Source organism: Streptococcus pseudopneumoniae, from assembly GCF_001072375.1.
Lineage (GTDB): Bacteria > Bacillota > Bacilli > Lactobacillales > Streptococcaceae > Streptococcus > Streptococcus pseudopneumoniae_L.
Window position 1 is genome coordinate 535 of sequence record NZ_JVKV01000109.1, and the last position, 57,671, is coordinate 58,205.

At 38.6% G+C, this 57,671-nt stretch carries 48 protein-coding genes and 3 pseudogenes (2 of these 51 only partly in view); 46 read left to right on the forward strand and 5 right to left on the reverse strand.

Annotated features, from left to right (window positions below):
• Positions 1-429: part of an SIALI-17 repeat-containing surface protein coding region (locus ADH31_RS09090; protein ID WP_049510308.1), annotated on the forward strand (this coding region is incomplete at its 5' end). Its footprint begins 534 nt before the window's first position; the window shows 429 of its 963 annotated nt.
• A gap of 464 nt (positions 430-893) precedes the next feature.
• Here the strand turns inward: ADH31_RS09090 and ADH31_RS09100 are convergent.
• Positions 894-1,739: a MurR/RpiR family transcriptional regulator gene (locus ADH31_RS09100; protein WP_049510312.1), complete on the reverse strand. Its 846-nt coding sequence runs from the start codon at positions 1,737-1,739 to the stop codon at positions 894-896.
• Positions 1,740-1,933: 194 nt separating this feature from the next.
• On the opposite strand from ADH31_RS09100, the gene pbp2b reads away from it, so the two are divergent.
• From pbp2b to rpsI, 8 genes are all read left to right on the forward strand, one after another.
• Positions 1,934-3,979, forward strand: a complete 2,046-nt coding sequence (pbp2b, locus tag ADH31_RS09105; RefSeq protein WP_049510313.1) for a penicillin-binding protein PBP2B — start codon at positions 1,934-1,936, stop codon at positions 3,977-3,979.
• A gap of 10 nt (positions 3,980-3,989) precedes the next feature.
• Complete coding sequence (gene recR / locus ADH31_RS09110) at positions 3,990-4,586, forward strand: recombination mediator RecR (RefSeq protein WP_045613513.1); 597 nt, start codon at positions 3,990-3,992, stop codon at positions 4,584-4,586.
• Positions 4,587-4,751: 165 nt separating this feature from the next.
• Positions 4,752-5,795 (forward strand): D-alanine--D-alanine ligase, encoded by a 1,044-nt coding sequence (locus ADH31_RS09115; protein WP_049510315.1) that lies wholly within the window; start codon positions 4,752-4,754, stop codon positions 5,793-5,795.
• A 53-nt stretch (positions 5,796-5,848) separates the two neighbouring features.
• A complete protein-coding gene (locus ADH31_RS09120) occupies positions 5,849-7,222 on the forward strand; it encodes a UDP-N-acetylmuramoyl-tripeptide--D-alanyl-D-alanine ligase (protein ID WP_049510317.1) in 1,374 nt (457 codons plus the stop codon).
• A complete protein-coding gene (locus ADH31_RS09125; RefSeq protein ID WP_049510319.1) occupies positions 7,209-7,820 on the forward strand; it encodes an NUDIX hydrolase in 612 nt (203 codons plus the stop codon). The genes ADH31_RS09120 and ADH31_RS09125 overlap by 14 nt, the downstream gene beginning before the upstream one ends.
• A gap of 122 nt (positions 7,821-7,942) precedes the next feature.
• The gene (locus ADH31_RS09130; RefSeq protein WP_049510321.1) at positions 7,943-8,650 is read left to right on the forward strand and encodes a TIGR02206 family membrane protein; all 708 of its coding nucleotides are present in this window, start codon (positions 7,943-7,945) and stop codon (positions 8,648-8,650) included.
• 159 nt (positions 8,651-8,809) lie between these two features.
• Positions 8,810-9,256: a 50S ribosomal protein L13 gene (gene rplM, locus ADH31_RS09135; RefSeq protein ID WP_001044622.1), complete on the forward strand. Its 447-nt coding sequence runs from the start codon at positions 8,810-8,812 to the stop codon at positions 9,254-9,256.
• 18 nt (positions 9,257-9,274) lie between these two features.
• Complete coding sequence (gene rpsI / locus ADH31_RS09140; protein WP_000075969.1) at positions 9,275-9,667, forward strand: 30S ribosomal protein S9; 393 nt, start codon at positions 9,275-9,277, stop codon at positions 9,665-9,667.
• 79 nt (positions 9,668-9,746) lie between these two features.
• Here the strand turns inward: rpsI and ADH31_RS10350 are convergent.
• From ADH31_RS10350 to ADH31_RS09150, 3 genes and pseudogenes are all read right to left on the reverse strand, one after another.
• Positions 9,747-10,068: pseudogene (locus tag ADH31_RS10350) on the reverse strand (transposase); the annotation flags it as partial.
• 136 nt (positions 10,069-10,204) lie between these two features.
• Positions 10,205-12,451 carry a bifunctional glutamate--cysteine ligase GshA/glutathione synthetase GshB gene (gshAB, locus tag ADH31_RS09145; RefSeq protein WP_049510323.1) on the reverse strand — a complete coding sequence of 749 codons (2,247 nt, stop codon included), beginning with the start codon at positions 12,449-12,451 and terminating at the stop codon, positions 10,205-10,207.
• A 691-nt stretch (positions 12,452-13,142) separates the two neighbouring features.
• Positions 13,143-13,334 carry an integrase gene (locus ADH31_RS09150; RefSeq protein WP_049510324.1) on the reverse strand — a complete coding sequence of 64 codons (192 nt, stop codon included), beginning with the start codon at positions 13,332-13,334 and terminating at the stop codon, positions 13,143-13,145.
• Between the two features lie 125 nt (positions 13,335-13,459).
• On the opposite strand from ADH31_RS09150, the gene ADH31_RS09155 reads away from it, so the two are divergent.
• From ADH31_RS09155 to glmS, 14 genes are all read left to right on the forward strand, one after another.
• Complete coding sequence (locus ADH31_RS09155; RefSeq protein WP_049510326.1) at positions 13,460-13,972, forward strand: GNAT family N-acetyltransferase; 513 nt, start codon at positions 13,460-13,462, stop codon at positions 13,970-13,972.
• A gap of 145 nt (positions 13,973-14,117) precedes the next feature.
• Positions 14,118-14,804, forward strand: coding sequence for an XRE family transcriptional regulator (locus tag ADH31_RS09160; RefSeq protein WP_049510329.1), 687 nt, complete (start codon positions 14,118-14,120; stop codon positions 14,802-14,804).
• Between the two features lie 3 nt (positions 14,805-14,807).
• Positions 14,808-16,223 carry a Y-family DNA polymerase gene (locus tag ADH31_RS09165; RefSeq protein ID WP_049510331.1) on the forward strand — a complete coding sequence of 472 codons (1,416 nt, stop codon included), beginning with the start codon at positions 14,808-14,810 and terminating at the stop codon, positions 16,221-16,223.
• On the forward strand, positions 16,220-16,582 hold the full coding sequence (locus ADH31_RS09170; protein WP_000567213.1) for a hypothetical protein: 363 nt from the start codon (positions 16,220-16,222) through the stop codon (positions 16,580-16,582). Before ADH31_RS09165 ends, ADH31_RS09170 begins: the two co-directional genes overlap by 4 nt.
• Positions 16,575-16,853, forward strand: coding sequence for a DUF5960 family protein (locus ADH31_RS09175; protein ID WP_000196990.1), 279 nt, complete (start codon positions 16,575-16,577; stop codon positions 16,851-16,853). Before ADH31_RS09170 ends, ADH31_RS09175 begins: the two co-directional genes overlap by 8 nt.
• 628 nt (positions 16,854-17,481) lie before the next feature.
• On the forward strand, positions 17,482-18,339 hold the full coding sequence (locus tag ADH31_RS09180; RefSeq protein WP_000760785.1) for a TPM domain-containing protein: 858 nt from the start codon (positions 17,482-17,484) through the stop codon (positions 18,337-18,339).
• A 38-nt stretch (positions 18,340-18,377) separates the two neighbouring features.
• Entirely contained in the window at positions 18,378-18,971 is a 594-nt protein-coding gene (locus ADH31_RS09185; protein WP_000790850.1) for a LemA family protein, read from the forward strand.
• Positions 18,972-19,637: 666 nt separating this feature from the next.
• On the forward strand, positions 19,638-22,151 hold the full coding sequence (gene secA, locus ADH31_RS09195) for a preprotein translocase subunit SecA (protein WP_049510337.1): 2,514 nt from the start codon (positions 19,638-19,640) through the stop codon (positions 22,149-22,151).
• 81 nt (positions 22,152-22,232) lie between these two features.
• Entirely contained in the window at positions 22,233-23,264 is a 1,032-nt protein-coding gene (locus ADH31_RS09200) for a 3-deoxy-7-phosphoheptulonate synthase (protein WP_049510339.1), read from the forward strand.
• A gap of 1 nt (position 23,265) precedes the next feature.
• A complete protein-coding gene (locus ADH31_RS09205; RefSeq protein WP_049510341.1) occupies positions 23,266-24,297 on the forward strand; it encodes a 3-deoxy-7-phosphoheptulonate synthase in 1,032 nt (343 codons plus the stop codon).
• Positions 24,298-24,342: 45 nt separating this feature from the next.
• Positions 24,343-24,705, forward strand: a complete 363-nt coding sequence (gene acpS / locus ADH31_RS09210) for a holo-ACP synthase (RefSeq protein WP_049510394.1) — start codon at positions 24,343-24,345, stop codon at positions 24,703-24,705.
• Positions 24,695-25,798 carry an alanine racemase gene (gene alr, locus ADH31_RS09215; protein ID WP_049510343.1) on the forward strand — a complete coding sequence of 368 codons (1,104 nt, stop codon included), beginning with the start codon at positions 24,695-24,697 and terminating at the stop codon, positions 25,796-25,798. Before acpS ends, alr begins: the two co-directional genes overlap by 11 nt.
• Positions 25,799-25,822: 24 nt before the next feature.
• Positions 25,823-27,838, forward strand: coding sequence for an ATP-dependent DNA helicase RecG (recG, locus tag ADH31_RS09220; protein WP_049510345.1), 2,016 nt, complete (start codon positions 25,823-25,825; stop codon positions 27,836-27,838).
• 742 nt (positions 27,839-28,580) lie between these two features.
• Positions 28,581-30,389 (forward strand): glutamine--fructose-6-phosphate transaminase (isomerizing), encoded by a 1,809-nt coding sequence (gene glmS / locus ADH31_RS09225; RefSeq protein ID WP_049510346.1) that lies wholly within the window; start codon positions 28,581-28,583, stop codon positions 30,387-30,389.
• Between the two features lie 426 nt (positions 30,390-30,815).
• Here the strand turns inward: glmS and ADH31_RS09230 are convergent, their stop codons facing one another.
• On the reverse strand, positions 30,816-32,300 hold the full coding sequence (locus ADH31_RS09230) for a DUF1846 domain-containing protein (protein WP_049510348.1): 1,485 nt from the start codon (positions 32,298-32,300) through the stop codon (positions 30,816-30,818).
• 152 nt (positions 32,301-32,452) lie between these two features.
• On the opposite strand from ADH31_RS09230, the gene ADH31_RS09235 reads away from it, so the two are divergent.
• The 23 genes and pseudogenes from ADH31_RS09235 to ftsZ form a co-directional block, all read left to right on the forward strand.
• Complete coding sequence (locus ADH31_RS09235; RefSeq protein WP_001156766.1) at positions 32,453-34,063, forward strand: glycoside hydrolase family 13 protein; 1,611 nt, start codon at positions 32,453-32,455, stop codon at positions 34,061-34,063.
• A gap of 168 nt (positions 34,064-34,231) precedes the next feature.
• Positions 34,232-36,199, forward strand: a complete 1,968-nt coding sequence (locus tag ADH31_RS09240; protein WP_049510350.1) for a peptide ABC transporter substrate-binding protein — start codon at positions 34,232-34,234, stop codon at positions 36,197-36,199.
• 160 nt (positions 36,200-36,359) lie between these two features.
• Complete coding sequence (locus tag ADH31_RS09245; protein WP_049510353.1) at positions 36,360-38,318, forward strand: peptide ABC transporter substrate-binding protein; 1,959 nt, start codon at positions 36,360-36,362, stop codon at positions 38,316-38,318.
• Between the two features lie 306 nt (positions 38,319-38,624).
• Complete coding sequence (locus tag ADH31_RS09250) at positions 38,625-40,070, forward strand: LCP family protein (protein WP_049510354.1); 1,446 nt, start codon at positions 38,625-38,627, stop codon at positions 40,068-40,070.
• A 1-nt stretch (position 40,071) separates the two neighbouring features.
• Entirely contained in the window at positions 40,072-40,803 is a 732-nt protein-coding gene (cps4B, locus tag ADH31_RS09255; protein WP_049510356.1) for a capsular polysaccharide biosynthesis protein Cps4B, read from the forward strand.
• A gap of 8 nt (positions 40,804-40,811) precedes the next feature.
• Positions 40,812-41,504 carry a CspC family polysaccharide chain length determinant protein gene (locus ADH31_RS09260; protein ID WP_049510357.1) on the forward strand — a complete coding sequence of 231 codons (693 nt, stop codon included), beginning with the start codon at positions 40,812-40,814 and terminating at the stop codon, positions 41,502-41,504.
• Positions 41,505-41,514: 10 nt separating this feature from the next.
• Positions 41,515-42,198 (forward strand): tyrosine-protein kinase, encoded by a 684-nt coding sequence (locus ADH31_RS09265; RefSeq protein ID WP_049510359.1) that lies wholly within the window; start codon positions 41,515-41,517, stop codon positions 42,196-42,198.
• 21 nt (positions 42,199-42,219) lie between these two features.
• Positions 42,220-43,590 (forward strand): sugar transferase, encoded by a 1,371-nt coding sequence (locus tag ADH31_RS09270; RefSeq protein ID WP_049510360.1) that lies wholly within the window; start codon positions 42,220-42,222, stop codon positions 43,588-43,590.
• 3 nt (positions 43,591-43,593) lie between these two features.
• The gene (gene pssD / locus ADH31_RS09275; RefSeq protein WP_049510362.1) at positions 43,594-44,043 is read left to right on the forward strand and encodes a PssD/Cps14F family polysaccharide biosynthesis glycosyltransferase; all 450 of its coding nucleotides are present in this window, start codon (positions 43,594-43,596) and stop codon (positions 44,041-44,043) included.
• A complete protein-coding gene (locus ADH31_RS09280) occupies positions 44,043-44,516 on the forward strand; it encodes a glycosyltransferase (RefSeq protein ID WP_049510365.1) in 474 nt (157 codons plus the stop codon). Before pssD ends, ADH31_RS09280 begins: the two co-directional genes overlap by 1 nt.
• Positions 44,516-45,655, forward strand: coding sequence for a CDP-glycerol glycerophosphotransferase family protein (locus tag ADH31_RS09285; protein WP_049510366.1), 1,140 nt, complete (start codon positions 44,516-44,518; stop codon positions 45,653-45,655). The genes ADH31_RS09280 and ADH31_RS09285 overlap by 1 nt, the downstream gene beginning before the upstream one ends.
• An 11-nt stretch (positions 45,656-45,666) precedes the next feature.
• A complete protein-coding gene (locus ADH31_RS09290; protein ID WP_049510368.1) occupies positions 45,667-46,389 on the forward strand; it encodes an IspD/TarI family cytidylyltransferase in 723 nt (240 codons plus the stop codon).
• Positions 46,390-46,392: 3 nt separating this feature from the next.
• Positions 46,393-47,460 (forward strand): NAD-dependent epimerase/dehydratase family protein, encoded by a 1,068-nt coding sequence (locus ADH31_RS09295; protein WP_053092315.1) that lies wholly within the window; start codon positions 46,393-46,395, stop codon positions 47,458-47,460.
• Positions 47,461-47,520: 60 nt separating this feature from the next.
• Positions 47,521-48,492, forward strand: a complete 972-nt coding sequence (locus ADH31_RS09300) for a glycosyltransferase family 2 protein (RefSeq protein ID WP_049510370.1) — start codon at positions 47,521-47,523, stop codon at positions 48,490-48,492.
• A gap of 26 nt (positions 48,493-48,518) precedes the next feature.
• On the forward strand, positions 48,519-49,508 hold the full coding sequence (locus tag ADH31_RS09305) for a glycosyltransferase family 2 protein (protein ID WP_049510372.1): 990 nt from the start codon (positions 48,519-48,521) through the stop codon (positions 49,506-49,508).
• 11 nt (positions 49,509-49,519) lie between these two features.
• A complete protein-coding gene (locus tag ADH31_RS09310; protein WP_049510374.1) occupies positions 49,520-50,674 on the forward strand; it encodes a hypothetical protein in 1,155 nt (384 codons plus the stop codon).
• A gap of 391 nt (positions 50,675-51,065) precedes the next feature.
• Positions 51,066-52,481 (forward strand): flippase, encoded by a 1,416-nt coding sequence (locus tag ADH31_RS09315; RefSeq protein WP_049510377.1) that lies wholly within the window; start codon positions 51,066-51,068, stop codon positions 52,479-52,481.
• A gap of 1 nt (position 52,482) precedes the next feature.
• The gene (locus tag ADH31_RS09320) at positions 52,483-53,481 is read left to right on the forward strand and encodes an acyltransferase (protein ID WP_049510379.1); all 999 of its coding nucleotides are present in this window, start codon (positions 52,483-52,485) and stop codon (positions 53,479-53,481) included.
• A 12-nt stretch (positions 53,482-53,493) separates the two neighbouring features.
• Positions 53,494-54,594, forward strand: a complete 1,101-nt coding sequence (gene glf, locus ADH31_RS09325; protein WP_049510381.1) for a UDP-galactopyranose mutase — start codon at positions 53,494-53,496, stop codon at positions 54,592-54,594.
• Positions 54,595-54,650: 56 nt separating this feature from the next.
• A pseudogene (locus ADH31_RS09825) lies at positions 54,651-54,776 on the forward strand (sugar phosphate nucleotidyltransferase); the annotation flags it as partial.
• Positions 54,773-55,537 (forward strand): annotated as a pseudogene (gene rfbD / locus ADH31_RS09330) (dTDP-4-dehydrorhamnose reductase); the annotation flags it as partial. The pseudogenes ADH31_RS09825 and rfbD, both read left to right, overlap by 4 nt.
• A gap of 242 nt (positions 55,538-55,779) precedes the next feature.
• The gene (ftsA, locus tag ADH31_RS09335) at positions 55,780-57,153 is read left to right on the forward strand and encodes a cell division protein FtsA (protein WP_049510383.1); all 1,374 of its coding nucleotides are present in this window, start codon (positions 55,780-55,782) and stop codon (positions 57,151-57,153) included.
• A 17-nt stretch (positions 57,154-57,170) separates the two neighbouring features.
• Positions 57,171-57,671, forward strand: the start of a protein-coding gene (ftsZ, locus tag ADH31_RS09340) for a cell division protein FtsZ (protein ID WP_049510384.1). The gene runs 756 nt beyond the window's last position; 501 of the gene's 1,257 nt are visible here — the first part of the coding sequence; its start codon is at positions 57,171-57,173; the stop codon falls past the right edge of the window.

Consider the following 57,671-nt stretch of genomic DNA (forward strand, 5'->3'; position numbering starts at 1 on the left):
GTAAATGGTTTGGAAGCAGCTATCCATGAAGTACCAGAGTTTACCGGTAGTGTGACTGGTTCTGGAGCAGCTATCCATGAAGTACCAGAGTTTACTGGTAGTGTGAATGGCTCTGAAGTAGCTGTCCACAGAGTTCCAAACTTTGAAGGAGGAGTTCCTGGTGGAGTCGCAGCTATCCATGAAGTACCAGGATTTACTGGTGGTGTAAATGGTTCTGAAGCAACTGTTCAGGAGATTGCCGAACACAAGGAAGAACAGTCGCGTGTAGCTCAGGCTATGTCACTAGATAAGACTTATCAAGCACCTGCAAATCGTCAAAATATTCTCCCTGAAACAGGCGCTAAAGAAACGGCTACTCTCGCAAGCTTGGGAGCTGTAGGAGCACTTCTTGGTCTAGCTGCAATGGGAAAGAAAAAAGAAGACGAATAGAATCTGTCAAACTCAAGAAATACTATTGAGGAAGTATAGATTTTGTGGAAATTATTGCAGAATATTAAAGAAACTGCTGTAATAACTGTCCAAACTTTAGAGATTGAAACCAATAACTAATCTCAATTATAAAAAGCGAACAAAATGAGTTTTCTGAGAGTCAGAATTCCGTCTTGTTCGCTTTTTTATATCAAGAATCAGGTGTAGAGTTCTATGTGTATAAGTCATCAGTTATAGGACTTGAGCAAACTAATACTCAATGAAAATCAAAGAGCAAACTAGGAAGCTAGCCGTAGGTTGCTCAAAGCATAGCTTTGAGGTTGTAGATAAGACTGACGAAGTCAGTCACATATATAATCCAAGGTGAAGCTGACGTGGTTTGAAGAGACTTTCGAAGAGTATAAAAACCAGCGACTTTAATCGCTGGTTGCCTATATGATTATTCGCTTGAAAGGGATGAGGGCTTATCTAGACCTTCTATGTCTACGATAGCCATTTAGTTTTTTATTTTCCCAATAACTGTTAAAGATTTTTTCTTTACTTTCACGATCAATTTCTAGGAAATAAGCATAGAGTAGATCGATTAAGATCAACATAGGAAGTTGGGCAGAAATGCGTTGGATATAGGAAGCCTGACTCTGGCTTGCTACCAATACAGTTTCTGTGAATTCCTGAGTTTCCTTGCTAGGCGTACTAGTAAAAAGAACAGTTCTAGCCCCCATGTCTTTAGCGTCTAGTAGACTGTCAATGATGGATGGAGTTGTTCCTGAAAGGGAGAAACCAAAGACCAAACATTTTTCATCGATGATACTAGTTGTCCAGGCGAAACCATCTGGATCTGTTAAAGCTTCACAAACGACTCCAAGTCTCATGAAACGCAATTTCATCTCACGCGCAACTAGGCCAGAACTTCCAGTCCCAAAAAAATAGACGCGTTCTGATTGATCAATCATTTGGGCAATACGCTCCAGTTGGTCATCATCAATCAATTCTTGTGTCATTTCTCGGATATTTGTATAGCTTCTCAAGACTCTTTGTGTCAAAGGATTCATATCTTGTTGAGGAACGGAAAGGGTATCCTTTTGTTGTTGGTATTTGAAAATAAATTCCCGATAACCCGTAAAGCCACATTTTTTGGCAAAGCGAGTGAGAGCGGCCTGAGAAATATGAAGTTTTTGAGTGACCTGCTGAGAAGACAAGTCATCATGAATGGTATCTGCCTGCAAAAAATAGCGGGCAATCTCTTGCTCTAAATCGGTCATTTCTTCAAAGTGAAGATCAATAATCGTAGAGATGTCTTGCTTGTTCATGGGACTCCTTTGTAGCTATTTGTCAAATTTTATTGATAAAAAATCCAGCAAATACTATAGCGCTTACTTCTATTATACCATAGATGCTTTGTTTTTTGGATAAAAAGGAAAAGTCTTTTCTTTTTCCATAATTTTCTCATCAAATTATGGTACAATGAAGAGTGAGATTTTGATTAGAAACGAGACTGATTTGTATGAGAAAATTCAATAGCCATTCGATACCGACTCGGCTTAATTTATTGTTTGCAATCGTTATTTTGCTCTTCATGACCATCATTGGTCGCTTGCTCTATATGCAATTCGTAAATAAGGATTTCTATGAAGCCAAGTTAGCGTCTGCTAGCCAAACTAGGGTAACAACGGGTTCTGCTCGTGGAGAAATCTATGACGCGGCTGGAAAACCTTTGGTAGAGAATACGGTTAAACAAGTAGTTGCTTTCACAAGAAGCAATAAGATGACAGCGACTGATTTAAAGGATATTTCTACTAAACTATTAACTTATGTGACGGTATCCTCTCCAGATTTGACAGAACGTCAAATTGCTGACTATTATCTAGCTGATCCAGCAGTTTATAAAAAAACGGTAGAGGCCCTACCCAAAGATAAGCGTTTTGATTCTGATGGTAATCAACTTTCCGAATCTGAACTCTATAACAATGCTGTTGAGAGTGTTAGCTCTAGCCAAACTAATTATACAGAGGATGAAAAGAAGGCTATTTATCTCTTTAGTCAGCTCAATGCAGTTGGAAATTTTGCAACAGGCAATATCCAAACAGATCCTTTAAGTGATACTCAAGTCGCTCTAATCGCCTCTGCATCTAAAGAGTTGCCTGGGATTAGCATCTCTACCTCGTGGGATCGCAAGGTCCTTGAAACCTCTCTTGCTTCTATAGTGGGAAGTGTTTCAAGTGAAAAGTCAGGTCTTCCAGCTGAGGAAGTAGATGCCTATCTAAAAAAAGGTTATTCTCTCAATGACCGTGTTGGAACCTCTTACCTTGAGAAACAATATGAGGAAGTCCTACAAGGGAAACGGACCGTCAAGGAAATCCATTTGGACAAGCATGGAGACATGGAGAGCGTAGAGAATATAGAAGAAGGTAGCAAGGGAAAAAACATCAAATTAACCATTGATTTGGCCTTCCAAGATAGCGTAGACAGCCTCTTAAAGAGTTATTTTAATTCTGAACTTGCAAATGGTGGTGCTAAATACTCAGAAGGTGTTTATGCAGTAGCCCTTAATCCTAAGACAGGTGCTGTATTGGCAATGTCAGGAATTAAACACAATCTAGAAACAGGAGACTTGACACCAGACTCACTAGGAACAGTGACCAATGTTTTTGTACCAGGGTCTGTCGTTAAGGCGGCAACCATCAGTTCTGGTTGGGAAAATGGAGTCTTGTCAGGCAACCAAACCTTGACAGACCAACCAATCGTCTTCCAAGGTTCTGCCCCTATCAATTCCTGGTATACCCCTTATTATTACGGTTCCTTTCCGGTTACAGCCGTTGAGGCTCTAGAATATTCATCTAATGCCTACATGGTTCAAACTGCGCTAGGAATGATGGGTCAGACCTATCAACCAAATATGACAGTCAAAACCAACCAACTTGAGTCTGCCATGGGAAAACTACGCGCGACTTTTAGTGAGTATGGTTTGGGTGCTTCTACAGGTATTGACTTGCCCGAGGAATCAACAGGATTTATCCCCCAAAAATTTGACTTGGCTAATTATTTAACTAATGCTTTTGGCCAGTTTGATAACTACACACCGATGCAATTAGCCCAGTACGTTGCAACTATTGCTAACAATGGTGTTCGTCTAGCTCCACATATTGTCGAGGGAATATACGACAACAATGATAAGGGTGGCCTTGGGGAATTAATCCAAGCAATAGATACCAAGGAAATCAACAAGGTCAATATTTCTGAATCAGATATGGCAATCTTGCACCAAGGATTTTACCAAGTATCGCATGGAACTAGTCCCCTTACGACAGGACGGGCGTTTTCAGATGGCGCCACTGTTTCTATCAGTGGTAAGACCGGTACAGCTGAAAGCTATGTAGCTGGTGGTCAAGAAGCTAATAATACCAATGCCGTGGCCTATGCTCCAACAGAAAATCCTCAAATTGCAGTTGCAGTAGTCTTTCCTCATAATACCAATTTAACCAAAAATGTTGGGCCAGCAATTGCTCGCGACATTATCAATTTATATAACCAACACCATCCAATGAATTAGAAAGGAAGCCATGCTTTATCCAACACCTATTGCTAAGTTGATTGACAGTTATTCCAAACTTCCTGGTATTGGGATTAAGACAGCAACCCGTCTAGCCTTTTATACTATTGGAATGCCGGATGATGACGTCAACGAATTTGCTAAAAATCTCCTTTCAGCTAAAAGAGAGTTGACCTATTGTTCTATCTGTGGACGTTTAACCGATGAAGATCCCTGTTCTATCTGCACAGATCCAAGTCGGGACCAAACAACTATCCTCGTCCTAGAGGATAGTCGAGATGTAGCTGCTATGGAAAATATCCAGGAATACCACGGACTTTACCATGTTTTACATGGCCTCATTTCCCCTATGAATGGAATTAGCCCAGATGACATCAACCTCAAAAGTCTCATGACTCGCCTCATGGATAGCGAAGTTTCAGAGGTTATCGTGGCCACCAATGCAACAGCAGATGGTGAGGCGACTTCCATGTATATCTCTCGGCTTCTCAAACCCGCGGGGATTAAGGTTACTCGTCTAGCACGAGGTCTAGCAGTAGGAGCAGATATCGAATATGCGGACGAAGTAACGCTCCTAAGAGCCATTGAAAATCGTACAGAACTTTAGTCTGTAAGGATATAGAACAGGCAATTAGTTAGCAGATAAGACTTTAAGAAATCAAGAGACTAGATTTATTTTTAATCCAGTCTCTTTTGTGCTATTCAAGTTTAAAAAAATAAACAAATGTGATATACTAAAAAGCGAGTATTCTAGTAGAAATAGGACAATCATATGAAACAAACAATTATTCTATTATATGGTGGGCGCAGTGCAGAGCGTGAAGTGTCTGTATTGTCAGCTGAGAGTGTCATGCGTGCGGTTAACTATGACCGTTTTGAAGTCCAAACTTTCTTTATCAGCCAGTCTGGTGATTTCATCAAAACCCAAGAATTTACCCAAACTCCTGGCCAAGATGAACGTCTCATGACCAATGAAACGATTGATTGGGACAAGAAAATTGCTCCAAGTGCCATCTACGAAGAAGGCGCAGTTGTTTTTCCAGTTCTTCATGGACCTATGGGAGAAGACGGTTCCGTTCAAGGTTTCCTAGAAGTCTTGAAAATGCCTTATGTCGGTTGCAACATCTTGTCTTCAAGCCTGGCTATGGACAAAATCACGACTAAACGTGTCTTGGAATCTGCTGGGATTGCCCAAGTCCCTTACGTAGCCATTGTTGAAGGGGACGACTTAGCTTCTAAGATCGCAGAAGTTGAAGAAAAATTAAGGTATCCAGTCTTTACCAAACCATCCAATATGGGTTCTAGTGTCGGTATTTCTAAGTCTGAAACTAAAGAAGAACTCCATCAAGCTCTAGAGCTTGCCTTCAAGTACGATAGTCGTGTCTTGGTAGAACAAGGAGTTAACGCGCGTGAAATCGAAGTTGGCCTCTTAGGAAACTACGATGCTAAGAGCACGCTTCCTGGTGAAGTTGTCAAAGACGTAGCCTTCTATGACTATGAAGCCAAATATATCGATAACAAGATTACCATGGATATCCCAGCCAAGATTAGTGAGGATGTAGTAGCAGTCATGCGTAAAAATGCAGAAGCTGCCTTCCGTGCGATTGGTGGACTTGGCTTATCACGTTGCGACTTCTTCTATACAGATAAGGGAGAAGTTTTCCTAAATGAGCTTAACACCATGCCAGGATTTACCCAATGGTCTATGTATCCTTTGCTTTGGGACAATATGGGGATTAGCTATCCAGAACTAATTGAGCGTTTGGTGGACCTTGCTAAAGAAAGTTTTAATAAACGTGAAGCGCACCTATTGTAAAGATAGCTATAAGGGCGGGGAAGGACTCCTTGCCCCTTTTTAAAGGAGTAAATATGAAACTTACGATTCACGAAGTTGCGCGTGTCGTCGGTGCAAAAAATGATGTGACTAGCTATGTGGATAGCCCACTGGTCAAGGCAGAATTTGATAGCCGATTGATTTCTGAGGGGGATTTGTTTATTCCACTCAAGGGAGCGCGTGATGGTCATGACTTTATCGAGACAGCTTTTGAAAATGGCGCTGCTCTAACTTTATCAGAAAAGGAAGTAGCAAACCATCCTTATCTTTTGGTAGAAGATGTCTTGACTGCCTTTCAAGCTCTTGCAGCCTATTACCTTCAAAAGATTGGTGTCGATGTCTTTGCTGTCACAGGTTCAAATGGGAAGACTACTACCAAAGATATGTTAGCCCATTTGCTTTCTACAAGCTACAAAACCTACAAAACGCAAGGAAACTACAACAATGAGATTGGCCTTCCCTACACGGTTCTCCATATGTCAGATGATACCGAAAAACTGGTCTTGGAAATGGGACAGGATCATCTAGGAGATATCCATCTTTTGTCTGAATTGGCTCATCCAAAAACAGCAATTGTGACCTTGGTTGGAGAAGCTCATTTGGCTTTCTTTAAGGACCGTTCTGAAATTGCAAAAGGGAAATTACAAATCGCTGATGGGATGGAAAAGGGTTCCTTACTTTTGGCACCGGCTGATCCCATTGTAGAGGATTATCTACCTGCTGAGCAAAAAGTGGTTCGTTTTGGTCCAGGTGCAGAACTCGAAATTACAGAATTGATTGAGCGTAAGGATAGTTTAACCTTCAAGGCTAATTTCTTGGAGCAAGCCCTTGATTTGCCAGTAACTGGTAAGTATAATGCGACCAATGCCATGATTGCATCTTATGTAGCTCTTCAAGAAGGAGTGACTGAGGAGCAAATCCATCAAGCCTTCCAAAATCTTGAATTGACCCGCAATCGTACTGAGTGGAAAAAAGCTGCCAATGGAGCAGATATCCTGTCAGATGTTTACAATGCTAATCCAACAGCTATGAAGTTGATTTTAGAAACTTTCTCTGCTATCCCAGCTAATGAAGGTGGCAAAAAAATAGCAGTTCTGGCGGATATGAAAGAACTTGGAGACCAGTCTGTTCAACTCCATAATCAAATGATTTTGAGCCTGTCACCTGATGTACTTGATACCGTTATTTTCTACGGTGAAGACATTGCGGAATTGGCTCAACTAGCCAGTCAAATGTTCCCAATTGGTCATGTTTATTACTTTAAGAAAACAGCTGAGGAAGACCAGTTTGAAGCCATGGTCAAACAAGTCAAGGAAAGTCTTGGAGCTAAAGACCAGATTCTGCTTAAAGGTTCGAACTCTATGAATCTAGCTAAGCTAGTAGAAAGTTTAGAAAATGAGCGCAACTGATTTTGCCAAGGCTATACAGAGAATGTTGGCCATCACTGATACTGGGTTGACCTATTCAAAGGATCCTTTTGACCGTGAACGTTATGAGGATTTACGTCAGATTTTATCGAACGTATTGCAGGAGACCACGGATATTAATCAAGAGGAATTGACTGCGATCTTAAAACCAACAGCTAGCTATGCAACTCCCCTGATGGATGTGAGGGCTTGGATTGTTCAAGACCAGAAGATTTGCCTGGTTAGAGGACAAGGAGAGGATACTTGGGCTTTGCCAGGAGGATTTGGTGAAGTTGGCTATTCTCCTAAGGAGAATATTCGGAAAGAAATCCAGGAAGAAACAGGATTTTTTGCAGAAGTAGGTTCTTTATTGGCAGTTTTTGATACCAATCGCTTTCAAATGCAGAGTAAGCAGTATGCCAAGTTTGTATTTGATTGTCGACTATTGGATGGGGACTTTCAAGAAAATCAAGAAGTTGCTGAATTAGGATTTTTCGACATTTCGGCTCTCCCTCCCTTATCTGAAAAAAGAATAACTAAGGAACAAATGGATATTCTATGGCAGGTTTATCAGGGTGAGCGGAAACAATATGTTGATTAGAAGCTTTGTTTTATCTTAAGGCCACTAGCTTCTTTGGAACACAAAAATATTAGAAATAAATATAAGCTAGGCTCTATAAAAATCAGTAAGAGATTGGCTTATATGAAAATGAGGAAAGTTACATGAATTTTTGGGATGCTTTATTTAGCACGCAGCCGACGGAGCCACCCCAATTTGACCTTCTTTGGTATGGAAGTCTATTTACCTTATTAGCATTGACTGTATTTCTTGCCTACCGTTATGGTGAGAAAAAAGTCTGTCAACGATTTTTCCAGATTTTACAGGCGGTACAGCTAATCCTGCTCTACGGATGGTATTTGGTTAATCAGATGCCTTTAACAGAAAGTCTACCCTTTTATCATTGCCGTTTGGCTATGTTTGTAGTGCTTTTGACTCCGGGTGTCTCTAGAGTCAAACAGTATTTTGCTGTATTGGGAACCTTTGGAACTTTGGCAGCTTTTATTTATCCAGTGCCAGATCCCTATCCCTTCCCCCACATTGCCATCCTGTCCTTTATTTTCGGACACTTAGCTCTCCTTGGAAATTCCTTGATTTATCTCCTGAAGGACTACGATGCTAGTTTACTGGATTTCAAACGAATCCTAATTATCACGTCTTCGCTCAATGCCTTGATTTTCGTGGTTAATTTAGTAACAGGTGGAGATTATGGATTTTTGACAAGACCACCATTGGTTGGAGACCACGGTCGTTTGATCAATTATCTAGTGGTAACGCTATTCTTGACTTGCGCTATTTACTTAGTCTCTAAAATTTTTCAGACAATCCTTCAGGAGCAGGCAGAAAAAAGGTTGAGAATCTGGCAGAAATAAAAAAATATTTTTCCAATCTCTTGACTTTTATCTGAGAATTTTGATACAATAGTAGACGGTATTGTTTACCCCATTTGTAAGGCCCCGGAACCTTTCAAATAACTTGCGGACCGGAACATCCGCCCTGTAAACAAAAACGATATTCATATAGGAGAAATCATGAACAAAACTACATTCATGGCTAAACCAGGCCAAGTAGAACGCAAATGGTACGTTGTTGACGCAACTGATGTACCTCTTGGACGCCTTTCAGCAGTTGTTGCTAGCGTACTTCGCGGAAAAAACAAACCAACATTCACACCACACACTGATACAGGTGACTTCGTAATCGTTATCAATGCTGAAAAAGTTAAATTGACTGGTAAAAAAGCATCTGATAAGATCTACTACACTCACTCAAACCACCCAGGTGGATTGAAATCAATCTCTGCTGGTGAACTTCGTTCTAAAAATGCAGTTCGTTTGATCGAGAAATCAGTTAAAGGTATGCTTCCACACAATACTCTTGGTCGCGCTCAAGGTATGAAATTGAAAGTATTCGTTGGAGCTGAGCACACTCACGCTGCACAACAACCAGAAGTTCTTGATATTTCAGGACTTATCTAAGGAAAGGAACAATAAAGTATGTCACAAGCACAATATGCAGGTACTGGACGTCGTAAAAACGCTGTTGCACGCGTTCGCCTTGTTCCAGGAACTGGTAAAATCACTGTTAACAAAAAAGATGTTGAAGAGTACATCCCACACGCTGACCTTCGTCTTGTCATCAACCAACCATTCGCAGTTACTTCAACTGTAGGTTCATACGACGTTTTCGTTAACGTTGTAGGTGGTGGATACGCTGGTCAAGCAGGAGCTATCCGTCACGGTATCGCTCGTGCCCTTCTTCAAGTAGACCCAGACTTCCGCGATTCATTGAAACGCGCAGGACTTCTTACACGTGACTCACGTAAAGTTGAACGTAAGAAACCAGGCTTGAAAAAGGCCCGTAAAGCGTCACAATTTAGTAAACGTTAAAACTTATTTACATTTATTAAAAGCATTTCGTATCAAAAATACGAGATGCTTTTTTCTAGCTTAATTTTACAAATTGGATTTTGAAGGACACCATGGACCTATTTTCAAGTTGATAACGACTAGAAATTTGTTCTGGAGACCATGAAGATTGTAATCGCTCTTTAATTTCCTACTTCAATTCACAGGAGTCTAACTCGATTTTCTTCCCTTCTGCTTCGCCAATTGTTCATTGTGTGTTTGTGCTGCTTGTGCAGAGTAAGTGTCATTACCACACTTAATTCTCTTGAGAAGGTTGATTTGTGAACGCCTAATTTTCTAGCTATTTGGCAGGGTTTGAGACCTAATTCTAGGTAAGTCTCTATCTTAATTCGCTCAATTATGGTAATATGATGGTAGCTTATAGATTTCTCCCGTGTTCTGTTTAGTGTGGTTACTTACAGTTTACACGAGATTGGGCTCTATGAGTTTTTTGTTGCACTATATTTTACCATTTATCAAATATAAAAAAGTAAGCTCAGAAAATCTCTGAGCTTATTCTCATATCTCTCCAAACAACTTCCGTAAAATTTTCGGTGTGATACGTTGTCCTGGCCCTACGTAAGTATAGGCGTGCAGGTACATGGCAGGATTGAAGTTGAGTTCGATACAGGTGCAATTTGGTAGCTCCTTACTAGCAGGCTTGGTGTAGTCTGGGATAATCAAATCGACTCCACAGGCCCAAGCCCCCATAGCAGTCGCCATATCGGCAGCTAGTTGTTTGTAACTCTCGCCCATCTGGTCAGTCATGTCAATGGAGTCGCCTCCAGTTGAGATATTAGAATTACCACGCAGAAAGGTTTGTCTACCTTTAGGCAAGACTGTATCAGGTGTGTAACCCTGCTGTTCCAACATGAGTAATTCAATATCACCCAGATTGATGATTTCAAGAGGTGAGCGATGGTCGCGACCACGCAGAGGGTCTTGGTTTTTCTTTTCGACTAATTCTCGGATGCTTGAGCTTCCGTCGCCTACGACATTGGCCGCGACGCGGAGCAGGACAGCCTCGCATTTTCCATCCAAGATAAAGAAACGGTACTCGGTCCCTGCCACAAACTCCTCGACTAGCACATGGCTATCTTCCGAAAAGGCGATGTCTAGGGCTTTTTCATAGCCAGAAAGGCTTGTTGGCTCTTGGAAGATGGAAATGCCCAGACCGAAGTTGGTGGATTTGGGTTTGACAACAATAGCAGAGTTGGCTATTTGTCCGTAGTACCGCAAGGCATCGTCCTTGTTAGCAAATTCTGCTCCCGCAGGTACTGGAAAACCAGCCTTGTCCAAAATCTTTTTGGTCACAACCTTATTAGCCATGGCCAGTGGAATTACGTAGTTATCTTTGGATGTCATGTTGCCATTTTTGATGTACTCCACATGGTCACCATGCCAGAGTTTGAGAAATTGGTCTTCCTCATCTAAAATTTCTACGTTCAAGCCCAGCTGAATGGCGTCAAAGAGAATCATTTGGGTGGAGAGTTCCATGTTTTCATAGCCTTTGAGGGCATAAGGTGCTGTCCAAGCATAGTCATGAAAGGCTTGTCCTTGTTGTTGGCCAAATTTTTCAAGGGACCCTTCTTCAACCTGCTCTGCTATTTTTCCAGAAAGGGTCAAACGTGGATCAAGAAGAGAGGCCTCCACCTTAGTGATAAGCTGGCTATAATAGTCATCCAGTCCAAAGTGAGCGACGATGTCCTTCATGGCTGTCACGATAGGTTTAGGGTCAGCCTCTTTAGGAAGTGGTGTGTGGGGATGGCTGAGAGCGATTTGGTTGTTGAGAGTAGCAGCTACTGCCAATTCTTCGTCGACTTGCTCCATGTCGTCTAGCCACAAGAGTGCGAGTGCAAAGAGGTGGGTGGTGTCTAGTGTTTCTTGGCTGATTGCCAGTGGCTCAAAGGGGTTGAGGTCAAAGTTGCGGAACTCTAGATAGGAGATGCCCTTAGTCAAAAAGTCCCGGCTAGTCTTAGCACCGCGTAAACGGATGGCAGAGTAAAATTCTTTTTCAGAGGACAGTTGCCCAGTTCCAACAGCGTTTTCGATGTCGGTCACGTATTGCTCCAGTGAAGAGAAGGAAATGTGAACATCGGGGGCATTGACATAGCCGTAGTTGGAGTTACGAATCGACCGCACGCAACCAATTTCATCTGTCAAAAACCCTTTTTCTGCTAGCGGGCTTGCTCCGTAAAGGTAGGTCAAGAGCCAGCGATAACACAAGAAGTTCTGAGCTAACTTGAGATAGAGGGCATTCTTGAAGGTCAGTAAATCGTCATAGTCACTGACTTCAAAGAGCTGCTGGGTCAGATCTTTGCCGAGTTCAAAATTATAGTGAATTCCAGATATGGACTGGAGCAATTTGCCGTAGCGTTCTGCCAAACCAACTCGGTATTGATACTCGTAGTCACTTTCCAACTGGGCAATCTGAATCTCTTCTTCTACAATCACAGGTGGCATGGATAAAGGCCAAAGATATTCTGACTTATCCATTGAGCGAATAGCCACATCGGTGATGGCCCCGAGGAAGCGACGAGCTTCCGTGGTCGACTGTGCTACCGGTGTAATGAGCTCTAGTTGAGGTTCGCTATAATCTGTCTGGATATAGGGATGGAAACTGCGAGAACCCAATTTTTCAGGGTGTGGCGTTTGAGCGACACGGCCTTCAGTATTGATTCGTAGAGATTCGCGCTCCAGACCAAAGGTAGCTTGTAAGATGGGAGTATTTGGGGATAATTTTTGAAATACGTTTGATAGGTTCATGATTTGGCCTCGAAATAATTAGTTTCTCTATTATTTTATCAGTTTGTTAAATAAACTCAACTTTCTGCTACGGAGATGGAGAAGGAAATGCTCGGACGAATTGACTATTTACTTGCATTAAATATAAGCAAAAGCATTAGTAGAAGTATTGAAACTACACCTAATAGTTTTTTCCCCACACTCAATCTCTCATTTCTGTCTTTTTTTCGTAGACAGTTATAAAGTCGATCAGAATAAACCTTGTAAGTGTATAAGTTAATTCTTACAGACCTAAACTATTCCCCTATTTAAAAAATAATGATTCATATTTTATGAAATTAATTAGTAGATATAGTTCTGAAAAGCCGTTATATTACGCTGTTTTTAGTCCAACTGAAATCCATATTTTCCAAACCAGGTCTTAAGAAAGCTCGTAAAGCATCACAATTTAGTAAACGTTCTTCGAGAGAATTACAATACTTACAAAGAGCACCTTTCGAGGTGTTCTTTTTTGTACTTTCTTACTAAATTGGTGCAATTGACACAGTTGTTGCGACTTTAGTCGCTTACAAATGTGGCTGCAATCTGACAAAGTCAGTTGCCTCAAAACGTTAATCAACACGATTATGTCAACGTTTACAGACATTCAAGAATATACTCTTGGATGTCTTTTTTGTTTCAAAAAATCAAAGTTCACTCCAAATTAACCCCATCAATTTTTTAAACTACGAAACGCAATATCACCTACAGTTTGATTGACTTTATCTTTGGTATTAACGTAAGTTTTTGTAATTTCTTTATCACTATGAGTAAGAGCTTCTGAAATAGCCTCAAGAGAAATACCTGCTTGTTTAGCAAGATGTTGGAGTTTATGAGGACCTTGCTGGATATTATTTTTCTTCATAGTATGTTGTGTTATAATGTAGATACGATATGAAAAAATTAAGATAGCTCTGTAAATTCTGTAAATGTCACTTTGTGTGAACATGAGTAAATTTGAGTTTAGAGAATGATAGGAGATGGTTTACAATGATAAGGTTAGAGTTGATGTCTGAAGAAAATAGTATAGATATTTATTCTTTTGAAAAAGAAAATCGGGAGTATTTTGAGCGAAGTTTACCTCCTAGACCAGCTCACTATTTTGACTTAGAAGGTTTTAAAGAAATTACAAGGGAATTGTTAAGGGAACAAGAGAGCCATGATGTCTACATGCATCTTATTAGAGATGCACAAGGCATTATGGTCGGAAGAATCAATTTAAGTATTTTAGGGAAGGATAGAAAAACAGCAGAACTTGGATATAGGATTGGAGAAAATGTTACTAATTTAGGATATGCAAGCGAAGCAGTTAAACTCGTTTTAGAAAAGGCCTTTACTACTTATGGTTTACATAAGATTATCGCAGGGACAGCAACGGACAATCTGGCTTCTCAGAGAGTGCTTTTAAAAAATGGTTTCACCTTTAGTAAAAACATAGAAAATGACTTTCAAATGCATAACGAGTGGATTCATACGGCAGTATTTGAGATAAGGAATCTATAGCATTATCATTACCAGTCGTTTGCCAAAACTCAACATTCCCAGTAGACATTTGTCTACTTTTTTTATATAATAAAACTAAACCAAAACGGTTGAGTTTTAAAAATAGAGTCAACCTACGTTGAAACATCACACTAGGAGGGAAGTCATGTACCAACCAGAAAAACTCAAGATTCGGAGAAAAGAGTTAAAGCTAACACAGAAGGAAATTGCAGAGCAGCTTGACATTAGTTTTCAGGCTTATTCGGCTTGGGAACGTGGTGTCAAGGAGCCTTCTAAAGAGAAGGTTTCACAACTAGAAGAGATTTTAAAAGTACCAAAAGGTTATTTCACCCAAATTGAGATTGTTCGTATCTATAATAGCCTCTCTAGCCAAGGGAAAGAAAAGGTGGTAGTCTATGCTCGCAACCTGGTTCAAGAAGAACAAGCTAAGAAGGTGGTAACCATGCCAGAAAAACTTTTCGAGTATCATGTCTACGAACGCATGTCGGCTGGTATCGGAGCTTCGGTTTATGATGATCGGAATTTTGATACGGTTTACTTTAATGAGGAACTAGCTCACGATTTTGCTTCCTGGGTGTCTGGAGATTCCATGGAACCCAAATATCAAAATGGTTCCGTGGCTCTGATTCGAGAGACAGGATTTGATTATGATGGTGCTGTCTATGCAGTGGTTTGCAACAACCAGACCTATATCAAACGGGTCTATCGAGAGGCAGAAGGTTTACGTCTGGTCTCAATCAATCCTAAATACAAGGATATTTTTATCTCCTATGAGGAAGATCCGCGGATTGTAGGCATTATCGTGGGTAATTTTGTACCGATGGAGGGATAGGCTATGGGCTACTTTGATTATTCCAGAGAGCCCAAAAGTGATATTGCCTTTATCGATATGAAGTCCTTTTATGCCAGTGTTGAGTGTGTGGAAAGAGGGCTTCATCCTCTTAAAACTTCCCTTTGTGTTATGAGTCGGGCGGATAATTCTGTTGGGCTTATTCTTGCCTCCTCGCCTATGTTTAAAAAGGTCTTTGGAAAAGCAAATGTAGGCCGTGCTCATGACCTGCCTTTTGATATCAAGACGCGCAAATTTTCCTACTACAATGCTAAGAAACAAGGCCTACCTACGGGTTCAGCTTATGTGAAATTTATCGAGGATTGGGCTCGGGTGAGCGTCATTGTCCCTCCTCGGATGGACAAGTATATCGCAGTTAATATGGAAATCCAACGAATCTTTCAGAACTATGGCAGTCCAGATGATATTTATCCTTATTCAATTGATGAAGGCTTTATTGATCTAACCAGTTCGCTCAATTATTTTGTCCCAGATCAGCAGATTTCTCGTAAAGATAAGCTGGACATGCTTTCGGCTCGTATCCAGAGAGATATCTGGCGGCAGACCGGGATTTACTCGACAGTCGGCATGTCTAACGCTAATCCTCTGCTTGCTAAGTTGGCCTTGGATAATGAAGCCAAGCACACACCGACTATGCGAGCCAATTGGTCTTACCAAGATGTGGAGGATAAGGTCTGGTCCATTCCAAAGATGACCGACTTTTGGGGGATTGGGCATCGGATGGAGAAGCGCTTAAATAGCTTGGAAATCTATTCGATTAAGGAATTAGCCAATAGCAATCCTGATGTCCTGAAGAAGGAGCTTGGCCAAGCTGGACTACGCTTGTGGTTTCATGCCAATGGAATAGATGAGAGTAATGTTCATAAGCCTTATAAGCCAAAATCTCACGGCTTAGGCAATTCGCAAATTTTACCGAGAGACTATGTCAAGCAGCGAGATATCGAAGTTATCTTCCGAGAGATGGCTGAGCAGGTGGCTATCAGGCTTCGACGGGCCAGAAAGAAGACGACAGTTGTGTCTATTCATCTTGGATTTTCTAAGCAGGAACAAAAACGCTCCATCCATACCCAGATGAAGGTTGAGCCGACCAATAATACCAGTCTTTTAGTCAGTTATGTACTGAAATTATTCCATAGCAAATATACTTCTGGAGCTGTCAGGAGTGTAGCCGTTAGTTATTCAGGATTGATGGACGAGTCCTTTTCTTTAATTTCCCTTTTTGATGATGTTGACAAGCTAGAAAAAGAAGAAAGGCTCCAGACTGCCATTGATTCCATTCGAGAACAATTCGGCTTTACTTCCCTTTTGAAGGCAACTGCCTTAGAGGATGCATCGAGAAGTATTGCCAGAAGTAAGCTGATCGGAGGGCACTCTGCTGGAGGATTAGATGGACTAAAATGATTGATCGCTCTTATTTGCCCTTCCAATCCGCGAGGGATTATCAAGATCCAGGCATGCAGAAGTGGATGGGCTTTTTTCTATCGGAGCATACGAGTTCACTCAGTGCAGAAAAAAATCGTGTCGATTTATCAACAGATTTGAATCCAGTTGAGAAATTGTTGCTGCTTTCCCAGCTCTACGTTGGACGACAAAAAGGCTCTTTTGTTGTCAAGGAGAAAAATCATAAAGGCACGATATTGGGTGAAGTAAGAGCATTATCCCCCGAAGAAATCTCTGTTAGAACGGATGAAGGCTATCGATTAATAAGGGTAGATGATATTCTCACAATCCAACTTTGTCAGGAGGAAGTTGATGACTAGAAAAGAGTTATATGAAAACAAATTGCAGATGGATTACTTCTCAGATGACTACATTCGTTTTGAGGAAGATTTCCAAAAATACTCTGCCATGAATGTACCCTTGACTTTCTTGATTGATGATATTCTGCGAACCATGGCTATCAACCAAAAGGACTACTTTGTCTTGAACAAGGAAAATGCCAAGGACGGCAGAGATCATTATTATTATTTTGAGATAGATTATCGCGTAGGATGTAGAAGTTTTCACTATAAAAAGCATGTGAATAGATAATTTGAACGCTACGACAGATGAAGCCTATATTTATTTTGAAAATAAATTACCCAGTGAATTAGCCCCCCTAACAGAGAGTGCTAAAACATCATAAATTCATCAAGTGATTTCGAAAATTTTGAGAATAACGGAAAAAAGGTTAAAAATGTTTGATCAGTAGATAAATATATTGATGACTATATTTTTTATTATATTGTAAAATAAAAATTTCTCTCCACAAGAATACAAAGACTAGTAGATTTAAGAATGTATAGACCCCGAAAGTTAAATTTTTCGGGGGTGTAGTACAGAGGAATCCCTCCCTCTCAAAGCCTCTCTTTTGTCATGAGTTGTTGGATATCAAGAAATGCAAATCTTATGAACTATAATGCCAAGAAATAAGGCTTGTCAACAGATCCAAAATTTATCTAAGATTGGTTCCGAGTGCTTCTGATTATTCCTTCTAGAGATTGCAGTCAATATGGTGGGAATTTAGACCATTTAATGCAGAATAGAGAGTCCGATTTGTCATCAAAAAAACATCATTTTCTTAGTTTTTGTCATAGATTTGTAATGAAAATGTACTTTCTTTGTAAAAATCAAAATGCTATAATTCTCTAAACAATTTTCCTTACACAGGGAGGTTATTATGAAAAAATATAGATTGTTAAAGAAAAGTTTCTTGGCGCGTATCCTTGGATTGCTGATGGTATTTCTCTTCTTATCAGCATTCACAGCACCTGAAAAACCAGACTATGGTATCTACGATCCAAATCATTATTTGACAGAGGACACTATCACACAAATTCGTGATTTGAATGAAGCTAATAGTAAAAAGGCAGAAAAGCTTCAAGTGGGAGTTTATATCGTGGACAGTTTAGAAGGAGAAAACATTGAAACGGTCGCTAATGAGACGGCTAGAGCCTGGAAAATAGGTTATTCAGGAGATAATTTTGGAAGTTTGATTGTGGTAGCTGTTCAAGATCGTAAATCAAGGATTGAAACAAGTAATAATACCGCAATTAGAATAACAGACTACCAAACCAAGCAGATCCTGGCAGCCAGTCGTACAGATTTTAAAAATGGGGACTATAGTAAGGGGATTCTAGCGATTGCCAAAGCTTTGGATAATCAGTTTTATAAGGGAAGTGGAACCTTTTCATCTGATGAAACGTCGTTTGCAGATGCTTCCGCCAAAATCAGACGTTACTCTGATAGCATCAGTGGTAAAAAATCGAGTCGAAATAGTAGCTCGTCTAGTCATCGTAAGAACAGTGATCCTATGGACAATGTGTTCGGAGTCGGGATAATCATTTATTTCATTATCATATTTATAGCCATTATTAGAGGAGGCGGCGGTGGCCGAGGAGGAGATTCCTCTGACGGTGGCTGGTGGTTTAGTGACTCATCCGATTCGGATTCGTCTTGGTCAGACTCAGGTTCAGATTCTTCTGGTGGCTGGGACGGCGGAGGCTTTGATGGTGGAGGTTCATCTGATGATTGGTAATGTCAGTATAAAATTTAAAGAAATGAGTAGGTTTAGATATGAAAAATAAAGGAATCATTTATGTATTGAGCATTTTACTAGCCATTATCTTGCTGGGAGGTTGCTCGGTTGTAGGTACTTATAACGGTCTTGTCTCCGAACAGACCAAGGTAGAACAAGCTCAAGCAAATGTAGCGACAGCTCTTCAACGTCGTTCAGACTTGATTGGAAATTTGGTAGAGTCTGTAAAGGGACAAATGAACCATGAGACAGAGGTCTTCACCCAGATTGCAGAAGCACGTGCAAAAATTGGGAATGGCTCTGTTACTTCAAAGGAAAACCAAGAGGCTCAAGGTGAGTTGAGTTCAGCTATTTCACGCCTACTTGTGTTGACAGAGAACTATCCTGAGCTTAAGAGCAATCAAAATGTGGAACAACTCATGACGGAGTTGGCTGGAAGCGAAAATCGTATTTTTGTAGCCCGCAAGGATTACAACCAGGCAGCAACTGACTACAATCAAAAATTAAGAAGCTTCCCAACTGTTCTCTTTGCTAATATGATGAACTTTAAAGAAGCAGAAACCTTCAAAGAAAGCGAAGAAGCCAAGACAGCTCCAAAGGTTGACTTTAGTACTTCTACATCAAAACAGTAGACTGGCCGTTTATTTCTAAGAATTGCAAGATCTGGAAACTACTTTCCAGGTCTTTTTGCTATAATAAAAATAGGAAACAGTTCTGGAGGTGATGAGATGGAGAAGTTGCTACAATTGTTGATTTTAGTGCCCTATTTTTTCTTTTTTAGTTGGCAAAGGAAGGCACGACCAGGAAGAAAACACTTTTCACTCCTTTACTACTTTTACTGGATTTATTTACCTCTCATGGCCTTGTTTAGTCTAGCTTTCACTCTTTTTTCGCTAATCTTATTTAATTTTATTTTACTAGAACCCAAGGATTTAGCTAGGTGGTTGATATGGATAGTTTTAGTCCTTTTATCCTTACTCAATGACTGGATAGTTTATACTTGTCTAAAATTTATGAAAAAATTGAAGTTGGAAAAGAAGAAGGCTAATCTTCCTTGAGAGAACTGAGGAAATTAGTGCCTAATAACTGAAGGATGCTTCGTTTCTCAATGCTGAAGTTGAGTAGAAGTTCAAATTAGGAAAAATGAAGCTAAGAGGAGGAATTTTAAGGGAACTAATCTCGATGATTAGCCCTTTTTTGCCCTAAGGGAAAACGGAATATTTCTTGAAAAAATTGGGCAAATATGCTACAATAAAAAGAACATTCTAAAATATTCAGAATTTAAAGTAAGGAAAAAAATGGCAAATTTATTAAAAACAATCATCGAAAATGATAAAGGGGAACTCCGCCGCCTAGAAAAGATGGCTGATAAAGTCCTCAAATATGAAGATGAAATGGCTGCGTTAACAGACGAGCAATTGCAAGCAAAAACAGAAGAATTCAAACAACGCTATCAAAATGGTGAGACTCTTGACCAACTTTTGTATGAGGCGTTTGCTGTTGTACGCGAGGGAGCTAAGCGTGTTCTTGGTCTTTTCCCGTATAAGGTTCAGGTTATGGGGGGAATCGTTCTTCACCATGGTGACGTTCCTGAGATGCGTACTGGTGAGGGGAAAACCTTGACAGCGACTATGCCAGTATACCTTAACGCCCTTTCAGGTAAAGGTGTACACGTAGTTACGGTCAATGAGTATCTATCAGAACGTGATGCGACTGAGATGGGTGAGTTGTACTCATGGCTTGGTTTGTCAGTAGGGATTAACTTGGCAGCCAAATCTCCAATGGAGAAAAAAGAAGCTTATGAGTGTGATATCACTTATTCAACAAACTCAGAGATTGGTTTCGACTATCTTCGTGATAACATGGTCGTTCGTGCTGAAAATATGGTTCAACGTCCACTCAACTACGCCTTGGTCGATGAGGTTGACTCAATCTTGATCGACGAAGCTCGTACTCCTTTGATCGTTTCAGGAGCCAATGCAGTTGAAACCAGCCAACTCTACCATATGGCTGACCATTTTGTGAAGTCTTTGGATAAGGATGACTATATCATTGATATCCAGTCTAAGACAATTGGTCTATCTGATTCTGGTATTGACAAGGCTGAAAGCTACTTCAAACTAGAAAATCTCTACGATATCGAAAACGTAGCCTTGACTCACTTTATAGACAATGCCCTTCGTGCTAATTACATCATGATTCTTGATATTGACTATGTGGTCAGCGAAGAACAAGAAATCTTGATTGTCGACCAATTTACAGGTCGTACCATGGAAGGTCGTCGTTATTCTGATGGATTGCACCAAGCTATTGAAGCAAAAGAAGGTGTGCCAATCCAGGATGAAACCAAGACTTCAGCTTCTATTACCTACCAAAACCTCTTCCGTATGTATAAGAAATTGTCTGGTATGACGGGTACAGGTAAGACTGAGGAAGAAGAATTCCGTGAAATTTACAACATTCGTGTTATTCCGATTCCAACAAACCGTCCTGTTCAACGTATCGACCATCCAGACTTACTTTTTGCTAGTCTTGAAGCTAAATTTAAGGCTGTTGTCGAAGATGTAAAAGCTCGCTACCAAAAAGGTCAACCTGTCTTGGTTGGTACGGTTGCCGTTGAAACCAGTGATTATATTTCTAAAAAATTGGTAGCTGCAGGTGTTCCTCACGAAGTATTGAATGCCAAAAACCACTACAAAGAAGCTCAAATCATCATGAATGCTGGCCAACGTGGTGCAGTTACAATCGCGACCAACATGGCCGGTCGTGGTACTGACATTAAGCTTGGTGAAGGTGTTCGTGAACTTGGTGGACTTTGTGTCATTGGTACAGAACGCCATGAAAGTCGTCGTATCGATAACCAGCTTCGTGGACGTTCAGGACGTCAAGGGGACCCAGGGGAATCTCAATTCTACCTTTCTCTTGAAGATGATTTGATGAAACGTTTCGGTTCAGAGCGCTTGAAGGGTGTCTTTGAACGTCTCAATATGTCAGACGAAGCAATCAAATCTCGTATGTTGACACGTCAGGTTGAAGCAGCACAAAAACGTGTTGAAGGAAACAACTACGACACACGTAAACAAGTCCTTCAATACGATGATGTCATGCGTGAGCAACGTGAGATTATCTACTCACAACGTTACGATGTCATCACTGCTGATCGCGATTTGGCTCCTGAGATTCATGCAATGATTAAACGCACTATTAATCGTGTTGTTGATAATCATGCGCGTGCTAAACAAGATGAAAAACTAGAAGCTATCTTGAATTTTGCAAGATACAACTTGCTTCCAGAAGATTCAATTTCACTTTCAGACCTAGAAGGTTTGTCAGACCAAGCGATCAAAGATGAACTTTACCAACGTGCCTTGAAAGTCTACGATAGCCAAGTTGCTAAGCTTCGTGATGAGGAAGCTGTTAAAGAATTCCAAAAAGTCTTGATTCTACGTGTTGTAGATAACAAGTGGACAGACCATATCGATGCTCTTGATCAGTTGCGTAATGCTGTTGGTCTCCGTGGTTATGCTCAGAATAACCCAGTCGTTGAGTATCAAGCAGAAGGTTTCCGCATGTTTAATGATATGATTGGTTCCATTGAGTTTGATGTGACTCGTTTGATGATGAAAGCACAAATTCATGAACAAGAGCGTCCACAAGCAGAGCGCCATATCAGTACGACAGCAACTCGTAATATTGCTGCGCAACAGACTGAGCTTCCTGCAGATTTGGATCTTAGCCAAGTTAAGCGTAACGACTTGTGCCCATGTGGTTCTGGTAAGAAATTTAAAAACTGTCATGGTAAACGACATTAAGAATGACTAATTTTCAGGCGGATGCCTAGTGAAAAGTGAATTTTCGCTTGGCGTCCGTTTGCTTTATAAGGAGGATGAATCATGGTATTTACAGCCAAAAGCCCTAAAATTAATATTGAAGAAGTCCGTAGTTTGTCTAAATTAGAAGGACAAGCACTGGGCAATAAACAACAACGTGACCAAGAACTTGAAGCGATTATTCGTGGTGAAGATCAGCGTGTTTTGTTGGTGATTGGTCCTTGTTCATCTGACAATGAAGAAGCAGTTCTCGAATATGCCAAGCGTTTGTCAAAACTGCAAGAAGAAGTCAAAGACCGCGTCTTTATGGTCATGCGTGTTTACACTGCTAAACCACGTACTAATGGTGATGGCTATAAGGGCTTGATTCACCAACCAAATGCCAAAGAAGCACCTAGCCTCATCAATGGGATCAAGGCAGTTCGCCACCTGCACTACCGTGTTATTTCTGAAACAGGAATGACGACCGCGGATGAAATGTTGTACCCAGAAAACCTTCCTTTGGTAGATGACTTGATTTCTTACATGGCAGTTGGAGCTCGTTCGGTTGAAGACCAACAACACCGTTTTGTAGCTAGTGGAGCAGATTTTGCGACAGGTTTTAAAAATCCAACGTCTGGAAATCTCAATGTCATGTTCAACGGTATTTATGCGGCTCAAAACAAACAAAGTTTCCTTTTCCTAGGGAAAGAAGTTGAAACGACTGGAAATCCTCTATCGCATGCTATTCTCCGTGGTGCCCTCAATGAATACGGGAAAAACATTCCGAACTATTACTACGATAATTTGATGGATACCATTGCCCAGTATGAAAAAATGGGCCTCGAAAACCCATTTATCATCATTGATACCAACCATGATAACTCAGGCAAGCAGTATATGGATCAGATTCGCATTGTTCGTCAGACCTTGATTAACCGTGACTGGAATGAAAAGATTAAAAAATATGTACGTGGTTTCATGATTGAGTCTTATCTAGAAGATGGTCGTCAAAATGAACCAGAGGTCTTTGGAAAATCTATCACCGACCCATGTCTAGGATGGGAAAATACTGAAGCTCTTGTTCGCGAAATCTACCAAAGACTAGGAGAATAGTATGGCATTTATTGAAAAAGGTCAAGAAATCGACATTGAAGCGATTAAGGCGGAAACACAGCTGTCTGCAGAAGCCTTGCAACATAAGGAAAGCCGAGACCAAGAACTAGCTGATATTCTATCTGGTAAGGATGATCGTATCCTTTTAGTCATTGGTCCTTGTTCATCTGATAATGAAGAAGCAGTGCTTGAATATGCTCGCCGTTTAGCAGACTTGCAGAAAAAAGTGGCGGATAAGATTTTTATGGTCATGCGTGTTTACACAGCTAAGCCACGTACCAATGGAGATGGCTACAAGGGGTTGGTTCATCAGCCAGATACTTCTAAAGCACCAAGTTTGATTAATGGTTTGCAGGCTGTTTGTCAACTTCATTATCGAGTGATTACAGAAACTGGATTGACCACAGCAGATGAAATGCTTTATCCATCCAATCTAGTCTTGGTTGACGACTTGGTGAGCTACCATGCAGTGGGTGCGCGTTCAGTAGAAGATCAGGAACACCGTTTTGTAGCTTCAGGGATTGATGCACCAGTGGGTATGAAAAATCCAACCTCTGGAAATCTGTCTGTTATGTTTAATGCCATCTATGCTGCACAAAACAAGCAAACATTTCTTTACCATGGACAAGAAGTTGAGACTTCAGGTAATCCCCTAGCTCACGTTATCCTTCGTGGAGCAATGAATGAATATGGGAAAAATGAACCAAACTTCTACTATGAAACTCTCTTAAATGCTATCGGGCGTTACGAGTCTATGGGGCTTGAAAATCCCTTTATCATGATTGATACCAACCATGATAATTCAGGGAAGCAGTATATGGAGCAAGTTCGAATTGTTCGCCAGGCTCTGCTCAATCGTGACTGGAATGAAAAGATTAAGAAAACAGTTCGAGGTTTCATGATTGAATCCTACTTGGCAGATGGTCGACAAAATCAACCAGAACTTTTTGGTTGTTCGATTACAGACCCCTGTCTAGGATGGGAAAATACAGTAGCCTTGGTAGAAGAAATCTATACTACCTTAACAAAATAAGTGAAAAGGATGGAGTTGGGGGTATCTCAACTCCTTTTGATAAAAATGATAGTTGGACACGGAATTGATATTGAAGAATTAGCTTCCATACAAAATGCAGTTGAAAAAAGAAAAGGTTTTGCCCAGCGTGTCTTGACAGACAAGGAAATGGAGCGCTTTGCCAGTCTCAAAGGTCGTAGGCAGATCGAGTATTTGGCTGGGCGTTGGTCAGCAAAAGAGGCTTTCTCAAAGGCTATGGGAACGGGAGTTGGGAAATTAGGTTTTCAGGATTTGGAAGTTTTGAACAATGAAAGAGGAGCCCCCTACTTCAGTAAATCCCCGTTTTCAGGGAAAGTGTGGCTATCGATCAGCCATACAAATCAGTTTGTGACAGCTAGTGTTATTTTGGAGGAAGATTATGAAAACTAGTCCACATAGACCAACCAAGGCCCTCATCGATCTGGGTGCTATCCGCTACAATATCCAACAAATGGGAGAGCACATTCCTAAAGATACTCTTAAATGGGCGGTTGTGAAAGCCAATGCTTATGGACATGGAGCGATAGCTGTTGCGAAGGCTATCCAGGATGATGTCGATGGCTTTTGCGTTTCGAATATTGATGAAGCCATCGAGCTTCGTCAGGCAGGAATTTCTAAGAAGATTCTTATTCTAGGAGTATCTGAGGTTGAATCTCTTTCATTGGCTAAGGACTTTGATATTACCTTGACAGTGGCTGGGTTGGAATGGATCCAGAAACTCATAGCGACAGAGTCAGACTTACCAGGCTTAACCGTTCACCTTAAAATTGATTCAGGTATGGGGCGAATTGGTTTTAGAAGTGCAAGCGAGGCAGCACAAGCTCAAACTTTACTCAAGGAACATGGAGCAAATGTTGAGGGAATCTTTACGCACTTTGCAACTGCTGATGAAGAGTCGGATAGTTACTTTAAGCAACAGTTAGAATGCTTTAAGGGAATCCTAGCAGACTTGCAAGAAGTACCAGAACTAGTCCATGCGAGTAACTCAGCAACGACTCTATGGCATGCAGAAACTATTTTCAATGCGGTTCGCATGGGAGATTCCATGTATGGTCTCAATCCAAGTGGACAAGTTTTAGAATTGCCTTATGAACTAAAACCAGCCTTGACCTTAGAAACTGCTATTGTTCATGTTAAAACAGTCCCAGCTGGGGCTTGTATGGGCTATGGAGCGACCTATCAGGCAGACAGTGAGCAAGTCATTGCAACGGTACCGATAGGTTATGCTGATGGTTGGACACGAGATATGCAGAATTTCTCAGTTCTGGTGGATGGACAATTGTGCCCTATCGTAGGGCGGGTATCCATGGACCAAATCACGGTTCGTTTACCTAAGCTGTATCCATTAGGTACCAAGGTAACCTTGATTGGCTCAAACGGTGACAAGGAGATTACTGCAACAGATGTTGCGGTTTACCGTGGAACGATCAATTATGAGGTAGTTTGTCTCCTCAGTGATCGAATTCCGAGAGAATATCATTAAGAAACAGAAGGAAAGGAGAGGAGCATGAATTTACATCAACCCTTGCATGTCTTGCCTGGCGTGGGACCCAAATCAGCAGAAAAATATGCCAAAATAGGAATCGAAAATCTGCAAGATCTCTTGCTCTACTTTCCTTTCCGTTATGAAGATTTTAAGACCAAGCAGGTGCTAGAACTAGAAGATGGTGAAAAGGCTGTCCTATCTGGTCAGGTAGTAACACCAGCTAGTGTTCAGTATTATGGTTTTAAGCGCAATCGCCTACGCTTTAGCCTCAAGCAGGGAGAAGTTGTGTTTTCAGTGAACTTCTTTAACCAACCCTACCTGGCTGACAAGATTGAGCTAGGAGCGACTCTAGCCGTTTTTGGTAAGTGGGATCGCGCCAAGGCTAGTCTAACAGGGATGAAGGTTTTAGTTCAAGTAGAGGACGACCTTCAACCTGTCTATCGTCTCGCACAAGGAGTTAGTCAAGCAAGCCTTGTTAAGGTCATTAAAACCGCCTTTGATCAGGGGCTAGATCTCTTGATAGAGGAAAATCTCCCTCAGTCCTTGCTAGATAAATACAAACTCATGTCTCGCTGTCAGGCTGTTCGTGCCATGCATTTTCCTAAGGATTTGGCAGAATACAAGCAGGCTCTCCGTCGAATCAAGTTTGAGGAACTTTTCTATTTCCAAATGCAATTACAGACCCTCAAGTCTGAAAATAAGATTCATGGAAGTGGATTGGTCCTGAATTGGTTCCAGGAAAAACTAACTGCGGTTAAAGAAAATTTGCCTTTTGCTTTGACCCAAGCCCAAGAAAAGAGCCTGCAAGAAATCCTGACCGATATGAAGTCGGACCATCACATGAATCGACTCTTGCAAGGGGATGTTGGTAGTGGGAAAACAGTGGTAGCAGGTCTAGCGATGTACGCAGCCGTAACGGCTGGTTATCAGGCTGCCCTCATGGTTCCAACAGAGATTCTTGCAGAGCAGCATTTTGAAAGTTTAGAGAGTCTCTTTCCAGATTTGAAACTAGCCCTCCTAACAGGTTCACTAAAAGCTGCAGAAAAACGTACGGTTTTGAAAACTATTGCCAAGGGGGATGTTGATGTAATCATCGGTACCCATGCCCTTATACAGGATGGGGTGGACTATGCTAAACTCGGTTTGATTATCATCGACGAGCAACACCGTTTTGGTGTGGGACAAAGACGTATTTTACGTGAAAAAGGAGAAAATCCAGATGTCCTTATGATGACGGCAACACCGATTCCACGGACCTTAGCCATCACAGCCTTTGGAGATATGGATGTTTCTATTATTGACCAGATGCCAGCAGGACGCAAGCCAATCGTAACACGCTGGATTAAACATGAACAGTTGCCCCAGGTCCTGACTTGGTTGGAAGGAGAAATTCAAAAAGGTTCTCAAGCCTATGTTATTTCGCCCTTGATTGAAGAATCTGAAGCCTTGGATTTGAAAAATGCTATCGCTTTGTCAGAAGAGTTGACAGATCATTTTGCAGAAAAAGCAAAAGTTGCTCTCTTGCATGGGAAGATGAAGAGTGATGAAAAAGACCAGATTATGCAGGAGTTCAAAGATAGAAAGACTGATATTCTGGTTTCGACAACGGTTATCGAGGTTGGGGTTAATGTGCCAAATGCGACAGTCATGATTATCATGGATGCTGATCGTTTTGGGCTTAGTCAACTCCATCAGCTTCGGGGTCGTGTAGGTCGTGGAGACAAGCAGTCCTATGCGGTACTTGTGGCCAATCCCAAAACAGACTCAGGTAAGGACCGTATGCGCATCATGACGGAGACAACAAATGGCTTTATCCTTGCTGAGGAAGATTTAAAAATGCGTGGTTCTGGTGAAATCTTTGGAACCAGACAGTCAGGTCTACCAGAGTTTCAAGTGGCTGATATTATCGAAGATTTTCCGATTCTTGAGGAAGCCCGCAAGGTAGCAAGCTATATCAGTTCACTTCCTAATTGGCAAGAGGATCCAGAGTGGCATGTGATTGCCCTAAATCTAGAGAAGAAAGAACATTTGGATTAAGCTTTTTCTAAGAAAATCTTAAGTTTGCTTTTAGGAAGGCGTCCTATACTAGAGTCATTAAAAAGAAATGAGGACTCTCACATGACTATTAAAGTAAATTATCAAAAAACTTTTCAAAAGGAACAAGCACCTTCTCCTAAATACTAAGTAAAAGAGCGGTAACGAACGCTCTTTTTGTATGGGATTCTCAGGTAAGGGATTTAGAAAAATGCTTATGTTCATTTGATTTACTGAATGTATAAACTTCAACATCACTTCAAACAACACCTTAGTCTTAACAGGCAATCTAAAAGCAGTGCTTTGAGAAATCTGTAACTAGCTTTCTAGTTTGCTCTTTCGTTTTCATTGAGTCAGAAGTTACTTTTAGTTTTTTCTAAGGAAAATATAAGCTATGTTTTAGGAAGGGATTTTATACTGGGTTCATCAAAAAGAAATGAGGACTCTCATATGACAATGAAGATTAAAGTGAATTATCAAAAAACATTTCAAGAAGTAGTAGAAGCAGAAAAGCTTGCTACAAAATAGTAGTTATTAAGGGCGATAGAGCCCTTTTTAAATACTTGCTTTAGGCGAAATATGATAGATTTTTAGCATGTGGAATCAGTAGAATTAGGCTATACCAATTTTTGTTCTTGACAAGTGAAAGAAACAAGTATATACTGTTTCTGCTGATTCTGCAAAGCGAGAATTAGACTATACCAATTTTAAGGGGAAAGCACAGCTAGCCTGTGTCGTATATACTATGTGTGGAATTGTTGGTGTTGTTGGAAACACAAATGCAACTGATATTTTGATTCAAGGGCTTGAAAAGCTCGAATACCGTGGTTATGATTCTGCGGGGATTTTTGTCCTAGGTGGTGCTGAAAGCCATTTAGTGAAGGCGGTTGGTCGTATCGCAGAATTATCTGCTAAAACTGCTGGTGTTGAGGGAACAACTGGTATCGGACATACTCGTTGGGCCACTCACGGGAAACCAACAGAAGATAATGCTCACCCACACCGCTCTGAGACAGGACGTTTTGTCTTGGTGCACAACGGGGTGATTGAAAACTACCTTGAAATCAAGGAAGAATACCTTGCAGGTCACCACTTCAAGGGACAAACGGATACTGAAATCGCTGTTCACTTGATTGGTAAATTTGCGGAAGAAGACGGGTTGTCAGTGCTTGAAGCCTTCAAAAAAGCTCTTCACATCATCCGCGGTTCATATGCCTTTGCCTTGATCGACTCTGAAAATCCAGATGTCATCTACGTGGCAAAGAACAAATCACCACTCTTGATTGGTCTTGGTGAAGGTTACAATATGGTCTGTTCAGACGCCATGGCTATGATTCGTGAGACCAATCAATACATGGAAATCCATGACCAAGAGTTGGTTATCGTAAAAGCTGATAGCGTTGAAGTTCAAGACTATGATGGTAACAGCCATGAGCGTGTTAGCTACACTGCGGAGCTTGACTTATCTGATATCGGTAAGGGGACTTATCCTTACTACATGCTCAAGGAAATTGATGAGCAACCAACGGTGATGCGTAAGTTGATCCAAGCCTACACAGATGAGGCTGGTCAAGTTGTCGTAGATCCAGCTATCATCAAGGCTGTTCAAGACGCAGACCGCATCTACATTCTCGCAGCTGGGACTTCTTACCACGCAGGATTTGCTTCTAAGAAGATGTTGGAAGAATTGACAGATACGCCGGTTGAACTTGGTATCTCCTCTGAGTGGGGCTACGGCATGCCACTTCTCAGCAAGAAACCACTCTTTATCTTTATCAGCCAATCTGGTGAAACAGCTGATAGCCGTCAAGTTTTGGTTAAGGCCAATGAAATGGGAATTCCAAGCTTGACAGTGACAAACGTGCCAGGATCAACCCTTTCACGTGAAGCCAACCATACCATGCTCCTTCATGCAGGTCCTGAAATTGCTGTAGCATCAACTAAGGCTTATACAGCCCAAATCGCAGCCCTTGCCTTCCTCGCAAAAGCAGTCGGTGAAGCAAATGGCAACGAAAAAGCCAAAGCCTTTGACTTGGTTCATGAGTTGTCTATCGTGGCTCAATCTATCGAGTCAACCCTTTCAGAAAAAGAATTGATTGATGCGAAAGTTCGTGATCTTCTTGAAACAACACGTAATGCCTTTTACATCGGACGCGGTCAAGACTACTATGTAGCTATGGAAGCTAGTCTCAAACTCAAAGAAATCTCTTACATCCAATGTGAAGGTTTTGCGGCTGGAGAACTCAAGCACGGAACTATTGCCTTGATTGAAGAAGGAACACCTGTCTTGGCCCTCTTGTCAGACCCAGTTCTTGCAAACCACACTCGAGGAAATATCCAAGAAGTGGCAGCACGTGGAGCTAAGGTCCTCACCATTGCAGAAGAAAATGTTGCCAAAGATACAGATGATATCGTTCTTACGACCGTACACCCTTACCTCTCACCAATCTCAATGGTCGTACCAACGCAATTAGTCGCTTACTTTGCAACCCTACACCGTGGACTCGACGTGGACAAACCACGTAACCTTGCTAAGTCAGTAACGGTAGAATAAACCAAAAAATTAAATCATAAGCAAAAGTGAACTAGATAGTTTTCTGAAAAACAGAATGCTGTCTTGTTCGCTTTTTTGTATATTCAATGAAAATCAATGACCAAATTTGTTCTCTTATGTAGATGTCTCCAAGCATCGCTTTGAGGTTCTAGATAAGAGTGACGCAGTCAGTCTCGTTACACCGATTTGATATTGTAGAGAAAATGGGTCAACCTCAGCCAAGGTAGTTCAAGTCAAGATTGAAGAGGATGGATTCACTCCTTTTAAGGATTCATTAGAAATAAATCTAAAATTAAATGTTATCTCAGCTTCTATTAAAATGAGAATTATTTTTAAAAGATATGTTTGTGAAAGACTTGCAAGATATAAAAAACTCTTAGAGCTGGATGCTAAGGATCCAATTCTAAGAGGAGTGAGTGTCGTATTTTACTTGCGATACAAACGATCGTATTGATAGTAAGGATCAAAGGTTACGTTGATACCTAGTTTGCGAAGAACATTCTTGTCTTCATCCGTTAAGATAATCGTAGAGTGAGCTTCGCTTCCTTTGAGATTTCCGAGTTCTTTCATGGCATGATCTGCATCAGGATTCTGCATTGCTGTGATAGCAAGGGCGATGAGGATCTCGTTAGAATGAAGTCGAGGGTTACGGCTACCCAAGTGATTGATTTTCAAACCTTGAATTGGTTTCACCACTTCTGGTTCAATTAATTTTGTTTCAGCATCAATGTTAGCGGACATTTTGATAGCATTGATCAATGCAGCCGCTGTTGGACCAAAGAGTTCTGAGTTCTTACCAGTAACGATTTCACCAGAAGGTAATTCAAGTGCTAGAGCGGGTCCGCCTGTTTCTTCTGCTCTTTGTCGAGCAGCAACAGCAACCTTTCGGTCAGCTGGTGTGATACCGAGGTCATTCATGAGAAGCTCAATCTTCTTCACAGCAGTTTCTCCAACCTTCTCAGCTTTGAAGTCAAGAACTGTCTGGTAATAGCGACGGATAATTTCCTGTTTAGATGCTTCAATGGCGGCGTCGTTATCAGTGATTGCAAAACCAACCATATTGACACCCATGTCAGTTGGAGACGCATAAGGAGACTCACCGAGAATACGTTCCAGCATACGCTTAAGGACAGGGAAAATTTCAATATCGCGGTTGTAGTTGACTGTGGTTTCTCCATAAGTTTGGAGATGGAATGGGTCAATCATGTTGACATCATCTAGGTCTGCTGTGGCAGCTTCATAAGCCAAGTTGACAGGATGATGAAGTGGGAGATTCCAAACTGGGAAGGTTTCAAATTTGGCATAACCAGACTTGATACCATTGATTTGGTCGTGGTACATGTTAGACATACAAGTTGCCAACTTACCTGAACCAGGACCAGGAGCAGTCACGACAATCAAGTTACGGCTAGTTTTGATATAGTCGTTTTTCCCCATACCTTCAGGAGAGATGATGTGATCCATATCTGTCGGATACCCCTTGATAGGGTAGTGAAGATAAGAGTCGATTCCATTTTTCTCTAATTGATTACGGAAAGCATCTGCTGCCGGTTGGCCTGCATATTGAGTAATGACAACTGAACCAACAAAGATACCAAGTTCATTGAATTTATCGATCAAACGAAGCACTTCTTGGTCATAAGAAATGCCCAAGTCTCCACGAGCTTTTGAGTGCTCGATATTGCTAGCGTTAATAGCGATAACAACCTCAACTTGCTCCTTCAACTCTTGCAAGAGCTTGATTTTATTGTCAGGTTCATATCCAGGAAGGACACGAGCAGCGTGGAAATCTTCTAACATTTTGCCACCAAACTCCAAGTAGAGTTTGCCGTCAAATTGGTTGATGCGCTCCAAGATATGGTCGCGTTGTAGATTCAAATATTGTTCAGAACTAAAAGCTTGTTTTTTCATTTTTTTACCTCTGAGCTCTATTATATAAAAAAAATGGAAGATTAGAAACTAGAGAGTCGCAAAAGTGAGAAAAAAAGATAAAGCAAACGCTTGCATAATTTTGATAAAAGGTCTATGATGGAGTAAAGTCAATTTTAAATAGAGGTAAAAAGATGCAAGAAAAATGGTGGCACAATGCCGTTGTTTATCAGGTTTATCCAAAAAGTTTTAAGGATAGCAATGGAGATGGGATTGGTGATTTGCCTGGGATTACCAGTAAGCTAGACTATCTAGCTAAGTTAGGGATCACAGCGATCTGGCTTTCTCCAGTCTATGATAGCCCCATGGATGACAATGGTTATGACATTGCCAATTATCAAGACATCGCGGCTATCTTTGGAACCATGGAAGATATGGATGTGCTGATTGCTGAGGCTAAAAAACGAGATATCCGAATCATTATGGATTTGGTGGTCAATCATACATCAGATGAGCATGCTTGGTTTATTGAAGCTTGTGAAAATCCTGATAGTCCTGAGCGAGACTACTATATCTGGCGTGATGAACCTAACGAATTGGAGTCAATTTTCAGTGGATCTGCCTGGCAATACGATGAAAAGTCTGGTCAATACTACCTGCACTTTTTCAGCAAGAAGCAACCGGACCTCAACTGGGAAAATGAAGAACTTCGCCAAAAAATCTATGAGATGATGAATTTCTGGATTGATAAAGGGATTGGTGGATTCCGTATGGACGTCATTGACATGATTGGGAAGATTCCTGATCAGAAGATTGTCAACAATGGTCCTATGCTTCATCCCTACCTCAAGGAAATGAATCAAGCAACCTTTGGCGATAAAGAACTCTTGACAGTAGGGGAAACTTGGGGAGCAACACCAGAGATCGCTAAACTCTATTCAGATCCTAAAGGACAAGAACTGTCTATGGTCTTCCAGTTTGAACATATCTGTCTTCAGTATCAGGAAGGGAAACCTAAGTGGCAGTACCAAAAAGAGCTAAATGTTGGGAAGTTAAAAGAAATTTTCAACAAATGGCAGACAGAGTTGGGAGTTGAAGATGGCTGGAATTCCCTCTTCTGGAACAACCATGACCTCCCTCGTATTGTCTCTATCTGGGGAAATGACCAAGACTACCGTGAAAAATCTGCCAAAGCATATGCAATCTTACTTCATCTTATGAGAGGGACGCCTTATATCTACCAAGGCGAAGAGATTGGAATGACCAATTTCCCGTTTGAAAGCTTGGAGCAAGTAGATGATATTGAATCCCTCAACTATGCGCGTGAAGCTCTTGAAAAAGGTGTTCCAATGGAAGCAATCATGGATAGCATTCGCGTGATTGGACGTGATAATGCTCGTACCCCAATGCAGTGGAATGGGACAAAAAATGCTGGTTTCTCAAATGGTCAACCTTGGCTTGCAGTCAATCCAAACTACGTAAAGATAAATGTAGAAGAAGCTTTAGCAAATCCAGATTCTATCTTCTATACTTATCAAAAATTAGTAAAACTTCGTAAGGAAAATAACTGGTTGGTTCGTGCTGACTTTGAACTTCTTGATACGGCTGAAAAAGTCTTTGCTTATATCCGTAAAGATGGAGACCGTCGTTTCCTAGTTGTGGCCAATTTGTCCAACCAGCAGCAAGAGTTTGCAGTAGAAGGGTCAGTTAAGTCTATATTGATTGAAAATACCTCAGTACAAGATGTTTTAGAGAAACAAAACTTGGCTCCATGGGATGCCTTCTGTGTCGAATTAGCTGATTAAAACCAGAAACTCAAGTGTCTCAGATGCTTGAGTTTTTTTCTAAAATAAGTGTAAAAACTTCTTTAATAAATATTAGTTTGAATTTTCTAAAAAATCATCTGAAAACCCTTGCTTTTATATAAAAATAGGGTATAATGGTGAAAAATAGTATTTTAAAGGAGAATACCGATGAAATCGAAAAAGTGGCTCGTAGTAGCAGGGATAACGATGAGCGCAGCTCTTCTTTTGGCAGCTTGTGGCAAGACTGAGAAAAAAGCAGATGCTCCAACAACATTTTCGTATGTATATGCCATTGATCCAACAACATTGGACTATAGCGTTACTAGTAAAAGTTCAACATCAGACGTCATTGCCAACTTGGTCGACGGACTCTTGGAAAATGACAAATATGGAAACTTGATTCCATCGCTTGCTGAAGACTGGTCTGTTTCACAGGACGGTTTGACCTACACCTACAAGCTACGTAAAGGTGTCAAATGGTATACTTCAGAAGGAGAAGAGTATGCTGAAGTCAAGGCCCAAGACTTTGTGACAGGTTTGAAGCATGCTGCAGATGGCAAATCAGATGGCCTAACTCTTATCCAAGATTCTATCAAAGGTTTGGCAGAGTATGTTAGCGGTGAAACAAATGACTTCTCAACAGTCGGTGTCAAAGCAGTTGACGATTATACAGTCGAGTATACCTTAAACAAACCAGAAAGCTTCTGGAATTCTAAGGTGACAACAGCGACTATGCTCCCTGTTAATGAAGAATTCTTAAATTCTCAAGGGAAAGATTACGGTGCGGCAGCGCCTTCAGGTATTCTCTACAATGGTCCATATATTTTGAAGAACTTCACTTCAAAATCAGTGATCGAGTACGAAAAGAACCCAAATTATTGGGACAAAGACAATGTTAAAATTGACCACGTCAAGCTTACCTTCTACGATGGTTCTGACCAAGAATCATTGATTCGTAGTTTCTCATCAGGAGCCTATACAACAGCTCGTCTCTTCCCAACTAGCTCAAGCTTTGATTCAACTAAGAAAGAATACGGCGATAAGATCGTTTATAGTCCGCAAGAAGCGACAAGCTATTACTTTACTTTCAACGTAAATCGTCAGTCTTACAATAAAACAGCTAAGACAGATGAAGCCCAAAAAACATCAACTAAAGAAGCGCTTCTCAATAAAAACTTCCGTCAAGCTATCAACTTCGCTCTTGACCGTCATGCTTACTCTGCACAGATGAATGGCGAAGAAGGTGCAGACAAGATTATCCGTACTAGCCTTGTGCCTTATGACTATGTTCAAGTTGGTGAAAAGACCTTCGGTGAATTGGCTCAAGAACAATTGGTAACATACGGAGACCAGTGGAAGGATGTAGCTTTGACAGATGGTAAAGATACCCTTTACAATCCGACAAAAGCAAAAGCTGCTTTTGAAAAAGCAAAATCAGAATTGCAAGCTAAAGGTGTAACCTTCCCAATCCATTTGGATATTCCAGTTGAGCAGACAGATGTCATTGCTGTACAGCAAACCAACTCTCTTAAACAGTCTGTCGAAGCAGCACTTGGAAGTGAAAATGTTGTCATCGATGTACTTCAAATGACTGACAATGAGAAAATGAGTATCACATCTCAAGCCAAAGTACCTTCTCAAAAAGACTATGACTTGAACGGAACTGGATGGGGACCAGACTATCAAGACCCAGCAACCTACCTCAATATCTTAGATGCTAAGAAGGGTTCTGCTCTTAAACACTTGGGTATCACAAAAGGTAAAGATCCAGAAGTTATGGCTCAAGTTGGACTTGATGAGTACAAGAAACTCTTGGATGATGCAGGATCAGAAACAAGCGATCTTAACAAACGCTATGAAAAATATGCCAAAGCACAAGCTTGGGTTTCAGATAGCTCACTTCTTATCCCTGTAGCTTCTTCAGGTGGTTCTCCGACAGTTAGCCGTACAGTGCCATTCACAAAAGCTTACTCTCAAGTTGGTATCAAGGGTGATCCATTTGTATTCAAAGGCTTAGAGTTGCAAAACGATATTGTAACCACTAAAGAATACGAAGAAGCTCTCAAGAAATGGAAAAAAGAGAAAATCGAAACAAATGCCAAATACCAAAAAGAACTAGTAAATCACGTTAAATAGTCTTTTGTAACGAATAAAGAAATCCTGTTTTAAAGCAGGATTTCTTTCTTTTCTCCTTTTATTGACGAATGGACAAATAAGGATATAACTTTACTTTTAGGTCAAAATTTGATAACATAGTTATATGTTACAAAACCTAACATATAAGGAGAAATGAAACATGAAACTTAAAAAACGTTTGATTGGAGCGGGGTTGACACTTGCTGCTGCGGTCTTGTTGACAGCGTGTGGAAAGTCAGCATCAGATGCTAAAACCTACTCGTCTACATTTGGTGCCGATCCAACAACCTTCAACTACCTTTTGGACTATTCAGGCGATAACACTGCTGTTGTAACCAACTTGGTAGATGGTTTGCTTGAAAATGACAATTATGGAAATCTCATTCCTGCTCTTGCAGAAGATTGGAGTGTTTCAAAGGATGGCTTGACTTACACTTATAAACTTCGTCAAGATGCTAAATGGTTCACGGCTGATGGGGAAGAATACGCCTCCATTAAAGCACAAGATTTCGTCACAGGTATCAAGTATGCAGCTGATAACAAGAGTCAAGCGCTTGATTTGATTCAAAACTCAATCAAGGGATTAGATGATTATGTGACAGGTGCAAATACTGACTTTTCAAATGTTGGAGTCAAAGCCTTGGATGACTATACTGTCCAATATACCTTGACACGACCAGAACCATTCTGGAACTCTAAGACTACCAATAGTATCTTGTTCCCAGTGAATGAAGAATTCTTGACTTCTAAAGGTAAAGAATTTGGAGAGTTGAAAGCAGATAGTATTCTTTATAGCGGCCCTTATTTGTTAAAAGAATTTACATCAAAATCATCACTCGAGTACAAGAAGAATCCTCATTACTATGACCAAGAAAAAGTAACGATTGAAAGAGTTAAATTGGCCTATGTTGATGGTTCTGACCAAGATATGACGATTCGTAACTTTGAAAGTGGTGCTTACTCATCTGCTGGTGTCTACCCAAATAGTTCAAACTTTGCAAAGACTAAGGAAAAATATAAGGACAACATCGTCTATAGCTTGCAGGACGCAACTTCTTGGTACTATAATTTTAACGTTAACCGCCAAGCATACAATCATACAGCTAAGACTAGCGATGAGCAAAAACAAGCGACCCAAGCTGCTATTTTAAATAAAAACTTCCGTCAAGCCATCAACTTTGCACTTGATCGTACAGCCTACTCGGCTCAATCTAATGGAGAAGAAGCTGCTAAAAACACTCTTCGTAACACGCTTGTCCCACCAACTTTCGTACAAGTTGGAGATAAGACCTTTGGTGAGACAGTTTCATCTAAGTTGGTAAACTACGGTACTCAGTGGTCAAATATGAATCTTGAAGATGCTCAAGATGGATACTTCAACAAAGAAAAAGCACAAGCTCAATTTGCTGAGGCTAAGAAAGAGTTAGAAGCTCAAGGTGTGAGCTTCCCAATTCATTTGGACTTGCCTGTAGACCAAGTTAACAAAACCTTGCTTCCAAAGATTAATTCGCTTAAACAATCTGTCGAATCAACTCTTGGGGCAGAAAATGTAGTGATTGATGTAGTTCAAATTTCAACAGAAGACTATGCCAATGCGACATTCCAAGCACCAACTACAGCTGATCATGACTATGATTTGAACTTGGATGGTTGGTCTGCGGACTACCAAGATCCATCAACTTATCTCAATCCTTTCAACGCTGAGGATGGATTCTATCTCAAGATTTTAGGGCTTGATCCAAGCAAGGATGCTGATAAGATTACAAGTATTGGATTGGACCAATATACTAAAAAATTGAAAGCGGCTGATGCAGAAAATACAGATGTAGCTAAACGCTATGAAAACTATGCAGACGCACAAGCCTGGTTGATTGATAGTTCGCTATTGCTTCCTGTAAATTCAAACGGTGGTGGGGCTTCAGTGACACGTGTTACACCATTTACACGAGCTTACTCACTTGTCGGAATCAAAGGTACTGGAAGTAACTACAAGTACATGAGACTGCAAACAGAGGTAGTAACAACTGCTCAATTTGACGAAGCGAAAGCTAAATGGGAACAAGAACGTAAAAATTCTGTCGAAAAGAGTCAAAAAGACTTTGAAAGTCACGTGAAATAAGTATAAAGAGTGGTAGTAGAACAGAAATCGGTAAACCCAAACTTCATCTCATAGTTTAAAAGATGAACAAAAAATCATCTGCTGTCGTGATAAAGTTTCATGATCAATAAACATAAAGGTCGGGATTTTTATCTCTGCCTTTTTAACTGAGAAATCTCTTTTAAGTAAAGTTTTAGCTGTTTTATCATTGAAATTTACTATTCATGTTTTTAAGGTGAATAAAAACGGTTACTTAATATGTCTTAATGGTATCCAGTACTACTTTATGATATAATAAAAATAAAAAATACTTTGTAGAGGTGTAAGTTGAGTAGACATTCAAAAGAAAGAAAAACGAGCAAGATTCAACAAAGCATCAATATTATTTTGTTGTTTGTGTATACCGTGCTTGCTTGTTTTTTGCTGTTTTTAATATTCAGATATCATATTTTAGCAATTAGTTATGCCAATATTCTTATAGCAATCGTGATGATCTTGCTTGCGCTAATAGCTTTATTTTTGATTCTAAAGAGAAAAGCTAAGATTTTCACCATGATTTTACTCTTGGTGTCGGTATTTGTCAGTTCCATTTCTTTGATTGGAGTTCATCAATTTATCAGCCTAGCAAATCAACTCAATGCGACATCTAACTATTCTAGTTACTCTATCAGTGTTGCAGTTTTGGCGGATAGTGAGATTGGAAATGTTTCGGAATTATCCAGTGTGACGGCTCCAACCAAAACAGATGCCGAAAATATTAAAAAACTGCTCGATGATATTAAGACAAGTCAGAGTAAAGACTTAACGGTTGAAGAAAGTGCTTCCTATCTTGCGGCTTATAAGAGTTTGCTGGCTGGAGAGACCAAGGCAATCGTTTTGAACAGTGTCTTTGAAAATCTGATTGAGCAAGAGTACCCAGACCATGCCAAAAAGATCAAGAAGATTTATACCAAAGAACTAACCAAGACTGTTGAGGCACCTAAGGTTTCTCAAAACAAGGCATTTAATATCTATATTAGTGGGATTGATACATACGGACCGATTAGCTCCGTTTCTCGTTCGGATGTCAATATCATCATGACGGTTAATCAAGAAACCAAGAAAATTCTCCTGACAACAACGCCTCGTGATGCCTATGTGCCTATAGCTGATGGCGGTAATAACCAAAATGATAAATTGACCCATGCAGGTATTTACGGCGTGGATGCTTCCATTCATACCCTAGAAAATCTCTATGGAATTGACCTGAATTATTATGCACGACTCAACTTCACCTCCTTTTTGAAATTGATTGATCTCTTAGGTGGTGTCGATGTTTATAATGATCAAGACTTCACATCACTTCATGGGAATTATCACTTCCCTGTTGGAAATGTGCACCTAAACTCTGAGCAGGCTCTAGGTTTTGTTCGTGAACGTTACTCCTTAACTAATGGTGATGGAGATCGTGGACGTAATCAACAAAAAGTCATTGCTGCCATTATTCAAAAACTAACTTCGGCAGAAGCCTTGAAGAATTTTGATGGTATTATGCAAGGGTTGCAAGATTCTGTACAAACCAATATGCCTCCTGAAACCATGGTTAGCCTAGCAAATGCTCAACTAGCAAGTGGAGGAAAATATACTGTCATCACTCGAGATCTAAAGGGAACTGGTCGTATGGATCTTCCTTCCTATGCCATGCCTGACAGCAGCCTTTATATGCTAGAGGTAGATCAAAATAGCTTAGAGACACTCAAAACAGAAATCAAAGATATCATGGAAGGAAAATAAGATGATTGACATCCATTCACACATAGTTTTTGATGTAGATGATGGTCCGAAGAATAAGGCAGAGAGTATAGCGCTTCTGAGAGAAGCTTATGCTCAGGGAGTTCGTACCATCGTTTCGACTTCTCATCGTCGGAAGGGGATGTTTGAAACACCAGAAGAGGACATTGCAAGAAATTTTAAAGTTGTCAAGGAATTGGCTAAAGAAATTGCTCCCGACTTAACCATCTTGTATGGAGCAGAAATCTATTACAGCAGTGATGCTTTAAACAAATTAGAGAATCAACAGATTCCTCAATTAAATGGCACTCGCTATGCCTTGATAGAATTTAGTATGAATACCCCTTATCGTGAAATCCATAGCGCATTGACCAATATTTTGATGTTGGGAATAACCCCTGTTATTGCCCATATAGAACGTTATGATGCTTTGGAAAATAATGAAAAAAGGGTGCACGACCTCATCAACATGGGATGTTATACCCAGGTCAATAGTTCAAGTGTCCTCAAACCAAAACTGTTTGGCGACACCTATAAATTCATGAAAAAGCGTGCTCGCTATTTTTTGGAGAGGGACTTGGTTCATATAGTTGCTAGTGATATGCATAATCTAGAGAGTCGTCCACCTTATATGCGAGAGGCTTATGAGATAGTGAGTAAAAGGTATGGCCAAGATAAGGCTCGGGAACTATTCGTGAAAAATCCCGAAAAAGTCATTAAAGATCAAATAATATAGGAGTTAAAATGAAAGAACAAGATACTATTGAAATCAACGTTATTCAGTTATTAAAGGCGCTATGGAAAAAGAAACTGCTAATCCTTCTTGTAGCCATCGTAGCAGGAGCTGCTTCCTTTGCGTATAGTAGTTTTGTGGTCAAACCTGAGTATAGAAGTACAACGCGAATCTATGTGGTTAATCGAAATCAAAACGATAAAGCAGGACTAACAAATCAGGACTTACAAGCAGGGGCCTACTTGGTCAAGGACTATCGTGAAATCATTCTATCCCAAGATGTCCTAGAGAAAGTAGTTGCTGATCTTGGCTTGAACGTTAATGCAAAAGCATTGGCTAAAAAGGTTCAAGTAACGGTCCCTGCAGATACACGTATCGTATCTATTTCAGTTAGTGATCATAAACCTGACGAAGCTAGTCGTATTGCAAATGCACTGCGAGACGTTGCAGCACAAAAAATTATCGCAGTTACTCGAGTTTCGGACGTAACGACTCTGGAGGAGGCCCGTCCAGCTACTGGTCCTTCATCACCAAATATCCGTCGCAATACCTTAATGGGAATCGGTGCTGGTGCAGGCTTGGTGATTGTCGTGGTTCTATTGGTTGAACTTCTAGACGACCGTGTTAAACGTCCAGAAGATATCGAAGACGTTATGAAAATCTCACTCCTTGGAGTCATTCCAGATATGGATAAATTAAAGTAAGGGAGAACTTATGGCAAAGTTAGAATTATCACAACAAAAACTGAACTCTTTAAAAAAGGCGGAAGAGTATTACAATGCTTTACGTACAAATATACAACTGAGTGGCAATAACTTAAAGGTTATTGCAGTTACATCGGTCGATCCGAGTGAAGGAAAATCTACAACTTCTACAAATATCGCTTGGGCTTTTGCGCGTGCAGGCTACAAAACGCTATTGATTGATGCCGACATCCGAAATTCAGTCATGTCTGGAGTATTCAAGTCAAGAGAAAAAATCACTGGTTTGACAGATTATCTAGCTGGGACTCAGGATTTGTCACATGGTCTCTGTGAAACAGACGTTGAAAATTTATTTGTAGTTCAATCAGGAGCAGTTTCACCGAATCCAACAGCTCTCTTACAAAGCGCCAACTTTGAAAAAATGATTGAGACTTTACGCAAATATTTTGATTATATCATCGTTGATACTGCCCCTATAGGGGTTGTAATTGATGCAGCCATTATTGTCCAAAAATGTGATGCATCCGTTTTAGTAGCAGAAGCTGGTGTAGCAAAACGAAGAGAAGTGCAAAAAGCTAAAAGTCAGTTAGAACACACTGGAAAACCATTTCTAGGTGTAGTTTTGAATAAATTTGATGTTCAACGTGAAAAATATGGTTCTTATGGTGGCTATGGCAATTATGAAAAAAGATAAAATGAAGTTAGGGAGTCCAGTATGGAAGGAAGGGGTTTCTACAATGTAACTCTGGCATTCTTACAGAGTATACTTGTTAGTGTATTAGCTTATATACTGATTGCAATTTCAGAAACTGATATTGTTCCAAATACAGTATTCGTCTTATTTTTTCTTCACTTTGCAGCCTTCTACATTAGTGATTATGGTAAAGATTTTTTCAAACGAGGCCAGTATGTTGAGTTAGTAGAAACGATTAAATACATCCTCTTTTATGCCTTGTTGATTAGTTTTTCAAGTTTCTTCTTAAAAGAAAAATTTGTGATTTCTAGACGAGGGATGCTCTATTTACTTTCTTTGTATGGTGTTTTGAATTATCTCCTCTGTTTCTTTTTGAAGCGTTATTGGAAAACCTTTAACCATAATTTGAAGAGCAGTCGTAATATTTTGTTGATCACAGCGACATCACGTACTGAAAAAGTGTTGGACCGTTTGTTAACCGCTAACGATGTTCAAGGGAAACTGGTTGCAGTCAGTGTTTTAGACATGCCAGACTTTACTCATGAAAAGGTGACGGTTGTTCCGAGGGAACAGTTGATCTCTTATGCAACGCACGAGGTAGTGGATGAAGTCTTTGTCAATCTTCCAAGTGAAGACTACGACATTGGAGCCATTATTTCTCAGTTTGAAACCATGGGAATCGCTGTCACAGTCAATCTCAATGCTTTCGACAAAAACTTAGGTCGTGATAAACAAATCCATGAGATGGCGGGCTTGAACGTAGTGACATTTTCTACAAATTTTTACAAGTCGAGCCATGTGATTGCCAAACGCATCCTCGACATTTGTGGGGCCATTGTTGGATTGATCCTATGTGGGATTGCTAGCCTATTTTTAGTTCCTATGATTCGAAAAGATGGTGGGCCTGCAATTTTTTCACAAACTCGTGTCGGAAAAAATGGTCGTCACTTTACCTTTTATAAATTCCGCTCGATGCGAGTCGATGCAGAAGCGATCAAGGAACAGTTGATGGATCAAAATACCATGCAAGGTGGGATGTTTAAGATCGATAACGATCCTCGAGTGACAAAGATTGGACAATTTATCCGAAAAACTAGCTTGGATGAATTGCCACAATTTTGGAATGTTTTGATTGGCGACATGAGTCTAGTCGGTACGCGCCCACCAACTCTAGATGAGTACGAAAAATACACACCTGAACAAAAACGTCGTCTAAGCTTCAAACCTGGTATTACAGGTTTGTGGCAAATTAGTGGTCGAAGTGAAATTACAAACTTCGATGAAGTCGTTAAATTGGATGTGGCTTATATCGACGATTGGACCATTTGGAAAGATTTTGAAATATTGTTAAAAACTGTAAAAGTTGTGTTGATGAGAGATGGAGCGAAGTAAGGGATGAAAGTATGTCTAGTTGGATCTAGTGGAGGTCATTTAGCTCATTTGTATTTGTTAAAACCTTTTTGGAAAGATAAAGAAAGATTTTGGGTTACTTTTGATAAGGAGGATGCTAGGAGTGTGCTCTCTGAGGAAGTTTTATATCCCTGTTATTATCCAACCAACCGTAATATCAAAAATTTAATAAAAAATACTTTTCTTGCTTTTAAAATATTAAAAAAAGAGCGACCAGATGTAATTATTTCATCTGGTGCTGCTGTCGCTGTTCCTTTCTTTTATATTGGAAAGTTGTTTGGTTCAAAGACAGTCTATATAGAAGTGTTTGATAGAATTGATGCTCCGACAATGACAGGGAAACTCGTTTATCCAGTAACTGACAGGTTCATTGTCCAATGGGAAGAAATGAAAAAAGTATACCCAAAAGCAATTAATCTAGGAGGAATATTCTAATGATTTTTGTGACTGTAGGTACACATGAACAACAATTTGATCGCTTGATTAAAGAAGTTGATCGTTTAAAAAAAGAAAATCTTATACAAGATGAGGTATTTATTCAAACAGGATATTCCAATTATATTCCGAAATATTGTGAATGGGAAAAGATAATTTCTTATGAAAAAATGAATCAATTAATTGATGAATCAAATATTATCATTACTCATGGTGGACCAGCGACTTTTATGGGGGTTATTGCTAAAGGTAAAATTCCGATAGTTGTTCCAAGACAAAAAAAATTTGGAGAGCATGTGAATGACCATCAGTTAGAATTCTGTAATAAAGTAAAGCAGTATTATCCAATTATTGTAATTAATGATATAAAAAAACTACTTACAAATTTAAGAAACGATAAATCAGAAGTAACAATAAATAGTAATAATAAGGAGTTTTGTAGGAAATTGGAAGAAAGAATAGGTAGCTTGTGATGAATTTAAAGAAATCATTCCGTTTATTTGCTCAAAAAACAATATTTAAAGTATTTTCTGTTATTAATAAATATATAAAAAAAGAAAAACAAATACTTATATATTCCCCCAAAGAACTCTCTGATAATTCATTATCTCTATTTGAACATTTGATAGACAATGAATATTATACAAAGTATAAGATATACTGTTCTTGTACAGACTATCATAATTTAAATTTGAAATATAAGAATCTAAAAAATGTATATTTTATAAATGGAATTAATGGGATATTAAAATACTTTACAAGTAGCTTCGTATTTTACTCTTTTGGGAAAATTCCTATTATTCCTTTTAATCAACGTGTAGTCCAGATGTGGCATGGTATGTTTTTTAAAGATATTGATAAATACCAGAGAAAAATTGTAAAAAAAGAAAAATACTACACAGACGTAATTGTTACAAGCGAGATGTTTAAAGAACTAGCTACAAAAGTTCATTCTTGTGATATCGAAGTTGTTAAAATTTGTGGTCAAAGTAGAACAGATATTTTTTTTAATGAAGAAAAAAAAGTTACTTCTAATTACATTGTCTGGTTGCCAACATTTAGGCAATCTGAGAAATTAGGATATAGTGATACAAATTCGGAAGAAATTTTGATAGGAGATTATTCGTTCGAAGAATTAAAAAAAGTGAATAATCTCCTAAAAGAAGACAATCTAAATATGATAGTGAAGCTTCACCCGCTTCAAACCCTTCCTGCTAAAATGCCTAGCTATAGTAATATTCAGATACTATCAGAAGAAAATAGTAGGAAAAAGAACATAAAATTATATGAATTATTAAGAGACAGTAAAGCATTAATAACAGATTATTCTTCAGTTTTTTACGATTATTATTTGTTAGATAAACCAATAGCTTTTTGTATAAGAGACTTTGATGATTACAATAAAAATAGAGGATTTATAGTAGAGAAACCTATGGACTACCTAAAGGGAAATAAAATAAAATCCTTAGATGATATGTGTAATTTCATAAATGAAATTACACATAATGTGGATAAATTTAAAGAAGAACGAAGGGAATTTAATGAAAAAGTAAATAAATATAGAGATGGAAATAATAGTAAAAGATTGTTAGAAAAAATTGGAATTAACTAAGGAGGGCTGTTATGAAAATCGCACTATTGACAGCGTCAGGAATAGGAAGCCGAATAAAACAAGATATACCGAAACAATTTATACATGTTGACAATAGGCCTCTCATTATTCATACGCTAGAAAAATTTCAAAATCATCCAAACATTGATGAAATATGTGTAGTAGTATTAAAAGGCTGGGAAGAAATGTTGAAAACATATGCTAGACAGTTTAATATTACGAAATTAAAGTATATAGTAAATGGTGGAGAAACCGGTCAGTTATCTATCTATAATGGTCTTAATGAAATAAAGAAAAATAATATAGATAGGCAAGTGACTGTTTTAATTCATGATGGTAATCGACCGATGGTAAGCAACGAAATTATTGATGATGCATTTTCAACTTATAGTAGGTATGGAAATGCAGTGGCTGCAATTCCTTGTGTTGAGGTTACTTTTGTATTAGACAACGAGACTGAAAATCATTCTATTAGCTCTTTAAAAAGAGAGTTATTGAGGAGAACGCAGACACCACATATTTATAATTTAGATGATATACTGGAACTTCATAACAGAGCTATAGAAAAAGGAATAACTGAGGTTGCAGCTTCCTGTGAATTAATGAAGATGTTCGGAAAAGAGACGTATTTTTCTATGGGGTCTGAAAAAAATTTAAAAATAACCACGTTAGATGATCTCGAAATTTTTAAAGCCCTTCTCAAATCTAAAAAAGAAAATTGGATTAAGGATTAAACTGTGAACTTATTTGACATAAGTCTATATAAGGATTATGTAGACAAATCTATAAAAAATATAGTTGGTGTTGAGACTTTAAAGGATAAATCAATTCTTATCACGGGATCAACAGGCCTTATTTGTTCGACTATTATTGATCAATTGATTATACTGAATAAGAATCACCAATTCGGAGTTAAAATTTATGCTTGTGCAAGGAATGAAGAAGGACTAAAAAAACGATTTGGAAATTATGTAGATAATGAAAATATTGTTTATGTTCCTTATGATGCTAATAAAGATATTGATTTTAATTTCTCTGTTGATTATATAATTCACGGAGCCAGTAATGCAAGTCCAGATTTATATATCAGTAATCCTGTAGATACAATGCTTAGTAATTTTTTAGGTATGAAAAATTTACTAGATTATGCCTTGAAAAAATCAGTAAAGTCTGTAGTTTATGTTTCATCTAGTGAAGTGTATGGAAAAAAAGAGAATCATACCCCATATCAAGAAGATGAGTATGGATATGTAAATATTTTAGATGTGAGAGCTTCCTATTCAAGTTCAAAACGAGCAACAGAGACATTATGTAAAAGTTATTCTGAACAATATGGCGTAGCTATAAAAATTGTTCGTCCAGGTCATATTTATGGTCCTAGCTTAAAAATAACAGATAAAAGGATTTCATCTGCTTTTATGTATGATGCAATCAGAGGACAAAACTTAGTAATGAAAAGCAAAGGAGAACAACTACGATCATATTGTCATAGTTTGGACTGTGCAAGTGCAATATTGACAGTTCTTTTGCAAGGTCAGTCTGGTGATGCATACAATATTTCAAATAAAAAATCCATTATATCAATAAGAGAGATGGCATCTATAATAGCTGAAGTAGCTGGAGTAAAATTGCTATTTGAATTACCAAATGAATTAGAAGAAAAACAAAAAAATCCTATGGATAATTCTAGCTTAGATAGTACAAAATTGGAAAAGTTAGGATGGGTAGGTATGTTTGAAGCTAAGGAAGGATTAGAGAGTACATATAAAATTTTAGATAGAAGTAAAATTAAAAGAACATCATAGAATATATGCAATATAGATTGCTACCCAATCACTTTAGTAGAAATATTAGCAGGAGGAATAATGGAAAAAGTTTCAGTAATAGTTCCAGTATATAATGTTGAAAAATATTTAAAATATAGTATAGGAGGTATTCTAAAACAAAGCTATAAAAATTTAGAAATTATTCTAGTAAATGATGGCTCCGAAGATAATTCTCTTGCTATATGTGAAGAATATTCTAAGAAAGATAATAGAATTAAAATAATTTCAGTTGAGAATGGCGGACAAGGAAGAGCTAGGAATATTGGATTAAAACATTCAACCTCTGACTGGATTTTATTTTTAGATGCAGATGATTATTATGATAATAATGCGGTAGAATATCTTGTAGAATTAGCTGAACGATATGATTCAGATTTAGTAGTAACTCCATTAAGAGTGGTAAGAGATCACACTCAGGATAGAAATGTCTATTCAAACAAGGATGAAAAAATAGTTATCTTGAATAAAGAGAGATTGATAGAAGAAATGTATTACGGAAGACTCTTGGGGGCTACACCATGTGGAAAATTATATCGAAGGGAAATATTAGAAAAGTGGCCTTTCCCAGATCAACTTTTTGAAGATCTAGCTATAGCTTATAAGCATTTAATGGACGCTAAGAAGGTAGTTGTGTCAAATCAATATTATTATAATTATTATCAACGTATTGGAAGTACAACGAAGAGTAAATACACATCAAAATTAGAAGATTTTTACAGAGCTATAGAAAAAAATTATAGATATTTGGAAGAAGATTTTCCAGATAATAGAGAATTATCTATTGCTTTGAGAACAAGAATGTTTACTGGAGGTTTTCAAGTAGTAAACTCTATGATTGAATCTGCAATGTCAACAGAAGTAAAAGCTAAATCTTTAGAATATAGAAGAGATTTACTCATGGTAATTTTTAATAGTAAGATCACAAAAAACCATAAAATAAAGCATATACTATTCAGTATCAGCCCTAAATTATATGCTTTTGTTTTAAAAAAATATCTAACCAACAAATAAATAATTAAAAAATAAGGAGGGTAGTAATGATTTTAAGTATTGTTGTTCCAACATATAATATAGAAAAATATATAGAGAGAAATATAGAGTCTTTCCTCAATGTAGAGGATAAGTTGAAGAATTTGTTTGAAGTATTGATTATTAATGATGGAAGCACAGATAATACTCTACAAGTAGTGACAGAATTAATAGAAAAAATAGACTGTTTAAATATAAGAGTAATAAACAAGAGTAATGGTGGACATGGTTCAGCAGTAAATAAAGGCATAGAGGAAGCTAAAGGAAAGTATTTTAAGATAGTAGATGGAGATGATTGGGTAAAAAAATCAGATTTTGAAGAGTACTTAAAAAGATTAGAAAAAACTGATGTAGATATGGTTGTTACGAATTTTAGCAAGCAATTTACGTATGAAAATAGAGTGGAATTAGAAAAGGTAATCAATGTTGAAGATTATTATAAAAATAATAAAATTCCCAAAATTTTTCCAATGCATAGTGTTACATATAAAACATGTATCCTAAAAGAAAATAATATCAAATTGACAGAAAAAATCTTTTATGTAGATATTCAGTATATAGTTTTTCCTTTGAAATATATTAACGATTGGGAATACTGGAATTTAGATGTATATCAGTATTTCTTAGGTAGACCTGATCAAAGTATGGCCATAGAAAATAGAATGAAAAATATTGAACATAGTAGAAAAGTTACAGAAAGCATATTGGAATTCTATAGCACATTGGGAGATGTATATTTTAAAGATCTAGTTCACTCTCTTCTAAAAGGTTTACTGAACACGAGATATCTATTGGCGTTCTTGTCAGATGATAGAGAGCGATTATTAAAGGAAACTACAGATTATATTAGAAAATATAAACTAGAATACACCTATGATTCTCGTATGAAGACAAGCTACTTATTATATTTTAATGAAATACATAATAGAAGATATTCATTTATAATATATCCAATAGTTAGTTTTAAATTAAATAGGTTAAGCAAGTACGGGATATAGGAGCATCCAGCATGAGTATAAAAGTAAATATATATCAGTTACTTTTTTACATATCTTTTATTATTATAGTTGGTTCAAAATATCTAGGGCAAACGGCCTTTGTAAATGAATACCCTCTATTTAGTGAATTGATAAAAATTTTAATAATTATAGCGTGTATCCTTTTATTATTAAAATATATTTTAGAACCACATATTAAAAAGTTTATTATCTTTTCGATAGTTATTTCGACGATAGTAGTAGTAGTATCGTATAATTCAGATAGTTTTTTCATTTTAATGCCTATAGTAGCACTAATGTTAAACATGAATAATATAGATATAAATAAGGTTATAAAAGTTTGGCTTATAGAGATTATAGCATTGATGATTTTTCTAGCAATATGCTATAGACTGAATATAGTAGGGGAAGTTATAAATTCAGGAGTTAGAACAGGTGGGAAAATACGATATGCTCTAGGGTATACATATTCAACATTTAGCTCGAATTACTTTTTCCATGTGACAATCTTCTATTTATATTTAAGAAAACATATGATTAAATATGTAGAACTAATAGCTTTATTTCTCATAAATTTATATCTATATTCTTTAACTGATACGAGAGCAGTATTCTATTACTCTACAGCTGCTATTATTGTTTGTTTGTTTTTAAAGGTATTGAAGATAAAAACATATAGTCTTTTTTTGAATAAGTACAGTATGCTATTTTCAGCAATTATAGCTGGAGTTTTGTCATGGAGTTATAGGTATAGACTACCACTTTTGGATCATATGAATTTAATATTAACAGGTAGATTACGACTTGGAAGTGCTGCTTTCAATAACTTTGACATAACGTTTTTTGGACAAAAAATAAGATGGATTTTTGAACAAAATATGTTTTCGGAATTAACATATAATTATGTAGATTCTTCATATCTAAATATTTTATTTAGATTTGGAATAATAATTTTACTTTTAATATTGGTTGGATATTATATTGTTGGATCAAAGAATCTCAGTAGAAATACATATTATACAATGATGATTGTATTTTTGTCACTACATTCTATGTTTGACCCTCAATTAATAGATATAATGTATAATCCAGCGATTTTGTTTTTAGGATATGTTATATATAGTGAAGATGAGATAAAAAAAGTCATTCCTATGGATTATAATTGAAAAAAATTATGTATATCAACAGCTTTAAAAACAATATATGTTTTTTCTATATTCACTTATAAGGGATCAAAGAATCTCTATTCTTGGCAGAGGTTGTATTATTAGATATTATTGAGGATACTTGAGTTGATTTTTCGTTGATGATCGTAAAAATTATAAGAGATTTTCATTTTTAAGTGTACCTGTTTTTACATCAAGAATTTGGAACATGATGATTTTTCTAAACACCTCAAAATTTAAAAATTTAAAAGCCTAAAAATTCTTTTTTCTAAAGAAAAAAGAATTTTTAGAGACTACTTTAAAATATGTAGCTTGAAATTTCTAATGATCTATTTTTATTTTGTAAAATAAAATATATTTAATAAAAACGAAGTAGGAGTCTCTCTTTGAAATGAAAATCTTAAAAAATTATGCCTACAATCTTTCTTATCAATTGTTGGTGATTATTCTCCCGATTATTACGACTCCCTATGTAACACGAGTTTTTTCATCGGATGATCTAGGGACTTATGGTTATTTTAACTCCATTGTTACTTATTTTATCCTCTTAGCGACTTTAGGAGTTGCCAACTATGGGACCAAGGTCATTTCAGGACATCGCAAGGAAATTGAAAAAAATTTTTGGGGAATATACTCTCTGCAATTAGGTGCAACCGTTCTTTCTCTAGCTTTGTATGGTCTTCTTTGTCTGAATCTTTCCTTTATGCAAAATCCAGTCGCCTATATTCTGGGATTGAGTTTGCTTTCTAAAGGCTTAGACATTTCCTGGCTTTTTCAAGGGTTGGAGGATTTTCGAAAGATAACTGTTCGCAATATAACGGTAAAACTCGTTGGGGTAATTTCTATCTTCCTTTTTGTCAAATCTGCAAATGACCTTTACCTCTATGTCTTTTTGCTAACCATCTTTGAACTCTTGGGGCAACTAAGTATGTGGTTACCCGCCCAAGAGTTTATTGGTAGACCTCATTTTGATATAGATTATGCTAGGCATCATTTGAAACCTGTCATATTATTATTCCTTCCCCAAGTGGCTATTTCTTTGTATGTTACGCTAGATCGCACCATGCTTGGAGCATTAGCATCTACTAAAGATGTAGGAATCTATGACCAGGCTCTAAAATTAGTCAACATCCTTTTGACCTTGGTAACTTCATTAGGAAGCGTCATGTTACCTCGTGTTGCGCATCTGCTATCAACAGGTGAACAAAAGGCAGTCAATAAAATGCATGAAATGTCTTTCCTCATTTATAATTTAGTCATTTTCCCGATTATAGCGGGGATGTTAATTGTGAATGATGACTTTGTTCAATTTTTCCTTGGTCAAGACTTTCAAGATGCGCGCTATGCAATTGCCATTATGATCTTCCGTATGTTCTTTATCGGTTGGACTAATATAATGGGAATTCAGATACTGATACCTCATAACCGAAATAAAGAATTCATGATTTCAACAACGGCTCCCGCAATAATCAGTGTAGGCTTGAACTTGCTATTTCTTCCTAAACTTGGTTATATCGGAGCAGCGATTGTCTCTGTATTGACAGAAGCACTTGTGTGGGCAATTCAATTGTTCTTTACTCGCAGATATTTAAAAGATGTTCCGATTATCGGATCTATGATGAAAATTATTCTGGCATCAGCTATCATGTATGGCCTTTTGTTAGGTTCAAAAACAGTTATACATTTTCCACCAACCTTAAATGTTATAATATTCGCAGTTCTTGGTGGAATCATCTATCTTTTTGCAATTTTATCTCTGAAAGTGATAAATGTTAAAGAACTAAAACAACTTATTAGGAAAAACTAGAATGAGAAAAATTAGAAATATCAACCTAGATTTAATAAAAGTGCTTGCCTGTGTTGGAGTTGTTTTACTTCATACAACAATGGGCGGATTTAAAGAGACAGGCTCATGGAATTTTTTGGCATATTTATATTATTTAGGTACCTACTCTATTCCCCTATTTTTTATGGTCAATGGTTATTTATTGTTAGGAAAGAGAGAGATAACTTATCCCTACATACTCCAGAAAGTAAAATGGATTCTAATAACAGTGTCATCATGGACATTTATCGTATGGCTTTTTAAACGAGATTTTACAACTAATCCAATCAAAAAAATTGTAGGTTCTTTGCTACAAAAAGGTTATTTCTTTCAGTTTTGGTTTTTCGGTGCACTAATACTTATCTATCTATGTTTGCCGATTTTGAAAAAATTTCTAAATTCAAAAAGAAACTATTTATACCTTATTTCTTTATTGGTCGCTATTGGGGTGATTTTTGAGTTATCAAATATTCTACTTCAAATGCCGATACAAACCTATGTTGTACAAACTTTCAGATTATGGACCTGGTTTTTCTATTATATTTTAGGTGGTTTTGTAGCGCAATTTAATGTGTGTAGTCTCAAATCAAGGTTTAAGAATTGGATGAAAATAATTAGCCTACTTTTGTTTTTGATTTCACCGATAATATTGTTTTTCCTAGCGAAAACTATTTATCATAATCTTTTTGCTGAATATTTTTATGATATTCTATTTGTAAAGATTGTAACTTTAGGTATCTTCTTGACAGTATTCACACTTGATTTGAATGGAGATAAGAGTAAATGGATTGTTTCTCTTTCTAATCAAACTATGGGGATTTTCATAGTACACACTTATGTTATGAAGATGTGGGAAAAACTATTTGGTTTTAGTTTTGTAGGGGCATACTTACTATTTTCTATATTTACATTGTGTGTAAGTTTTATTGTTATTAGAATGTTAATGAAAGTTCCTTATCTTAATCGAATCATTAAATTATAAAAAGGAGAAAAAATGTACGATTATCTTATCGTTGGTGCAGGTTTGTCTGGAGCAATTTTCGCACACGAAGCTACAAAACGTGGCAAAAAAGTAAAAGTGATTGACAAGCGTGATCACATTGGTGGAAACATCTATTGTGAAAATGTTGAAGGTATCAACGTTCACAAGTACGGTGCTCACATTTTCCATACTTCAAACAAAAAAGTTTGGGACTATGTCAACCAGTTTGCTGAGTTTAATAACTATATCAACTCACCAGTAGCCAACTACAAGGGCAGTCTATACAATCTTCCCTTTAATATGAATACATTCTACGCTATGTGGGGAACCAAGACTCCGCAAGAAGTTAAGGATAAGATTGCCGAGCAAACGGCTGACATGAAAGATGTTGAGCCTAAAAACCTTGAAGAACAAGCTATCAAGTTGATTGGTCCAGATATCTACGAAAAGTTGATCAAGGGATACACTGAAAAACAATGGGGCCGTTCTGCAACAGACCTTCCGCCATTTATCATCAAACGTCTTCCAGTTCGATTGACTTTTGATAATAACTACTTTAATGACCGTTACCAAGGAATTCCAATCGGTGGGTACAACGTCATCATTGAAAACATGCTAGGCGATGTAGAAGTAGAACTTGGTGTTGACTTCTTTGCTAATCGTGAAGAACTTGAAGCTTCAGCTGAAAAAGTTGTCTTTACAGGAATGATTGACCAGTACTTTGATTACAAACATGGTGAGTTGGAGTATCGCAGTCTTCGTTTTGAACATGAAGTCTTGGATGAGGAAAACCATCAAGGAAATGCAGTGGTCAACTACACAGAGCGTGAGATTCCTTTTACTCGTATCATTGAGCATAAGCACTTCGAGTATGGTACACAACCGAAGACGGTCATTACTCGCGAATACCCAGCCGATTGGAAACGTGGGGATGAACCATACTATCCGATTAATGACGACAAAAATAATGCTATATTTGCTAAGTACCAAGAAGAAGCAGCCAAAAATGACAAGGTCATCTTCTGTGGACGTCTAGCAGACTATAAATACTATGATATGCATGTGGTTATTGAACGTGCACTTAGTGTAGTAACGGATGAGTTTGGTTACTGAAACTTGCATTTTTAACAATTTAATTATTATACAACAACAAATAAAGGTACCCTACTATGAAAGGAATTATTCTCGCGGGTGGTTCGGGGACGCGTTTATATCCGTTGACTCGAGCTGCATCAAAACAACTGATGCCGGTTTATGATAAACCGATGATTTACTATCCACTTTCAACTTTGATGTGGCTGAGATGGATATTACCGATGCAGAAATGGTTGAGAAAGTTTTTGAAGAGGTGAAACCGACTTTAGTTTACCATTGTGCGGCCTACACCGCTGTTGATGCAGCAGAGGATGAAGGGAAAGAATTGGACTTTGCCATCAATGTGACAGGGACAGAAAATGTCGCAAAAGCATCCGAAAAGCATGGTGCAACTCTAGTCTACATCTCTACCGATTATGTATTTGACGGTAAGAAACCAGTTGGACAAGAGTGGGAAGTGGATGACAAACCAGATCCTCAAACTGAATATGGTCGTACTAAGCGTATGGGAGAGGAGCTTGTAGAAAAACACATTTCAAACTTCTATATTATCCGTACTGCCTGGGTTTTTGGAAATTACGGCAAAAACTTCGTCTTCACAATGCAAAATCTTGCTAAAACTCATAAGACTTTGACAGTTGTAAATGATCAACATGGTCGACCAACCTGGACGCGTACCCTGGCCGAGTTCATGACTTTCCTAGCTGAAAATCGCAAGGAATTTGGTTATTATCATTTGTCAAATGATGCGACAGAAGACACAACGTGGTATGACTTTGCAGTTGAAATTTTGAAGGATACAGATGTCGAAGTCAAGCCAGTAGACTCAAGTCAATTTCCTGCCAAAGCTAAACGTCCACTAAACTCAACAATGTTGGCTAAAGCTAAAGCTACTGGATTTGTCATTCCAACTTGGAAAGATGCCTTGAAAGAATTTTACAAACAAGACCTTAAAAAATAGCCTTACTGGAGGCCAAAATGTATACAGAAAGAGAGGGAAGAGAGATTCTCTTTCTTTTTTTGTTTACTCGTATATGCAATCGTCGGATAATTATAAAAATTCAAGAAAAAGCTTGTTTAAATGTTAGAAAATTCGAGCACGAATGTTTTTTTTGTGTTATAATATTTTGTGAGTAGTTATGCCTTGGTGTAGCTATTAAAAATAGAAGTGTGAAACTGGGAAGATAGAGAGGACGCAGTGTAATGACTAGAAATGGTTTTTTTACAGGCTTAGATATCGGAACTAGCTCTATTAAAGTGTTGGTTGCAGAGCTTGTAAATGGTGAAGTAAATGTAATTGGCGTTAGCAATGCCAAAAGTAAAGGTGTCAAAGATGGGATTATCGTTGACATCGAAGCAGCAGCGACTGCTATTAAGTCTGCAATTTCTCAAGCAGAAGAAAAAGCAGGAATTTCAATCAAGTCTGTAAACGTTGGCCTACCAGCTAATTTGCTACAAGTGGAGCCAACTCAAGGCATGATTCCAGTGACATCAGATACAAAAGAAATTACGGATCAAGATGTCGAAAATGTCGTCAAATCAGCCTTGACTAAAAGTATGACTCCAGACCGTGAAGTTATCACCTTTATTCCAGAGGAATTTGTCGTAGATGGATTCCAAGGAATTCGTGATCCTCGCGGGATGATGGGTGTGCGTTTGGAAATGCGTGGTCTCTTGTACACTGGCCCACGTACGATCCTCCACAATCTTCGTAAAACTGTTGAGCGTGTAGGCGTTCAAGTCGATAACGTGATTATTTCACCTCTTGCAATGGTTCACTCTGTCTTGAATGAAGGTGAACGTGAGTTTGGTGCGACTGTTATTGATATGGGTGGTGGGCAAACGACTGTTGCCACTATTCGCAACCAAGAACTTCAATATACAAATGTTAACCAAGAAGGTGGCGATTATGTCACAAAAGACATTTCAAAAGTTCTCAAGACTTCTAAGAAAATTGCAGAAGGTCTAAAACTGAACTATGGGGAAGCTTATCCACCACTAGCTAGCAAGGAAACTTTCCAAGTTGAAGTGATTGGTGAAGTTGAGCCAGTTGAAGTGACTGAAGAATACTTGGCTGAGATTATTTCAGCAAGACTTAAGCACATTTTTGAGCAAATTAAGCAAGACTTGGAAAGACGTCACCTGTTAGACTTGCCAGGAGGTATTGTCTTAATTGGTGGGAATGCCCTTCTTCCAGGTGTCGTTGAATTGGCACAAGAAGTATTTGGAGTACGCGTTAAGTTATTCGTGCCAAATCAAGTTGGGATTCGCAACCCTGCTTTTGCCCATGTCATCAGCTTGTCAGAATTCGCTGGTAGTCTTACTGAAGTGAATGTTTTGGCACAACGAGCAATTCGAGGTGACGAAAGTTTACGCCACCAACCGATTGACTTTAGAAGTTCAGCTCAACCAGTTTCACCTGTTTCTCCACGACCAGTATTTAATACAGTGACAACTCCTGAGCCTGAAACAACTCAATCTGTTGAACCAGTAGCTCCTCTTCAATCAGAAGAAAAGAGCAAAGGTAAATTAACGGATCGTTTCCGTAGCTTGATTGGAAGCATGTTTGACGAATAAAATAGAGGAATATAAATATGACATTTTCATTTGATACAGCAGCTGCACAAGGTGCAGTCATTAAAGTAATCGGTGTCGGCGGTGGTGGTGGAAATGCCATCAACCGTATGGTTGACGAAGGCGTTTCCGGCGTTGAATTTATCGCAGCCAACACAGATGTACAGGCTTTGAGCAGTACAAAAGCTGAGACAGTTATCCAGCTTGGCCCTAAATTGACTCGCGGACTTGGTGCAGGAGGTCAACCTGAAGTTGGTCGTAAAGCTGCAGAAGAAAGCGAAGAAGTATTGACAGAAGCAATCAGTGGTGCTGATATGGTCTTCATCACTGCTGGTATGGGTGGTGGTTCTGGTACAGGTGCTGCACCAGTTATCGCTCGTATTGCTAAAAGTCTCGGAGCTTTGACAGTAGGTGTTGTCACTCGTCCATTTGGCTTTGAAGGAAGCAAACGTGGACAATTTGCTATCGAAGGGATCAACGAACTTCGTGAGCATGTTGATACACTCTTGATTATCTCAAAC

Bases quoted from the DNA above. Each gene is read 5' to 3' on its own strand.
- ADH31_RS09100 (WP_049510312.1), bottom strand. From the start codon at position 1,739: ATGAACAAGCAAGACATCTCTACGATTATTGATCTTCACTTTGAAGAA.
- pbp2b (WP_049510313.1), top strand. From the start codon at position 1,934: ATGAGAAAATTCAATAGCCATTCGATACCGACTCGGCTTAATTTATTG.
- recR (WP_045613513.1), top strand. From the start codon at position 3,990: ATGCTTTATCCAACACCTATTGCTAAGTTGATTGACAGTTATTCCAAA.
- ADH31_RS09115 (WP_049510315.1), top strand. From the start codon at position 4,752: ATGAAACAAACAATTATTCTATTATATGGTGGGCGCAGTGCAGAGCGT.
- ADH31_RS09120 (WP_049510317.1), top strand. From the start codon at position 5,849: ATGAAACTTACGATTCACGAAGTTGCGCGTGTCGTCGGTGCAAAAAAT.
- ADH31_RS09125 (WP_049510319.1), top strand. From the start codon at position 7,209: ATGAGCGCAACTGATTTTGCCAAGGCTATACAGAGAATGTTGGCCATC.
- ADH31_RS09130 (WP_049510321.1), top strand. From the start codon at position 7,943: ATGAATTTTTGGGATGCTTTATTTAGCACGCAGCCGACGGAGCCACCC.
- rplM (WP_001044622.1), top strand. From the start codon at position 8,810: ATGAACAAAACTACATTCATGGCTAAACCAGGCCAAGTAGAACGCAAA.
- rpsI (WP_000075969.1), top strand. From the start codon at position 9,275: ATGTCACAAGCACAATATGCAGGTACTGGACGTCGTAAAAACGCTGTT.
- gshAB (WP_049510323.1), bottom strand. From the start codon at position 12,451: ATGAACCTATCAAACGTATTTCAAAAATTATCCCCAAATACTCCCATC.
- ADH31_RS09150 (WP_049510324.1), bottom strand. From the start codon at position 13,334: ATGAAGAAAAATAATATCCAGCAAGGTCCTCATAAACTCCAACATCTT.
- ADH31_RS09155 (WP_049510326.1), top strand. From the start codon at position 13,460: ATGATAAGGTTAGAGTTGATGTCTGAAGAAAATAGTATAGATATTTAT.
- ADH31_RS09160 (WP_049510329.1), top strand. From the start codon at position 14,118: ATGTACCAACCAGAAAAACTCAAGATTCGGAGAAAAGAGTTAAAGCTA.
- ADH31_RS09165 (WP_049510331.1), top strand. From the start codon at position 14,808: ATGGGCTACTTTGATTATTCCAGAGAGCCCAAAAGTGATATTGCCTTT.
- ADH31_RS09170 (WP_000567213.1), top strand. From the start codon at position 16,220: ATGATTGATCGCTCTTATTTGCCCTTCCAATCCGCGAGGGATTATCAA.
- ADH31_RS09175 (WP_000196990.1), top strand. From the start codon at position 16,575: ATGACTAGAAAAGAGTTATATGAAAACAAATTGCAGATGGATTACTTC.
- ADH31_RS09180 (WP_000760785.1), top strand. From the start codon at position 17,482: ATGAAAAAATATAGATTGTTAAAGAAAAGTTTCTTGGCGCGTATCCTT.
- ADH31_RS09185 (WP_000790850.1), top strand. From the start codon at position 18,378: ATGAAAAATAAAGGAATCATTTATGTATTGAGCATTTTACTAGCCATT.
- secA (WP_049510337.1), top strand. From the start codon at position 19,638: ATGGCAAATTTATTAAAAACAATCATCGAAAATGATAAAGGGGAACTC.
- ADH31_RS09200 (WP_049510339.1), top strand. From the start codon at position 22,233: ATGGTATTTACAGCCAAAAGCCCTAAAATTAATATTGAAGAAGTCCGT.
- ADH31_RS09205 (WP_049510341.1), top strand. From the start codon at position 23,266: ATGGCATTTATTGAAAAAGGTCAAGAAATCGACATTGAAGCGATTAAG.
- acpS (WP_049510394.1), top strand. From the start codon at position 24,343: ATGATAGTTGGACACGGAATTGATATTGAAGAATTAGCTTCCATACAA.
- alr (WP_049510343.1), top strand. From the start codon at position 24,695: ATGAAAACTAGTCCACATAGACCAACCAAGGCCCTCATCGATCTGGGT.
- recG (WP_049510345.1), top strand. From the start codon at position 25,823: ATGAATTTACATCAACCCTTGCATGTCTTGCCTGGCGTGGGACCCAAA.
- glmS (WP_049510346.1), top strand. From the start codon at position 28,581: ATGTGTGGAATTGTTGGTGTTGTTGGAAACACAAATGCAACTGATATT.
- ADH31_RS09230 (WP_049510348.1), bottom strand. From the start codon at position 32,300: ATGAAAAAACAAGCTTTTAGTTCTGAACAATATTTGAATCTACAACGC.
- ADH31_RS09235 (WP_001156766.1), top strand. From the start codon at position 32,453: ATGCAAGAAAAATGGTGGCACAATGCCGTTGTTTATCAGGTTTATCCA.
- ADH31_RS09240 (WP_049510350.1), top strand. From the start codon at position 34,232: ATGAAATCGAAAAAGTGGCTCGTAGTAGCAGGGATAACGATGAGCGCA.
- ADH31_RS09245 (WP_049510353.1), top strand. From the start codon at position 36,360: ATGAAACTTAAAAAACGTTTGATTGGAGCGGGGTTGACACTTGCTGCT.
- cps4B (WP_049510356.1), top strand. From the start codon at position 40,072: ATGATTGACATCCATTCACACATAGTTTTTGATGTAGATGATGGTCCG.
- ADH31_RS09260 (WP_049510357.1), top strand. From the start codon at position 40,812: ATGAAAGAACAAGATACTATTGAAATCAACGTTATTCAGTTATTAAAG.
- ADH31_RS09265 (WP_049510359.1), top strand. From the start codon at position 41,515: ATGGCAAAGTTAGAATTATCACAACAAAAACTGAACTCTTTAAAAAAG.
- ADH31_RS09270 (WP_049510360.1), top strand. From the start codon at position 42,220: ATGGAAGGAAGGGGTTTCTACAATGTAACTCTGGCATTCTTACAGAGT.
- pssD (WP_049510362.1), top strand. From the start codon at position 43,594: ATGAAAGTATGTCTAGTTGGATCTAGTGGAGGTCATTTAGCTCATTTG.
- ADH31_RS09280 (WP_049510365.1), top strand. From the start codon at position 44,043: ATGATTTTTGTGACTGTAGGTACACATGAACAACAATTTGATCGCTTG.
- ADH31_RS09285 (WP_049510366.1), top strand. From the start codon at position 44,516: ATGAATTTAAAGAAATCATTCCGTTTATTTGCTCAAAAAACAATATTT.
- ADH31_RS09290 (WP_049510368.1), top strand. From the start codon at position 45,667: ATGAAAATCGCACTATTGACAGCGTCAGGAATAGGAAGCCGAATAAAA.
- ADH31_RS09300 (WP_049510370.1), top strand. From the start codon at position 47,521: ATGGAAAAAGTTTCAGTAATAGTTCCAGTATATAATGTTGAAAAATAT.
- ADH31_RS09305 (WP_049510372.1), top strand. From the start codon at position 48,519: ATGATTTTAAGTATTGTTGTTCCAACATATAATATAGAAAAATATATA.
- ADH31_RS09310 (WP_049510374.1), top strand. From the start codon at position 49,520: ATGAGTATAAAAGTAAATATATATCAGTTACTTTTTTACATATCTTTT.
- ADH31_RS09315 (WP_049510377.1), top strand. From the start codon at position 51,066: ATGAAAATCTTAAAAAATTATGCCTACAATCTTTCTTATCAATTGTTG.
- ADH31_RS09320 (WP_049510379.1), top strand. From the start codon at position 52,483: ATGAGAAAAATTAGAAATATCAACCTAGATTTAATAAAAGTGCTTGCC.
- glf (WP_049510381.1), top strand. From the start codon at position 53,494: ATGTACGATTATCTTATCGTTGGTGCAGGTTTGTCTGGAGCAATTTTC.
- ftsA (WP_049510383.1), top strand. From the start codon at position 55,780: ATGACTAGAAATGGTTTTTTTACAGGCTTAGATATCGGAACTAGCTCT.